General features: G+C 65.2%; 51 protein-coding genes and 1 tRNA gene (2 of these 52 cut by a window edge). 21 read left to right on the top strand and 31 right to left on the bottom strand.

From position 1 onward, the window contains the following. The 5 genes from BLU88_RS05750 to BLU88_RS05730 all read right to left on the bottom strand — a co-directional run. On the bottom strand, positions 1–1,492 hold the 5' portion of the coding sequence (locus BLU88_RS05750; protein ID WP_092011098.1) for a long-chain-fatty-acid--CoA ligase. 140 nt of this gene lie to the left of the window's left edge; only the first 1,492 of its 1,632 coding nucleotides appear in the window; it begins with the start codon at positions 1,490–1,492; its stop codon lies beyond the left edge, outside the window. A 186-nt stretch (positions 1,493–1,678) separates the two neighbouring features. After that, positions 1,679–2,440 (bottom strand): enoyl-CoA hydratase-related protein, encoded by a 762-nt coding sequence (locus BLU88_RS05745; RefSeq protein WP_092011095.1) that lies wholly within the window; start codon positions 2,438–2,440, stop codon positions 1,679–1,681. Between the two features lie 156 nt (positions 2,441–2,596). Continuing rightward, positions 2,597–3,169 carry a GNAT family N-acetyltransferase gene (locus tag BLU88_RS05740; protein ID WP_092011093.1) on the bottom strand — a complete coding sequence of 191 codons (573 nt, stop codon included), beginning with the start codon at positions 3,167–3,169 and terminating at the stop codon, positions 2,597–2,599. Next, positions 3,169–4,398, bottom strand: coding sequence for a trans-sulfuration enzyme family protein (locus tag BLU88_RS05735; RefSeq protein WP_092011091.1), 1,230 nt, complete (start codon positions 4,396–4,398; stop codon positions 3,169–3,171). The genes BLU88_RS05740 and BLU88_RS05735 overlap by 1 nt, the downstream gene beginning before the upstream one ends. A gap of 102 nt (positions 4,399–4,500) precedes the next feature. Further along, on the bottom strand, positions 4,501–5,418 hold the full coding sequence (locus BLU88_RS05730; RefSeq protein WP_092011089.1) for a LysR family transcriptional regulator: 918 nt from the start codon (positions 5,416–5,418) through the stop codon (positions 4,501–4,503). Between the two features lie 86 nt (positions 5,419–5,504). On the opposite strand from BLU88_RS05730, the gene BLU88_RS05725 reads away from it, so the two are divergent. Further along, complete coding sequence (locus BLU88_RS05725) at positions 5,505–6,605, top strand: YeiH family protein (RefSeq protein ID WP_092011047.1); 1,101 nt, start codon at positions 5,505–5,507, stop codon at positions 6,603–6,605. A gap of 264 nt (positions 6,606–6,869) precedes the next feature. After that, positions 6,870–8,234 (top strand): SLC13 family permease, encoded by a 1,365-nt coding sequence (locus BLU88_RS05720; RefSeq protein ID WP_092011044.1) that lies wholly within the window; start codon positions 6,870–6,872, stop codon positions 8,232–8,234. A gap of 114 nt (positions 8,235–8,348) precedes the next feature. Here BLU88_RS05720 and BLU88_RS05715 read toward each other — a convergent pair whose 3' ends face one another. Next, a complete protein-coding gene (locus BLU88_RS05715) occupies positions 8,349–8,936 on the bottom strand; it encodes a GNAT family N-acetyltransferase (protein WP_092011040.1) in 588 nt (195 codons plus the stop codon). Positions 8,937–9,102: 166 nt separating this feature from the next. On the opposite strand from BLU88_RS05715, the gene BLU88_RS05710 reads away from it, so the two are divergent. Next, on the top strand, positions 9,103–9,429 hold the full coding sequence (locus BLU88_RS05710) for a GNAT family N-acetyltransferase (RefSeq protein ID WP_092011037.1): 327 nt from the start codon (positions 9,103–9,105) through the stop codon (positions 9,427–9,429). Between the two features lie 135 nt (positions 9,430–9,564). Here BLU88_RS05710 and shiA read toward each other — a convergent pair whose 3' ends face one another. Continuing rightward, a complete protein-coding gene (shiA, locus tag BLU88_RS05705; protein WP_092011034.1) occupies positions 9,565–10,890 on the bottom strand; it encodes a shikimate transporter in 1,326 nt (441 codons plus the stop codon). A gap of 210 nt (positions 10,891–11,100) precedes the next feature. On the opposite strand from shiA, the gene BLU88_RS05700 reads away from it, so the two are divergent. Continuing rightward, the gene (locus BLU88_RS05700; RefSeq protein ID WP_092011031.1) at positions 11,101–11,331 is read left to right on the top strand and encodes a putative immunity protein; all 231 of its coding nucleotides are present in this window, start codon (positions 11,101–11,103) and stop codon (positions 11,329–11,331) included. 115 nt (positions 11,332–11,446) lie between these two features. Here BLU88_RS05700 and BLU88_RS05695 read toward each other — a convergent pair whose 3' ends face one another. From BLU88_RS05695 to galU, 3 genes are all read right to left on the bottom strand, one after another. Then, the gene (locus BLU88_RS05695; RefSeq protein ID WP_092011027.1) at positions 11,447–13,612 is read right to left on the bottom strand and encodes a hypothetical protein; all 2,166 of its coding nucleotides are present in this window, start codon (positions 13,610–13,612) and stop codon (positions 11,447–11,449) included. A 125-nt stretch (positions 13,613–13,737) separates the two neighbouring features. Next, positions 13,738–14,334: a GNAT family N-acetyltransferase gene (locus BLU88_RS05690; RefSeq protein WP_092011024.1), complete on the bottom strand. Its 597-nt coding sequence runs from the start codon at positions 14,332–14,334 to the stop codon at positions 13,738–13,740. 66 nt (positions 14,335–14,400) lie between these two features. Then, positions 14,401–15,303, bottom strand: a complete 903-nt coding sequence (gene galU, locus BLU88_RS05685; protein WP_092011021.1) for a UTP--glucose-1-phosphate uridylyltransferase GalU — start codon at positions 15,301–15,303, stop codon at positions 14,401–14,403. A 446-nt stretch (positions 15,304–15,749) separates the two neighbouring features. Here galU and BLU88_RS18910 point away from each other — a divergent pair, with 446 nt between their 5' ends. The 4 genes from BLU88_RS18910 to mscL all read left to right on the top strand — a co-directional run bounded on the left by BLU88_RS18910 (position 15,750) and on the right by mscL (position 17,962). Beyond that, complete coding sequence (locus BLU88_RS18910; protein ID WP_092017215.1) at positions 15,750–16,028, top strand: 5-formyltetrahydrofolate cyclo-ligase; 279 nt, start codon at positions 15,750–15,752, stop codon at positions 16,026–16,028. A gap of 166 nt (positions 16,029–16,194) precedes the next feature. Further along, the gene (locus BLU88_RS05675) at positions 16,195–16,518 is read left to right on the top strand and encodes an FmdB family zinc ribbon protein (RefSeq protein ID WP_092011019.1); all 324 of its coding nucleotides are present in this window, start codon (positions 16,195–16,197) and stop codon (positions 16,516–16,518) included. A gap of 243 nt (positions 16,519–16,761) precedes the next feature. Beyond that, on the top strand, positions 16,762–17,271 hold the full coding sequence (locus tag BLU88_RS05670) for an SAF domain-containing protein (RefSeq protein ID WP_231939621.1): 510 nt from the start codon (positions 16,762–16,764) through the stop codon (positions 17,269–17,271). A 229-nt stretch (positions 17,272–17,500) separates the two neighbouring features. After that, positions 17,501–17,962, top strand: coding sequence for a large conductance mechanosensitive channel protein MscL (gene mscL, locus BLU88_RS05665; RefSeq protein WP_092011013.1), 462 nt, complete (start codon positions 17,501–17,503; stop codon positions 17,960–17,962). 72 nt (positions 17,963–18,034) lie between these two features. Here the strand turns inward: mscL and BLU88_RS05660 are convergent, their stop codons facing one another. Together BLU88_RS05660 and BLU88_RS05655 are read right to left on the bottom strand one after the other, a co-directional pair. After that, positions 18,035–18,292, bottom strand: a complete 258-nt coding sequence (locus tag BLU88_RS05660; protein WP_092011010.1) for a hypothetical protein — start codon at positions 18,290–18,292, stop codon at positions 18,035–18,037. Next, positions 18,285–23,165, bottom strand: a complete 4,881-nt coding sequence (locus BLU88_RS05655) for a DUF4011 domain-containing protein (RefSeq protein WP_231939620.1) — start codon at positions 23,163–23,165, stop codon at positions 18,285–18,287. The genes BLU88_RS05660 and BLU88_RS05655 overlap by 8 nt, the downstream gene beginning before the upstream one ends. Positions 23,166–23,271: 106 nt before the next feature. Between BLU88_RS05655 and BLU88_RS05650 the strand changes: the two genes are divergently transcribed. Beyond that, positions 23,272–23,347 (top strand) — tRNA-Arg (locus BLU88_RS05650). Between the two features lie 157 nt (positions 23,348–23,504). Here BLU88_RS05650 and BLU88_RS05645 read toward each other — a convergent pair. The 6 genes from BLU88_RS05645 to pdxH all read right to left on the bottom strand — a co-directional run bounded on the left by BLU88_RS05645 (position 23,505) and on the right by pdxH (position 30,147). Beyond that, entirely contained in the window at positions 23,505–24,569 is a 1,065-nt protein-coding gene (locus tag BLU88_RS05645) for a universal stress protein (RefSeq protein WP_092011007.1), read from the bottom strand. Positions 24,570–24,752: 183 nt separating this feature from the next. Beyond that, positions 24,753–25,253 carry an HNH endonuclease gene (locus tag BLU88_RS05640; RefSeq protein ID WP_092011004.1) on the bottom strand — a complete coding sequence of 167 codons (501 nt, stop codon included), beginning with the start codon at positions 25,251–25,253 and terminating at the stop codon, positions 24,753–24,755. 438 nt (positions 25,254–25,691) lie between these two features. Beyond that, positions 25,692–26,513 (bottom strand): C40 family peptidase, encoded by an 822-nt coding sequence (locus BLU88_RS05630; RefSeq protein ID WP_092010998.1) that lies wholly within the window; start codon positions 26,511–26,513, stop codon positions 25,692–25,694. 414 nt (positions 26,514–26,927) lie between these two features. Next, positions 26,928–27,614, bottom strand: a complete 687-nt coding sequence (locus BLU88_RS05625) for a metal-dependent transcriptional regulator (RefSeq protein ID WP_092010995.1) — start codon at positions 27,612–27,614, stop codon at positions 26,928–26,930. A 264-nt stretch (positions 27,615–27,878) separates the two neighbouring features. Then, on the bottom strand, positions 27,879–29,351 hold the full coding sequence (locus BLU88_RS05620) for an aldehyde dehydrogenase family protein (RefSeq protein ID WP_092010992.1): 1,473 nt from the start codon (positions 29,349–29,351) through the stop codon (positions 27,879–27,881). Between the two features lie 124 nt (positions 29,352–29,475). Continuing rightward, complete coding sequence (pdxH, locus tag BLU88_RS05615; protein WP_092010989.1) at positions 29,476–30,147, bottom strand: pyridoxamine 5'-phosphate oxidase; 672 nt, start codon at positions 30,145–30,147, stop codon at positions 29,476–29,478. Positions 30,148–30,293: 146 nt separating this feature from the next. Here pdxH and serC point away from each other — a divergent pair, with 146 nt between their 5' ends. Further along, on the top strand, positions 30,294–31,475 hold the full coding sequence (gene serC, locus BLU88_RS05610) for a phosphoserine transaminase (RefSeq protein ID WP_092017213.1): 1,182 nt from the start codon (positions 30,294–30,296) through the stop codon (positions 31,473–31,475). Between the two features lie 128 nt (positions 31,476–31,603). Here the strand turns inward: serC and BLU88_RS05605 are convergent, their stop codons facing one another. The 5 genes from BLU88_RS05605 to BLU88_RS05580 all read right to left on the bottom strand — a co-directional run bounded on the left by BLU88_RS05605 (position 31,604) and on the right by BLU88_RS05580 (position 35,511). After that, positions 31,604–32,101 carry a DUF456 domain-containing protein gene (locus BLU88_RS05605; protein WP_092010986.1) on the bottom strand — a complete coding sequence of 166 codons (498 nt, stop codon included), beginning with the start codon at positions 32,099–32,101 and terminating at the stop codon, positions 31,604–31,606. Positions 32,102–32,244: 143 nt separating this feature from the next. After that, positions 32,245–33,522 (bottom strand): MFS transporter, encoded by a 1,278-nt coding sequence (locus tag BLU88_RS05600; protein WP_092010983.1) that lies wholly within the window; start codon positions 33,520–33,522, stop codon positions 32,245–32,247. An 8-nt stretch (positions 33,523–33,530) separates the two neighbouring features. Beyond that, complete coding sequence (locus BLU88_RS05595; RefSeq protein WP_092010980.1) at positions 33,531–34,490, bottom strand: DUF3027 domain-containing protein; 960 nt, start codon at positions 34,488–34,490, stop codon at positions 33,531–33,533. After that, positions 34,490–34,870, bottom strand: coding sequence for a cold-shock protein (locus BLU88_RS05590; RefSeq protein ID WP_092010977.1), 381 nt, complete (start codon positions 34,868–34,870; stop codon positions 34,490–34,492). The genes BLU88_RS05595 and BLU88_RS05590 overlap by 1 nt, the downstream gene beginning before the upstream one ends. Positions 34,871–35,280: 410 nt before the next feature. Continuing rightward, positions 35,281–35,511 (bottom strand): hypothetical protein, encoded by a 231-nt coding sequence (locus BLU88_RS05580; protein ID WP_092010971.1) that lies wholly within the window; start codon positions 35,509–35,511, stop codon positions 35,281–35,283. 460 nt (positions 35,512–35,971) lie between these two features. Here BLU88_RS05580 and BLU88_RS05575 point away from each other — a divergent pair, with 460 nt between their 5' ends. Both BLU88_RS05575 and BLU88_RS05570 read left to right on the top strand, forming a co-directional pair. Then, the gene (locus BLU88_RS05575) at positions 35,972–37,726 is read left to right on the top strand and encodes a helicase-associated domain-containing protein (protein ID WP_231939619.1); all 1,755 of its coding nucleotides are present in this window, start codon (positions 35,972–35,974) and stop codon (positions 37,724–37,726) included. A gap of 136 nt (positions 37,727–37,862) precedes the next feature. Next, positions 37,863–39,497: a DNA repair helicase XPB gene (locus BLU88_RS05570; protein WP_092010968.1), complete on the top strand. Its 1,635-nt coding sequence runs from the start codon at positions 37,863–37,865 to the stop codon at positions 39,495–39,497. Positions 39,498–39,522: 25 nt separating this feature from the next. Here the strand turns inward: BLU88_RS05570 and BLU88_RS05565 are convergent, their stop codons facing one another. The 6 genes from BLU88_RS05565 to BLU88_RS05540 form a co-directional block, all read right to left on the bottom strand. Beyond that, positions 39,523–40,236: an IclR family transcriptional regulator gene (locus tag BLU88_RS05565; protein ID WP_092010965.1), complete on the bottom strand. Its 714-nt coding sequence runs from the start codon at positions 40,234–40,236 to the stop codon at positions 39,523–39,525. A 133-nt stretch (positions 40,237–40,369) separates the two neighbouring features. After that, complete coding sequence (locus BLU88_RS05560) at positions 40,370–41,584, bottom strand: CaiB/BaiF CoA transferase family protein (protein ID WP_231939618.1); 1,215 nt, start codon at positions 41,582–41,584, stop codon at positions 40,370–40,372. A 10-nt stretch (positions 41,585–41,594) separates the two neighbouring features. Continuing rightward, positions 41,595–42,875, bottom strand: a complete 1,281-nt coding sequence (locus BLU88_RS05555; RefSeq protein ID WP_092010962.1) for a TRAP transporter large permease — start codon at positions 42,873–42,875, stop codon at positions 41,595–41,597. Beyond that, a complete protein-coding gene (locus tag BLU88_RS05550; protein WP_231939617.1) occupies positions 42,875–43,459 on the bottom strand; it encodes a TRAP transporter small permease in 585 nt (194 codons plus the stop codon). Before BLU88_RS05550 ends, BLU88_RS05555 begins: the two co-directional genes overlap by 1 nt. A 101-nt stretch (positions 43,460–43,560) precedes the next feature. Further along, entirely contained in the window at positions 43,561–44,673 is a 1,113-nt protein-coding gene (locus tag BLU88_RS05545) for a TRAP transporter substrate-binding protein (RefSeq protein WP_092010956.1), read from the bottom strand. A 207-nt stretch (positions 44,674–44,880) separates the two neighbouring features. Next, positions 44,881–45,579: a FadR/GntR family transcriptional regulator gene (locus BLU88_RS05540; RefSeq protein WP_092010952.1), complete on the bottom strand. Its 699-nt coding sequence runs from the start codon at positions 45,577–45,579 to the stop codon at positions 44,881–44,883. An 80-nt stretch (positions 45,580–45,659) separates the two neighbouring features. Here BLU88_RS05540 and BLU88_RS05535 point away from each other — a divergent pair, with 80 nt between their 5' ends. Next, positions 45,660–46,829: an acyl-CoA dehydrogenase family protein gene (locus BLU88_RS05535; RefSeq protein ID WP_092010949.1), complete on the top strand. Its 1,170-nt coding sequence runs from the start codon at positions 45,660–45,662 to the stop codon at positions 46,827–46,829. Between the two features lie 32 nt (positions 46,830–46,861). On the opposite strand, the gene BLU88_RS05530 is transcribed toward BLU88_RS05535, so the two are convergent. Both BLU88_RS05530 and BLU88_RS05525 read right to left on the bottom strand, forming a co-directional pair. Next, positions 46,862–48,538, bottom strand: coding sequence for an ABC-F family ATP-binding cassette domain-containing protein (locus BLU88_RS05530; protein ID WP_092010946.1), 1,677 nt, complete (start codon positions 48,536–48,538; stop codon positions 46,862–46,864). A 104-nt stretch (positions 48,539–48,642) separates the two neighbouring features. After that, entirely contained in the window at positions 48,643–49,605 is a 963-nt protein-coding gene (locus BLU88_RS05525) for an EamA family transporter (protein WP_092010943.1), read from the bottom strand. A gap of 308 nt (positions 49,606–49,913) precedes the next feature. Here BLU88_RS05525 and BLU88_RS05520 point away from each other — a divergent pair, with 308 nt between their 5' ends. From BLU88_RS05520 to pspAA, 8 genes are all read left to right on the top strand, one after another. After that, positions 49,914–50,507, top strand: coding sequence for a CGNR zinc finger domain-containing protein (locus tag BLU88_RS05520; protein ID WP_092010942.1), 594 nt, complete (start codon positions 49,914–49,916; stop codon positions 50,505–50,507). Positions 50,508–50,570: 63 nt separating this feature from the next. Beyond that, positions 50,571–50,954 carry a hypothetical protein gene (locus tag BLU88_RS18560; protein ID WP_092010939.1) on the top strand — a complete coding sequence of 128 codons (384 nt, stop codon included), beginning with the start codon at positions 50,571–50,573 and terminating at the stop codon, positions 50,952–50,954. A gap of 218 nt (positions 50,955–51,172) precedes the next feature. Beyond that, a complete protein-coding gene (locus BLU88_RS05510; protein ID WP_092010936.1) occupies positions 51,173–51,931 on the top strand; it encodes a response regulator transcription factor in 759 nt (252 codons plus the stop codon). 30 nt (positions 51,932–51,961) lie between these two features. After that, positions 51,962–54,025 carry an ATP-binding protein gene (locus tag BLU88_RS05505; protein WP_231939616.1) on the top strand — a complete coding sequence of 688 codons (2,064 nt, stop codon included), beginning with the start codon at positions 51,962–51,964 and terminating at the stop codon, positions 54,023–54,025. Next, positions 54,022–56,163 carry a S1C family serine protease gene (locus tag BLU88_RS05500; RefSeq protein ID WP_092010932.1) on the top strand — a complete coding sequence of 714 codons (2,142 nt, stop codon included), beginning with the start codon at positions 54,022–54,024 and terminating at the stop codon, positions 56,161–56,163. The genes BLU88_RS05505 and BLU88_RS05500 overlap by 4 nt, the downstream gene beginning before the upstream one ends. A 215-nt stretch (positions 56,164–56,378) precedes the next feature. Next, positions 56,379–56,666, top strand: a complete 288-nt coding sequence (locus BLU88_RS05495; RefSeq protein ID WP_092010929.1) for a WXG100 family type VII secretion target — start codon at positions 56,379–56,381, stop codon at positions 56,664–56,666. A gap of 178 nt (positions 56,667–56,844) precedes the next feature. Then, positions 56,845–57,594: a PspA/IM30 family protein gene (locus tag BLU88_RS05490; protein ID WP_092010926.1), complete on the top strand. Its 750-nt coding sequence runs from the start codon at positions 56,845–56,847 to the stop codon at positions 57,592–57,594. Further along, positions 57,591–57,671 carry the 5' portion of a PspA-associated protein PspAA gene (gene pspAA / locus BLU88_RS05485; protein ID WP_092010923.1) on the top strand. It continues 204 nt past the right edge of the window, so 81 of the gene's 285 nt are visible here — the first part of the coding sequence; it begins with the start codon at positions 57,591–57,593; its stop codon lies beyond the right edge, outside the window. The genes BLU88_RS05490 and pspAA overlap by 4 nt, the downstream gene beginning before the upstream one ends.

The following is a 57,671-nucleotide window of genomic DNA, read 5'->3' as shown; positions in this document are numbered from 1 at the left end:
CCCTGGTCACCTCGGCGCCGGGGGTGGCGACGACATAGGCGATGGGCCGCTCATCCCACTTCTCATCGGGGACGCCGATGACGGCGGCCTCGCTGACGTCGGGGTTGTCGAGGATCGCGTTCTCCATGTCGATCGATGAGATCCACTCGCCTCCGGATTTGATGACGTCTTTGAGGCGGTCGGTGATCTTGAGATAGCCGTACTCGTCGATGGTGCCGACGTCACCCGAACGCCACCAGCCGTCGAGGAAGCGATCGGCGTTGTCAGGCAGCTGATAGTAGGACTCGGTGATCCACGGGCCGCGCATGAGCAGCTCGCCCATGGACTTGCCGTCACGCGGAAGCTCATTGCCTTCGGGATCGATGGTCTTCATCTCGACACCGATGATCGGCAGCCCCTGCGAACGCTTGAGATCCCACTTCTCCTCCTCGTCGAGGTCGAGACCGGGACGGATCTTCCAGTTCGTCGACGCCAGCGGAGTGGTTTCGGTGGCACCGTAGCCATGGATGACGTCGGCGCCGGTGAGTTCCTTGAACCCGCGCATCATCGACAGCGGCGGTTCAGAGGATCCGGACACCAACCGGACACCGGAGAGATCCGGAGCCTGCGGCATCTTCTTCATCATCTGCAGCATCGGCCCGAAGATCGCAGGGGCACCATTGGCCAGGGTCACCTTCTCCTCGACGAAGGCCTGAGCGATGGCACCGAACTCCTCGGCGGCGAACTTGCCCGGCAGGACGAGTTTGGCACCGGCGGCCACAGCGTTCTGCGGGAAGCCCCAGGACAGGACGTGGAACATCGGCGTGATGGGCATGATGCAGTCGTCGAAGCTCGCCTGCAGCGCGGCCAGACCGCCCATGGTGTGCAGGTAGATCGAGCGGTGCGAGTAGTACACGCCCTTGGGACGGCCGGTGGTGCCGGTGGTGTATCCGGCGTAGGCCGCGGTCTTCTCGTCGACGACGGGCCAGTCAAAGGTCTCGGGCTTGTCGGCGATGAGGTCTTCATAGGAGACGACATTGTCCAGGCCCGTCTCGATCTCGGTGATCGGCTTGTCGGTCATGACGACCCAGCCCTTGACATCGAGCTTCGGAGCCAGCGACTCGGCGACCGGCAGCAGCGATTCGTCGACGAAGATCCAGTCGGACTTCGAGTGGCTGACGACGTAGGCAAGGTCTTCGGGGGCCAGACGCAGGTTGAGCTGAAGCATGGTGGCGGCAACGCCGGGAACCGCGAAGTAGAGTTCGAGGTGGCGCCGGGAGTTCCAATCGAGGACTCCGACCATGGAGCCGGCACCGACGCCGAGGTCGGCAAGACCATGCGCGAGCTGTGCCATGCGCCTGTACTCGTCGGCGTAGTTCGATCGGCCCCACGACCCGTCAGAGCGGCGGTAGACGACTTCGGCATCACCGAAGACTGTGGCTGCGTGGCGGATGAGGGTGGTGGTGTTGAGCTGGTAGCTGTCGCCCAGGGTGGACGGAATTCCAGTCAGCATGAGACTCCTTCGTTCGTGCGCCGGCCCCGCCTCGACGCTGTGGCCGCGGTGGGGAAAGTGTCGTGATCGCCTGTTTCGTGGTGGGCGATCGTCACCATCACATCAGTACCGTCAGGGACGCGGATGCGGATGAGCCGATTCGTGGTCAAACAGTTATGAACCGATTCTTCCGCGGCGGCCCGGGCATCACTCTCCGGTGAATGCCGGAGCGCGTTTGTCGAGGAAGGCGGCGACCCCCTCGGCGAAGTCCTTGCTCGCGCGCAGCCCGTCCTGCCCTTCGACCTCGCGGCCGAAGGACGAGTCGAGTTCGGCCAGGCTGGCCCGGTTGATCGCTCGTTTCGAGGCCGTCAGCGCCCGTGTCGGCCCCTGCGCGAAGGCTGAGGCGACCTCTTCGGCACGTGCCAGGTGACTTCCGGCCGGAACGACCTCACTGGCCAGGCCCCAGTCGAGGGCATCGGCGGCGTGCAGCTTCTCCCCCGTCAGCGCCAGGCGCAGAGCCCGATGGCGCCCGGCCGAGGCGGCGACCAGAGCGGTCGCGCCTCCGTCGGGCATGAGACCGATCTTCGTGAACGGCAGCATGAGATAGGACTTCTCGCTCATCACCAGGAAGTCGCAGGCCAGCGCGAGCGAGCACCCGATGCCGGCGGCCGGTCCGGAGACCGCCGCGATGGTGGGAATCGGCAGGTCGAGGATCGACGCGATGATCGCGTTCGCACCAGCGAGGTCGATTCCCTCGCGCTTCTCAACCCCTCCCTGCAGATCCGCCCCGGAGCTGAATGCTCTTTCGCTGCCGGTGAGGATGAGCGCACGGGAGTTCGCGGCCGCTTCGGTGACGGTCCGGCCGATGGTCTGGAACGTCTCCTCGTTGAGTGCGTTGAGACTCTCCGGACGGTTGATGGTCACGGTCGTGACTTCGCCGCTGACTTCGGTGAGAACACTGGTGGACAATGCAGCTCCTTCGTACGAATCCGATGATCCGGGTAGCTTTCGGGGTGCCTGCTTCCGGCGGCCCTGAGGGCGAACGGAAGCATCTACCGCCACTTTAACGTACGTTAAGTTGATCTGCGTCACATGTCCTCGGTGCTTCGTTCGTCGCTGCCCGGCTCAGGCCAGAGCGGCGTCGAGCTGCGCGGAGGTGAGTTCCCGGTCGGCGAAGACCAGTCGGACAGCAGCCGAGTCGGGATTGCCGACATCGGGTGCGCGATGGACGAGCTCGAGCCCGAGTCTGCGGGCGACCACCGCAGAGGCGACGTTGTGCTCGAGCAGATAGGCCACAACCGGCACCGTGGGATCGATGCTCCCGGCAGCCGCGATCGCCTCTTGCGACACCGCGGTTGCCAGTCCCCGCCCCTGCGCTTCGGGCCGAAAGCGGTAGCCGAGGTTCCAGAACGCTCCGGGTTCGCGACGGGAGGCACCGGTGCCGGCGACGCCGCGCAGGGAGCAGCCGCAGTGGCCGAGAACGTCTCCGCCGTAAACCTCTCTGACCATCCACGGCCCGATTCCGTCGAGCTCCCACTGGGACTGGAGCTTATCGAGGAGCGCCTCGGCCTCCTGCTTGACTGTCATCCGTCCGCTCGGCAGATGCCTCCAGACTCGCGGGTCGGAGTCGATGGAGAAGAGCTGTTCGACATCACCGTCCTGCGGACGGTCGAGCACATAGTCCGGCGTCCGCCCCATCAGGCCAGGGCCGTCTCGAGGTCGGCCCACAGGTCGTCGAGATTCTCGATGCCCACGCTCAGGCGAATGAGTCCCTCAGGCACGGTCGCGGGCTCCGAAGGGTGCCGGCGGCGGCGCTCGAGGAGGGACTCCACCCCGCCCAGGGATGTCGCCGGCGTCCACAGTCGGACCGCCTCGGCGATGGCGGTGGCCCGGTCCGCGGATTCGACGGTGAAGGAGATGATGGCCCCGAACCCGTTCATCTGCGCTGCGGCACGGGCGTGGCCCGGGTCGTTCGGCAGCCCCGGGTAGCGGGTTTCGATGACGGCGGGATGAGCAGCCAGACGTTCGGCGATGGCTTGGGCGTTGGCCTGCGCGCGGTCGAGGCGCACCGCCAGGGTGCGCAGTCCGCGCAGTGCCAGCCAGACCTCGAACGGCCCGGCGATGCCGCCGCGCATGGATCGTTCCGTGCGCAGGTCCTCGCGCAGTCCGGCGTTGCCGGTCACGATCGCGCCGAGGACGACGTCGGAGTGGCCTGCCAGGTATTTCGTCACCGAGTGCACGACGATATCGGCCCCCAGATCGAGCGGGGTCTGCAGCAGCGGGGTAGCGAAGGTGTTGTCGACGGAGACGAGGAATCCGCGGTCCTTGGCGGCCGCGGTCAACGCGGGAACGTCGGCGACCTCGAGCATCGGGTTCGTCGGCGATTCGATCCACAGCATCCCCCGGGATCCGGCTGCGCCGGCACTCGCCGAGGCGGCCGTCCCCTCCGCTGTCGCCCGGTCTGCCGTCGCACGCCCCGCTTCATCGAGGGCCGCGATGACCGCCTCGGTGTCGGAGATGTCGACGGTGACGAGGTCGAAGGCCTGTCGCTCGGCGATCTGCTCCGCGGAGGCGAGCGCTCCCTGGTAGGCGTGGGTCGGGATGATCAGCGTGCCTCCGGCGGGCACGAGGCTGATCACGGCGGAGATCGCAGCGAGGCCGGAGCCGAAGACCAGCCCGGGCAGCGCCGAGTGTTCGAGCTGACCGAGCGCTTCCTCGAAGGGCGTCCAGGCGGGGGTGTCGAAACGGGCGTAGACATAGGGCGATTCGGAGATGTCTCCGGCGCTCACGAAGGTCGACGACAGGTCGATCGGCGGATTCACCGCTGCGCCGTCGGCGCGCTGCGGGCGTCCGGTCTCGACGACGATGGTGTCCGGTGCGAATTCGGAGTGAGTGACGGGTGAGGAGGCGGGCTCGGACTGTGTCATGTGCCCAATATAGAGGTGCGACCGTCGCTGGTGCCGAGTCGTCCGAGTCTCGCTGTCCGCGGATCCTGCCCCCGCGACCGTCCCTCGTCTGTGCTCAGCTCCCTACCTCAGACTGTCGACCATATGCTCGAGCAGCAGACGCGCACCGGGCGACTGCCGCCGATTCCGCGCCCACACTGCGTGGAGTTCGCGGGTGAGATCGACGTCGTCGGCCACCGGCAGCGGCACCAGACGACCCGCTCGGAAGTCATCGCGCAGCGCGAGCTCGGACAGAACCGCCGGGGCCACGGACGTGGCCGCGGCGATGCGCAGGGCCGAGTTCGACCCGTACTCGCCGGCCACGCGCACTCCCCCAGCGGCGATCAGCGCCGCGTCGATGGCCTCCCGGGTTCCGGAGCCGATCTCGCGTACCAGCAGCGGCACCTGCGTCAGCTCCTCGGCGGTGATCGGCTTCGTCCAGGCATGGGGGAACTTCGACGCGCAGGCGATCATGAGTCGGTCACGCCCGACCACCTCGGCGTTGAGGTCCCGGGGCAGGGACACGGATTCGATCAGCCCGAGGTCGCAGGTCTGCCGGCGCACCCGGTCGATGACGGTCGCGGAGTTCTCCACCGACAGTCCGATGTCGATCTTCGGATGTGCGGCGCGGAAGGTCGTGAGGTGGTGGGGCATGAGGTATTCGGCGACCGTCAGTGAGGCGCTGACCTTGACGGTTCCGGCTCGGGCGTCGCGAATCGCGCGGGCTCCGGCGTCGAGGACGTCATAGGCTTCGATGACCTTCGACCCCCATTCGGCGACTGCCCGGCCTTCGACGGTGAGTTCAGTGCCCTGCGGCGAGCGCCGCAGCAGCGGCACCTTGAGATCGCGTTCGAGGTTGCGCAGGCTGCGTGAGGCATTCGGCTGAGCGAGATCGAGTGCTGCCGCGGCCTGGCCGATTGATCGGGCGTTGCCGCTGAGAGCCACCAGCAGCCCCAGAGCCTGGAGCTCGGGCCAGTTCTTCATATTCCCGAGATCATGCATATGCCCATCATGCCATATCAGATCGATATGGGTTGTAACGAAATCAGCGTCTACTGCGATCGCGCAGGCGTTGACAGACTGAACTCATGAATCGCTTCACGTCTCTCTTGCCCGGACTCGCTGTCGCCGCTGTGGCCACGGCAGTCGCGTGGCCGATCTCCATGCTCCTGCCCGTGCTCTCGCCGCTGCTCGTGGCGATCGTACTCGGCATCCTCCTGGGCAATCTCGTGCCCAACCTCCCCGAGGTGTTCATGCCCGGGCTCAACTTCGCGGCGAAGCCGCTGCTGCGTCTGGGCATCGTCGCCCTCGGTGCGCAGGTCGTGCTAGGTGACATCCTCGACCTCGGCTGGCTCGTCCTCGTCCTCGCCGCGGTCATCGTCGCCGCCGGCATCCTCTCGGCCCTCGCTCTGGCCAAACCGCTCAAGGTCGACCGTCCCCTGGCCGTGCTCATCGGCAGCGGCTTCGGCATCTGCGGTGCCGCCGCCGTCGCCGGAATCGAGTCGACGCTGAAGTCGAAGAAGGAGGACGTGGCCGCCGCGATCGGCCTCGTCGTCCTCTTCGGCACCCTGATGATCGCGATCGTCCCCGGCCTCTCGACCGCACTGGGCCTGTCCCCGGAGACCGCCGGAATGTGGGGCGGCGCCGCCACCCACGAGGTCGCCCAGGTCGTGGCGATCGGCGGAATCATCGGACCCGCCGCCCTCGAGATCGCCGTCCTCGTCAAGCTCGCCCGCGTCATCATGCTCGCCCCCACCGTCGCCGTGTTCAGCTACGCCGTGCGCCGCAGCGAGGCGAAGGCACTGGCGAGCTCCACCGCCACCGAGGCGGCCGCCGGTTCTGCCGAGACCTCCGCAGATGCCGGCTCGGATGCAGAGAACAACGGGTCGGTGTCAACCGCGACGAAGGCGGCTCCGGCTCAGGGCAAGCGCCCGCCGATCGTGCCGCTCTTCGTCGTCGGCTTCCTGATCATGGCGGCCCTGCGCACCTTCGGTCTGCTGCCGGAGTTCGCGGTCACCGGGCTGAGCTGGATCCAGACGGTCTGTCTGGCGATGGCCATGTTCGCCCTCGGTCGCGGAGTGCAGTGGCGGTCGCTGAAGAACCTCGGTGCCCGACCGATCGCACTGGCCACCCTGGTCACGATCGTCGTCGCCCTCATCGCCCTCGGAGGAGCTCTCCTCCTCACCTAAACACCCCAATTGCTACCTGACGGCGGCTCAGCTACCTCGCGCGAGGTTGCTGAGCCGCCGTCAGGTAGTAATGGGTGCACTCTCATGCCTGCGCTGCCGAACGTGACTGCGTATCTGCGGGCCGCCTCGGCAAGGTCTATCCGTCTATCGGGAGTTTCCGACGGATCGGGCACGCCTCAGCGGTACCCGCCGGTAACACTGGTAGTGTCTCTCAGCGAATCAGCCAGCGATGCTCAGCGTCGCTTCAGCCTTCGCAAGGACATCATGCTCACTCAGATCATCGCACTGCTCATCTTCATCGCCCTCTTCGCCGTCGGCGCGATCCGCGGTGTGCAGATCGGCGTGCTCATGCTCGTCGGCGCGGCCGGAACCGGGCTCGTCTTCACCGATATGTCGGTCGAGGACATCATCGCCGAATTCCCACTGAGCATCATGATCCTGCTGGCGGGCGTGACCTACTTCTTCGCGATCGCGCAGGAGAACGGGACGGTCGACAAGATCATCGACTGGGCCCTCGAACGCGTCGGATCCTCCGCGGTGCTGCTGCCGGTCGTGTTCTTCCTCATCACCGGTGGAATCGCGGCCATGGGTGCCCCACTGGCCGGACTGGTGATGATGCCGGTGGGCATGCAGGTCGCGCGCAAGTACGGGGTCGACTATGCGCTCATGGGTCTGGCGATCTGCTTCGCCATCGGTGCCGGCGGCTTCGCCCCGACCAGCCTCTACGGAATCGTCACCTATTCGACCGCGCACGACGCCGGAATCGACCTCTCCCCGTTCCTGCTCTTCGGCATCGCCGTGGCCGTCTATCTCGTCATGCTCGCCGTCGCGTATTTCATGTACGGGCGGTCGCTGTTTTCGAAGACGACGGTGGCGGCCGCCGAGCATGCCGAAGCCGGTGCCCGCGTCTCACGTGGTTCCGCCTCGGCGTCGAGTGTCGCCTTCGGTGAGGACGACGAGGACGAAGCGCTCTTCGACTCCTCCACCACCGACGAGGCCGGCGAATCCTCGCCCTTCACCTTCGTGCAGATCCTCACCGTGATCTTCATGGTCGGCCTCATCGCCACCGTGGTCGTGCTCGCGGCCCTCGGTCAGGAACCGGACATCGGTCTGCTGTGCTTCATGTTCGGAGCGATCCTCGCACTCGTCGATCCGAAGACGGGCAAGGCCGCGATCCCGAAGATCGACTGGCCGACCGTCCTCCTCGTCGGCGGCATCATCACCTTCGTCGGCGTGCTCCAGAACATGGGCGCCGTCGACCTGCTCGGTGAAGGCGCCGAGTCGATCGGTTCACCCCTCATCGCCGCTTTCGTCCTCTGCATCGTCGGTGGCCTGGTCTCCGCGTTCGCATCGACGACGGGCATCCTGGCCGCGCTGGTGCCGCTGGCGCTGCCGCTCATCGCCGCGGGTGGGGTGCCCGGTTGGGCGCTCATCGCGGCACTGGGTGTGTGCTCGGCCGTCGTCGACGTCTCACCGTTCTCGACACTGGGTGCCACGGTCGTCGCAACTGCCCCTGTTGAGGACAAGCCGCGGCTGACCCGCATCCTCGTGAAGTTCGGGATGTCGATGGTCGTCATCGGACCGGTCGCTCTCGTCGGCGGTCTCGTCGTCCCCGCCATGATGTTCTGAGACTCTGAGGCTGAACCCCAGAGTCGCCGAGAATAGGTCAGCATCGGACATTCTTCTTCGACAGACATGTCCGATGCTGACCTATTCTCGGCTTCAGGCCCTCGTTCGGCCGCTTCAGCCCAAGCGCTTGGACAACAGTACGAACTCGAGGTCATCGACCTTCGGCAGCCCGAAGCGGGCGTCGCCATAGGGGAAGGGCTCGACCTCTCCGGTACGCACATAGCCGCGGCGTTCGTAGTAGGCGATGAGTTCGTCGCGCTTGTTGATCACGCTCATCCGCATCGACGTCGCGCCCCAGTGTTCGGCCACCCACGCCTCGGCAAGGCCGATGAGAGCTGACCCCACACCCTTGCCCTGCCCCAGCGGAGAGACGGCGAGCACGCCGAGGTAGGCGGCTCCGTCGTCGGGCTGACGCACGTAGACGCTGCCCACCGCACGTCCCTGCCCATCGCGGGCGAGCAGAATCTGGGAGTCCGCCTCGGCGAGCATGTCCTCAGCCATGGGCGCGTCGAGCCGCTGTCCGCCCAGCAGGTCGGCCTCGGTGGTCCACCCCTGCTTCGAGCCCTCGCCGCGGTAGGCCGAGGACACGAGCTCGACGTAATCGGCGATGTCGGCCGACATGAGCTCGGCGACCTCGAATCCGGCTTCGCGCAGCTGCCGGCGGTGCGTGTCGACCAGTGTCACCGAGGGGTGTGCGGTCATAGGCGGGACTCCTTCACGACTTTCAGTGGGGCTCACACGCCCCAGGCTAGTCGCATCGTTCTCAGCAGGCCTATAGTGTCAACTATCAGGACAGCGGCGGACGACGATCGCCCGTCGTTCGACCATCGGACAGTGCCGCAGGCACGGACATTCGGGAGGAATGACCATGGACATCGATATCTCGGGAGAGAACTTCACCATCACCGAGGATGTTGCGGCCAAACGCTTCACCATCTCCCACGAGGGCAAGGTCATCGGTCACGCCGATTACAGCGACCGCACTGCCAGCGTCGATGACACCGCCGACGGAACCGTGCGCATCTTCACCCACACCGAGGTGTCACCCGAATGGGGAGGCCGCGGCCTGGCGGCGAAGCTGGTGCGCTATGCGCTCGAGACCAGCGCCGAGGAGGGGCTGAAGTTCCGTACCACGTGCTCCTATGTGCAGAATTTCCTGGCCAAGAACGACGAGTTCGACAAATTCGTCGCCTGAGCGGCCGGCCCATGAGCGGTGTGCGCTCCCGGCGATGATGTCGCGCGGCCCCGACGACCGAGTGGCCGCCGCACCCCACACCGTTCCTGCCACAACCACCTCGATGCGGCATACCGCCTCGGTGCACCGAGGTGATCAAGCCCTTGCGGTGCGGCATCCCTTCTGCGCGAGGTAGGCGGCGACCGAGATCGAAACCAGGCACCCCAGCGCGAGGTAGGCGCCGACGAGGTACCAGCTGCCGTCACCGACTCCGACGAGGTAGGTGGCGATGAACGGAGTGAAGCCCCCAGCCAGCGCACTGGCCAGCTGGTAGCCGACGCCCGCTCCGCTGTAGCGGAATTCGGGGCTGAACATCTCGGCGAACAGGGGCTGCTGGACGCTGACGACCGCGTCGTGGGCGATGTTGACCAGCAGCACGGCGAAGATCACGATCGCGATCGTGCTTCCCGATTCGAGAGCGAGGAAGAACGGGATCGCGCTGAGCAGGCCGACGATTCCCCCAGTGAGGTAGACGCGCAGGCGTCCGTGCCGGTCGGAGAGGTAGGCGATGGCGGGAATCGTGACGATCCCCAGTCCGCCGACCAACAGGGTGATGTTGAGCATGAGCTGCCGGTCGATACCGAATTCGTCCGTTGCGTACGACAGCGCGAAGGTGGTGACGATGTACATGGTGAGCAGCTCGATGAACCGCAGTCCGAGGATCTGGGCGATCTGCGCGGGGAAGCGTCTGAAGGCTTCGAGGATCGGCAGCTTCGGGACAGTGTCCTCGTCTGCGTTCTGCACCCGTTCCACATACTCTTCGGGTTCGGCGACACCGGACCGGATCCACAGCCCGATGAGGACGAGTCCTGAGCTGGCGAGGAACGGGATCCTCCACCCCCAGGCCAGGAAGCCCTCGGAGGTCAGTCCGCCGCTGAGTACGGCGACGAGTCCGGTGGCCAGAAGCAGTCCGACCGAATAGCCGACCTGGACTCCGCTGGAGTAGAAGGCACGCAGCTTCGGCGGTGCGCTTTCGACGGCCATGAGTGCGGCACCGCCCCATTCGCCGCCGACCGCCACACCTTGGATGCAGCGCAGCAGGACGAGCAGCGCTGGGGCCAGCCAGCCGATCGTCTGGTAGGTGGGCAGGCAGCCGATGAGGGCGGTAGCCACGCCCATGATCGTCATCGTCCAGATGAGCATGGATCTGCGGCCGAGGCGGTCACCGAAGTGGCCGAAGATGATGCCGCCGAGTGGGCGGAAGATGAATCCGACGCCGAAGGTCGCGAATGCTGCGAGAGTGCCCGCACGGTCACTGTAACCGGGGAAGAAGAGTTCGCCGAAGACCAGAGCAGCGACGATGCCGTAGAGCAGGAAGTCGTACCATTCGACGACGGCACCGATGAACGACCCGGCGGCCGCGCGGCGGGCGCGCCGTGCTCCCTCCGGCTCGATTCTCACCTGGTCATCGATATCGGCCATCGGATTCTCCCCTGAACTCGTCTTCTGCCGGTCGCCCTCGCGTGGTCGACGCTGAGCAATCTAACACGGTCGAAGATCGCCGGGTTGGCCGTGTCCAACAGAGAGAACGCAGGTCGCCGACGGCCTTCCGCAGGGCTGTCTGCGAGCTCGCAACAGGAACAGATCGGAGAAACGACTCGAATCGGCAACCGCGAACGCCCGCCAGGATCTGTGCCTGCGACTGCTGTCCGTGTCCGGTCGGCTCCGATGGCCCTGCCGGAGGTCCGCGATCCACGGATGATCACGATTCGCCGAGGCGGTGCCCTCATCGACGCCGACCACCAGCTTCTCGCGCTGTGGGCTGCCGACTGTGCTGAACACGTCCTGCCGTTCTTCGATTCCGAGTCCCCCGGAGATGGGCGCCCTCGCGATGCCATCTGCTGGTCGGTCTTCAGCGCCTGACCCACCTTCGTGGACACCGCAGCCCTGGCATGCAGAAGCCCCGCACAAACCATGCGGGGCTTCTGCATCGGCGTCGCGAAATCCGAGTGGACCTCGACTCAGCGGCTCGGGTGCCTCAGGCGCGCCGGCGAGCGAGGACGTCGTTGACGGCGCCGAGGTCGGCGGCCTTCGTCGTCCGGATCGCTTTGCGTCCGTGGCCGAGCGGCCCTTCCTCGCGGGCTGAGTCGCTGAGCTCCGGACGGTAGCCGAGCTCTTCGGCGAACTGAGCCGCAATGTCCTCGCGGCTGCGGGCTTCGGTCCCATACGAGCTGGCATCGGCCGCCGTTGCCTCGGGCACCGAGTGCTCGGCTTCGGGTGCGTCGACATAGCTGGGCACGGGCAGCGGGGTCGGCGACCAGCCGTCACGCGATTTCAGACGCTGCATGAACGGGTCATCGACCTTCGGAGACGCCGCGTTGAGCGCAGCGTGCACATCCGCATCGGAGTCCTCCCGGTCGGCCGCGTCCGTGTCGGTCTCAGCGACGAGGTCGGCTCCGAGCGAGACCGGAGCCTCGGCGGATTCGGCCTGAGTCTTCTCTGCGGACTTCGCCGAAGCGGCAGAAGCATCGTTCTCTTGCTCTGCCCCGCTGTCCTTCGACTCGGCCTTCGCCTCGGCCTTCGCCGCGGCCGTCTGTGTCGAAGCCACCGTGTCAGTGGTGACCGAAGTCGACGTGCTCTCGGACTCGGTGGTCGCCTCGGTGGAGGCGGTGTCACCGTCTGCAGCGGCCTTCTCCTTCACGACCGGGATCGGTCCGGTGAGGAGGACCTGGCGCGTGGAGTGGCCTTCGGTGGCTTCCTTGCGGATGCGCACGAGAGGGATCTCGCCGGTGTCGGCCTCTTCGCGGGACTTCTTCGCCGAGGCGGAGCGGTTCATCGCGGCGCGAGCCTGCGCGGCCTTCGTCGCTGCGCTCGTGCCCTGCGCCGCCGCCGCGATCCGTGCAGCGGTTCCGCTCGAGGTCGATGCAGGAATCGCGCGAGGCTGCTGCTTGACCGGAACGGTCTGCGACTTCGCACCCGTCCGAGCCGGTCCCTGCTTCCCGTCAGAAGGCTGAGCGGTCGCCTTCGGTCGGGCCGTGGCAGTCGGTCGGTCAACGGCCGTCGACCGTTCGGCCGGGGCAGGCTGGGCGGCGCGCTCCGGCTTGGTCGCGCGCTCGGATCGGTCGGTGCGCTCAGGCTTGGCTGCAGGTCGTGACCGGGTGGTCTCCTGCAGGCGTCGCAGCTGTTTCTTCGTGTCCCGCTTGCGCAGGTTGATCGTGCGCACGAGGAACAGTGTGACGACCGCGAGTCCGAGGAAGACGCCGGCCAGGGCGATGTGCACGACCGAGAAAGCCGCGAGCACACTGGACACAAGAATGCCGAGGACCGAGGCGAGGAAGACCAGGGAGAAGCCCCTGACCATAGTGTTCAGCGACTTCAGTGACTCCCGCAGGGTCGTGGCTTGCTCAGTCATCGCATGTTCCTCATCGGTTCCGATGGTCGGATTGGAAATCTGTCGGTTGTGTCCGTCTGGGGTGGGCATCCCCTCGCCGAGGCGACCGCCGCGTCCCGTCCGGGACTGACCCTCGCGTGGTCCGCCGCTTCGTGGGGCTGGGCCGGCGCTGCCCGAAGTCGTCCGGCTCGTCGACGCGTTGCGGCCGGCACCGGTCGCGTGCGGCGGATGTGCCTGCTGCTGCAGGCCCTGTCGGTCCGACTGCTCAGCGGAGCGGCCGCTGTCGTTGAAGACGGCGTGGACCGCGGGGTGGAGCATCCGCACGTTGTCGGTGCCCGCGCCCGTACTCGCTCCCGTGTCAGTGCCGATGTCTACGCTGGATCCGACGACGCTGCGACCGACAGCTGCATGGCCGCTGGACAGGGAGGAGTAGGTTTCACCGACCGCAACGGGAAGGACGTTGAGCTGTGTGTGCTCGGCTTCCTCGGTGACGGTGTGCGATTCGGCGTGACCGTCGATGACCGCGAACTCAGGAGTGGAGGCCGAGAGACTCAGCTTCGGGGCCTCGTCTACCTGTGAGATGTTCGAGGTCGGCACCGACGGCGCCTTCCGGGGTTTGTCGTGGAAGACCTGGATGCGCTCCGAATGGTCGTGCCCGGGTACGGCTGTCTCGGCGGAGACGACGGCTGCCTTGTCCGGAACCGTATCGATTTCGACGCGCGAGAGATCCGTCGCGGACTTCCGAATCATTGCGGGCACAGCAACGGCGAAGACCACGACGATGGCGATGACGACGATGATGCTGGTGTCCACAATGCCACCCTAAGTTGCAGGCATCGGGGAACTCGTGAAGGCGCGAGGTGTGTCGGTCAAACAGCGGCGAAGTTCACCGAATTCCCAGGTCGCGGCTGAAAACCTCCCGGTACGCCGATTCGCTCCTAGACCGCGCTGCTGCCGTGTCGGTATGCGGCCAGCAGACCCTGCGGGACCTCGTCGGCGAGCAGAGCGAACGTGCGGTGGTCGCACCACTGACCGTCGATGTGCATGTACTTCTCGCGCAGCCCCTCGTCGCGCAGACCCAGCTTCTCGACCACGCGCAGGCTCGCTGTGTTCTCCGGGCGGATGTTGATCTCGACGCGATGCAGGCCGAGGGCGAAGAAGCAGTGGTCGGCGGCCATGGCCACGGCGACCGGGGTGATTCCGCGCCCGGCCACGCGTGAATCGATCCAGTACCCGATCTGTCCGGACAGGATCGAACCCCAGCTCAGTCCCGACACGGTGATCTGGCCGCGGAAGTTCCCGTCGACCTCGATGGCGAACGGCACTGTCTGTCCGCGTTTGGCCTGCTTGTCCTGCATCCGCACCATCGTGCGGAATCCCGGCAGCTCCTGGCCGGGCGCGGGCAGGGTCGCGTCCCACGGACGCAGCCAGTCGCGGTTGAAACGACGGACCTCTCGCCAGGCCTCTTCGTCGCGGCGGCGCAGCGGTCGCAGCACGATATCGGACTGTCGATCAGTCAGGATGACAGGCCACACGCGGCTGCCCTCGCTCTCGGGTTCCAGGTCGGTCCGCCCTGACGGGCTGAACCTCAGACAGTCGGCTCAGTCCAGCGTCGGCACGAAGTCGCGCAGCCAGGCCTTGAGGTCGTCGCCGAGGTCCTCCCGGTCGCACGCGATCTGCACGACCGCCTTGAGGTAGTCGAGCTTGTCACCCGTGTCGTAGCGGGCACCCTTGAACACGACTCCGTAAACGCCGTGGCCGTCGACGTCTCCGGCGAGTTCCTGCAGGGCATCGGTGAGCTGGATTTCGTTGCCGCGTCCCGGCTTCGTGGTCTCGAGGACGTCGAAGATCTCGGGAGCGAGCACGTAGCGGCCGATGATGGCGAGGTTCGAAGGAGCATCCTCGGTGGCGGGCTTTTCGACGAGGTCGGTGACTTTGACGACCTCGTCATCGGACGTGGCCTCGACAGCAGCGCAGCCGTAGAGGCGGATCGCCTCGGGCGGGACTTCCATGAGTGCGACGACGCTGCCGCCGGTCTTCTCCGCGACCTCGATCATCTTCGGCAGGATCGGGCTGCGCTCATCGATGAGATCGTCACCGAGCAGCACTGCGAACGGTTCGTTGCCCACATGCTGGCGACCCTTCAGCACGGCATGGCCGAGTCCCCTGGGATCGCCCTGGCGCACATAATGGATATCGGCGAGCTCCGAGGGATGGCGCACGGCGGCGAGCTTCTTGTCGTCGCCCTTCTGAGCGAGCGCTGCCTCGAGTCCGTCGACCCGGTCGAAATGGTCTTCCAGCGGCCGCTTGTTGCGGCCGGTGATCATGAGGACGTCCTGCAGACCGGCGTCGACGGCTTCCTCGATGACGTACTGGATCGCCGGTTTGTCGACGACGGGGAGCATCTCTTTGGGGGTGGCTTTCGTTGCGGGGAGGAATCGAGTTCCGAGGCCGGCGACGGGGATCACGGCCTTGCGAACGGTGCGCTGCGCTTCATCACTCATGAAGTCATCTTAACGAATCCGCCTCCCCCGGTTAGTCTGAACTGCGTGGACTCCCAAACTTCGAAGGCGCAGCTGCGGTCCCGCATCCGCGCCGCTCGCACCGACCGCTCCCTCGACGAGGCGGCTCCCGCCACTTCGTCCGCAGGTTCCGTGGCAGCCGCCGCATGGGACCTCATCCGGGAAGCGCCGGTCCGTTCTCTCCTCGCTTATGCCTCGCTGCCCGGAGAGCCGGACCTCGACCCTGCACTCGACCGGTTCCTCGCAGCAGGAGGCACCGTCTACCTGCCGGTCGTCACGAAGGTGGGACAGCCCCTGATGTTCGGCCGAGTCACCGGTTCGATGGCCAGCCTGCCCCCACAGGGCAGATGGGGAATCCGCGAACCGGCCCACGATGACGACCTGCTCACCGCAGCTCAGCTGCTCTCCCCGCGGTCGGTCTCGACCTCATCTTCGTACCAGCTCTGGGGTTCGGCGCCGATGGCGCCCGGCTGGGCAATGGAGGCGGCTTCTATGACAGAACCTTCGGCCCGCGCGGGGATGAGCCTCTCGATTCGAGGTCCTGTGGTTCGGAACCCAATAGTTCTGGGCCGATTGGTTCGGGGCCGCGAGTCGTCGGGGTGTGCTTCGCCGAGGAGCTCGGCCTGACTGGACTCGTCGCAGAGGATTGGGATCTGCGCATTCCTGCGGCCGTCACCGAGGACGGAACTCACATCTTCACCGGCTGACTCACGTCGTCTTCGCTGATTGCCTCACATCTTCACCGACTGTTCATCGGGAATCAGACCCCACTCGCGCGTGTTGATATGTGGATAACCTTGTGCATATCGCGGACCGGTGCTCCGGGGAGGTTCCAGTGTGCACTATAATCTTCTCGTCGAAGAAAGGTCTCGAATGCCCGTCTACTCCTACGCCTGCAAGAGCTGTGGTCACGCCTTTGATATTCATCAGGACTTCAGCGATGACTCGCTCACCGTCTGCCCGGAATGCCAGGGCCGCCTGAAGAAGGTCTTCGGCGCAGTGGGCATCAGCTTCAAGGGATCCGGCTTCTACGCCACAGACTCCCGCTCCAGCAAGTCGAGCACCGTCAACTCCTCGAGTTCTGACTCCTCCTCGAAGGAATCCTCGAGCTCGTCAGCGAAGGAAACCTCGAGCACCTCCTCGTCGAACTCAACGGCGAGCAGCTCCTCGACTGCGAGCTCCCCAGCTGCCAGCTGACCGAATCGGTTCACCAAGCCGGTTCTCTTCACTCACACACTGAACGCCTGTGGACAGCACGAACTGTCCACAGGCGAGTTTCGCGACCTTGTCGCCGACCGCGTGGTACCGCAGGCTCGGTGCATGGGCTTCTTCCACCGTCTTCGAACCTCGTCTCCGGGCTGGGCACGGCCGTCGCACATTCGACCTCAGCGCATCCTCGCTGCCGTCTGCCTTGCCTGCGCCTGTGCTTTCGCCGTTTGGATGCTCACGCCCAACAGCGCAGGTACGGCGATCGTCGTCGCGAAATCGGACCTGGCCCCTGGAACAGAGCTCAAGGCTCAGGACCTCACCCTTACCCAGTTCCCGTCCGATTTGGTGCCCGACAAGGCATTCAACTCCATTGATGAGGTGAAGGGCAGGGCCACCTCGGCGGGATTGTCGAAGGGGTCACCGCTGACCTCGTCGATGGTCCTCGATCAGCAGGCGCTGCCGAAGGGCAGCCGTGACCTGCTCATGCCGATCCGCTTGGCCGATGACGCCTCGGCGGCTCTTCTCCAACCGGGACTAAAGATCCGTCTCTTCTCGTCCTTACCCGACGGAGGGTCTGAAGTCGTCGTCGAGAATGTGACGATCGCCCGCCTTGTCGACAAACGCGAAGGAATAGCCGCGGAGTCAGGCCAACTTGTATCGGTGATCCTCTCCGCCGAGGATGCCGGGCGTGTCGCCGAGTTCGCCGGACTACCGATCAGCTTTGCCATCCTCCCCCGGTGAACCCTGACTTCGGCGGGTGACCAGCCCAGCCGATCCGGTGTATTCGGCAAGTCGTGGACTAACTGAGCCTGCATTCGACAATGTTCTCCGATTCTCCGGATCGTCAATCGGGTGCTCGGACGCGCAGAACATTTCTGCTGACAATGTGTTACCGATGTGTACTATTGGAACGTAATTGAACAATTCGATAACAGCATTTCAGTGAACACACACCGAAAGGGTCTCTCTAATGCTTAAGGGATTCAGAGACTTCATTCTCCAGGGGAATGTTGTCGAACTCGCAACCGCGGTCATCATCGGCGGCGCATTCACCGCCATCGTCACCGCCTTCTCCGACAAGATCATCAACCCGCTCATCGCCGCCGTCGGTGGCGCTGAGGGCCCGGCCCTGCAGATCCCGCTGAAGGAAGGTGTGCCTGAGGCAACCCTTGATATCGGTGCGGTCATCACTGCGGCCATCAACTTCCTCATCGTTGCCGCCATCGTCTACTTCATCATCATCGTGCCGATGAACAAGCTCAACGAGCTGCGCAAGCGCGGAGCTCCCGAGGAAGAAGTTCCTCCGACCACCGAGGATCTGCTCGGCGACATCCGCGAGATCCTGCGCAATCAGACTGCCTCGGCGGCCGGACCTGCCCAGGGCCCTGCCACCGACGGACCGAACGATCTGAACCAGCCTCCGCGGCACTGATCGACTGTCAAACCGGGAAAGCCCGCTCTCTGTTGAGAGCGGGCTTTCTTCATGCCTGAAACCTGTCGGGCGTTATGACCAGTGCGGGGGCTTCTGCGAACGGTAGTAGTCCTCGCTGAAGCCGCCACCGCCGGTATCGGCTTCATTGCGGAGAGTTGCGCGGTAGCGGCGCTTCGCCGCCTCGATCCGGGCCTTCCGAGATTCGTCGGCCTCGGAATCGTCGTCAACCTGCGGTGTGCCGGCAGGATCGGAGCTCGGTCCGTCGAGGCTGGGATCGGCCGCTTCTCGGCCCTGTTCCGCGTCCTCGGTGTCGGAGGGCTGCTCAGGCATCGTCGTTCTTCGACTCCGACTTCGCCGAGGTGGTCCCACCCGACTCGGTCTCAGTCGAATCCGTACCGGCCTTGGCATCCATCCCGGCCGAACCATTGCCAGCCGAGTCGGCATCGGCCGAATCTGCGTCGGCTGAGTCGCCGACGGAGCCCGAGTCCGCGCCCTCGGTCACTGTCCCTGCCGCCCCGGCAGCTCCGGCACCGCCGGATCCATCAGCAGCGACGACCGAATCAGCACCGTTGTCACCGGCACCATCGGACCCCGCACTCACCGAATCGGGGCTGGCGGAGTCGTCGGTCGCCTCGGGGACCTGGTCGTTGCTTGCGGTCTGGACGAGGCCGGCGGACCGGAGCTCATCGGCACGAATCTTGCCGGTGTCGAACGTCGGCAGAATGTCGTCTTCGACCGGTCCGGCGGAGTTCGAACGCGGGATGAACACCTCAGAGCCTGTGACCTTCTTCGCTTGCGCGTGGCGTTCGCGGTAACGATCGACGGCAGCCTGCAGCTGGGAGTCGCCCCGGCTCGTGTTGCCCTTCTGCGCCAGAGCGGTGCGCAGCAGATCCTTGATCTCACCGTCGCCGCGCACCACAGCATCCGACTGGATCCAGTCGATCATCTGGTCGAAACCTTCGGCAGAGTACTTGTGCATCGGCAGACCCGGCACGAGCTTCGGACGGCTGCCGGTGCGGCCGACGACCACCGAGGCGGCCCGCGCAGCGTTGAGAACGGCCTGCGGGCTCATCGTCTCCACGGTCGACCGCCAGGCCTCGAAGATCTTCTCGGTCTCGGTCTGCGGGTCGACGAACGCATCGGTCGACCATACGCGCATGACCTTCCAGCCTCGGCGGCTCAGCTGTTCGGGCAGCACCCGATCGCGCTGGCGCAGGCTGCGCATCGAGGCGTATTCGGGTCCGTCGCCGGCAACGGCGATGATCATTCCGTGCTCGTCCTCGGTCGAGTTCGCCACGGCCAGATCGATGCCGTTGTAGTGTTCGTGGGCGACGACGCCGAGCTGCAGCAGCCGGTCGGCGATGTCGCCCATCAGCGGATCGTAGATCTCGCCGTGCGGTCCGGGCTGGTGGACTCCGCCGGTCGCGACCTCCTCGAGCAGACGCGGCAGCATAACCGCTCCCCCGTTGAGTTTGCTGCGGTCGAAATCCTCGGCCTCGATGCTCGAGACCAGGGTCAGCCGCTTCCGGGCCCGCGTCATCGTGGCCGCCAGAATGCGGCGACCGTCCGGTCGGGACAGCGGGCCGAGGTCGTGGATGACGCGACCGTGGACGGTACGTCCATAGCCGAGGGTGAAGATCACGGCGTCGCGCGACATGCCCTGGACGCGTTCGGCATCGGTGACGACGAACGGCTCCTTCGACGAATCGTTGAAGAACGCCGCCACATACGGCAGATCCTTCATCGCCCGCGAGATCGCAGTCGCCACCCGCTGCGCGTGATGCGGGGTGAGCGCGATGACGGCCAGCGACTCCCGCGATCGGTTCCGCGCATGCTTGAGCACGAGATCGACGACCCGTTTGACTTCGGCGTCGGGGCTTTCGACCCGTCCGGTGCCGATGTCCGTGGGGCCTCTGCCGTCGGCGACATAGGAGAATTCGAGGCCGCTGCCCTCACCCGTATGCGCGGTCGGCAGCGTCGAAATCGTCGAATCGTAGAAGTGCCGGTTGGCCAGGTCGATGAGCCCGACCGGGGACAGTCGGTAGGAGTTCGACAGCCGCATCCGCGGCAGGAACTCGCCGAGGCGGTCCTGCACCGATCGCGGGTGCTTCCCGTCATCCATGCCGAAGCGATCGACCGCGATCGAGAACGGGCGCGGTCCGAGCAGTCGGGAGTCACCGAGCGAGATGACCTGCCGGGCACGGGTGATACCGGGAACGACATCGGCGACCGAGAGTCGTCCGGCGTCGGCGATGACGACCGCGTCGAAGAGCGGCAGGGCGGAGAAGAGTTCGGGCACCGTGTACGGGCTGCCCATCCACACCGGCGCCAGAGTCGTCAGCAGTTCGGGCGCCTGAGTGGAGATCCGCTTCGTCGAGGTGTGCTTCGACAGCAGCTCCTGTTTGATGACTCCGGCGGCGACGGGGTCGGAGTCGATTGCCCGCTTCCATGCCTGAGCATGGTTAAAGCGCAGTCGGGAAGCACCGGCGGCGACGAAGGCGCGGTCGTTCTCGCGGAAGCTTTCGGCGATCTGGTGGAGAGCGGCACCGTCGTGGCGGCCGATCGCGGGGTCTTCGCCGGCCATGGTCTGCAGCACGGAAGCCCAGTAGGCGAGGTCGAATTCTGGGCCGACGAGTGATTCGTCGACCTTGCGTCGGCGCAGGTCGGCCATGAGGTCGCCGAGGCCCTCACCGTCGAGTTCACGCTGCAGGCGGGAGCGTCCGGGCAGTTCGGAGAGGTGCTCCGAGTCGCTGCCCATCGCTTCGGTGCGGGCCTGAAGTTCTTCGATGAGCATCGATCCGAGGTCGCCGCCGTCCGGGGTGGTCTCGAGGACCGGAGCGAGCTTGGCAATATCGGCTTCGATGCTCTGGAGGATCTCGTCGGCTTCGAGGACGCCGCGCGGAATCTGCGGGCGGCCATCGTGTCCGGCGAGGTCCGAGAGGATGACTCGCTGCGCGCGGACGTCGATGAGGGCCTCGTGGAGGTCGGCCACCTCTGCGCCGGGGCGGAGGAATTCAGCGGCCGACTTCTTCAGTCGGCGGCGCTGCATCATTCCCATCTCGACACCGACATCGGCCCGATATTCGGGTGTGCCGGTGGCGGCGATGAGGTCATCGAGGCGATGATCGTAGATGTCGGGAGCGAAATTGTCCAAGGTCTTGCGCACGCGCAGGAGCACGCGGATGGCGCGGGACCAGTCTTCGACATTGCGGCGCGGATTGAGTTTCGCCTTCTGCAGCACCGGTTCGGTCGCAGACACGAGGTCCGGGATCATCCGCCCGATGCGTTCGGCCACCGTGCGTGCGGCTTCGGCCTCTTCGACGGATTTGAGGTCGGCACCGAACCAGACGGTGTCTTCGACGTCGAGGGTGAACGCGCCCAGTCCGGCAAGTTCGCCGAGCTTGCCGCGCAGGATGTTCCGGCGGTCCTCGCTGGCACCGAGGATGTCATCGTCGAAGCGCACAGGAGTCTGCGGGGAGTTGTCGCCGGAGGTCAGCTCGGCGAGGTGCTGCATCGTTTCGTAGACGGAGACGTCCCACGGCTCGCGCCTGCGGTGCAGGGAGGACACATGGTCGGACAGGGTCGCGCGCTGTTCGTTGAGTTCGGTCAGCAGGCGGGAGAGGTCCGGACGCTCGGACCTCTCTGCCGAGGCGATGAGCCCGATCAGCTGTTTGCGAATGTCTTCCGAGCTGGCGCGGGTGTCGACTGCGAAGTCCGAGAGTCCGACTTCGCCGAGGCGGGCGGAGAAATCGTCGAGCGCATCGGAAGTCTGCGCGAGGAAGAGCACGCTCTTGCCCGTGTGCGCCAGGGTGGTCGCCACAGCGACGGCGACCTGGGTGGCGCCGGTTCCGGGCGGGGTGTCAACGACCACGGAGTGTCCGGACACGGCGGCGTCGACGACGGCCTGCTGGTCACCATCGACGTCGATGACGAGGAACTCTTCCTGCGGCTTGCGGTCGGGAAGCGGGGTGATCGGTTCCTGGAGCGCGGCGGGAACGACGTCTTCGCCATCGGCCTGGGCCGCTGGCGAGACATCGTCCTCATGGTCTGCATCTTTGTCTGTGCCTGGACCGGTCGTGGCCGCGGCATCAGGAGTTGCTGCCGCATCGGCGTTGTTCGAAGCCGAAGGCTTCTCGGTGCCAGCTGCACTCGATGGCTTCTCAGCGGCGGCCGTCTTGTCACCGACCGATTCGGTGCCGGTGCTCGGCTTCACAGCATCGAGTGGTTCGTCGGTGATCGGCACGGTCGGCTGACCGAATTCCTCTTCATCGTCGACGTCCGCTGCGGCACCAGCGGCCGTCGCATCGGCACTGGTGGCCGCATCGTCGTCAGCTTCGGCCGACTTCGACCCGCTGGCAGCACCGGCGACTCTCTTCTTCGCTTCGGCTCGCCTCTGTTCGGCTTCGGCTTCCTCTGCCGCGGCGATCTTCTCGTCCGGGAGGACGCCCGGCTGCGGCACATAGGAGGGGCCGCCGAGCGAGGCGCGCATGTCTTCGTCGCCGGCCAGAGCGCGCAGGACGGGATGCTGGGTGGGCAGGTAGTCGGCGGAGAACGGGCTCGCGATGTTCGCGAACGTCGAAATGATCAGACGATGGTTGATCCGCAGGCCGGGCACGCTCTGTCCCAGATCGCGCAGGCGGTCGAGGGCCGGGCCCGGGTCGAAGCCGTGCGGTCCCCCGGTCGCGTCGACCCATTCGTCGACGGGCACTTCGAGGTCGTATTCCTCGCCGAGGTGCTGGACGAGTGCCGGATTGATCGTGATCTCGTTGTCGAGCACGATCTCGTAGTCTTCGACGCGCGAGCCGCGAGGCACCAGCGTGATGTGGCGCATGACGACCGGGGCGTTGAACTTGAGCTTCGCGTCCTTCTCCGTCCACGAGGCGAATCCGATCGCCAGGTGTGCGGTGCGGATGCCGCGTTCGTTGTCGAGCTGTTCCGCCTTCGACCGGATGGACTTCGCACGACGGCGCGCATCGGCGAGGATGTCGTGGTCACGGATGAGGCTGGAGAGTCGAGTGGCGCGACCGGCCAGCAGCTGTGCCAGCCCGGAGGGGTGGGCGCCGGAGAGGTCGATGCTGCCGTCACGGGAGTCCCGGAAATGAAGCATGGTGTCGCGACCGCCCAGGTGGGCAGCCTGCTTCTTCCACTCGGCGAAGACATCTCCGAGTTCTGTGAACTGTTCGTCTCTAACGGAATCCGACACAATTCGACCCTAACGAGAAACTGTCCATAATAGGTGCTGGCACACCGTGGAACAGTGAGGTTTCTTCTACGCTACACTGGGTGATCGTGGTTGAGGACGACCACCTGGCCCCGTAGCTCAGGGGATAGAGCACCGCTCTCCTAAAGCGGGTGTCGGCAGTTCGAATCTGCCCGGGGGCGCCAGAACCACTGATGCGAGTCAGCGACAGATGCTGACGTCGCCCTGTTCCGCCATCACCGAGGCGGCCGATCGATTCGATCGGCCGCCTCGGTGATTGTCTTCCGGCACTTCGGACAGATCCGAGCCGCGGACTCGGGACTCCCCCGGCTCAGCCGCCCGCTAGAGACCCGGCTCGGCCGGGGTCTCGTGCTGCTTGCGGCGACCGTGATCGCGGGCGACGCGGACGACCATCGTCGGGCACTGCGAGTACGGCAGCACCGACTGCGAGGTCGAACCGAGCAGGAGGCCGGCGAATCCGCCGCGTCCGCGCGATCCGATGACGAGCACCTCGGCGGTGTCAGAAGCACGGACGAGCACCTCGGCGGGCTGTCCGTCGAAGAGCGTCCAGGTGACGTCGAGGTCCGGGAACTCCTCGGCCAGACGCTGCTTGGCGACGACGAGCTTGTCCGCGCCCTCGTTGACGAGCCGTTCGAGATCGGCGGTGCTCGGCAGCCATTCGGGTCCGATGACCGTCGTGGTGATCACGGCGACGATGTGCAGCGGTGATCCGCGGCGCACGGCCAGTCGGGCCGCCTTCCACAGTGCCGGGGATTCGGCGCCGAGCGAGTCGACGCCGACGACGACCTTGCCGTCGAAGCGCAGACCTTCGATCGACTCTGCATTGGGATCGTAAGTCTCGACCTCGACGCCGTCCTGTCGGATCGGCCGCGACGAGGTCGGATGCGCGGGTCGCTCAGCCTGGTTGTCCCAGCAGGCCGGGACAACGACGGTCGGGCACGCGGAGTGCGCCGGCAGAGCACTTGACACCGTTCCGAGGAGACGACCAGCGAAGCCACCGCGACCGCGGGAGCCGACGACGGTGAGGCAGCCGGACTTCGATTCGTCGATGAGCACACCGGCGGCGTCACCGATCTCGATGACGGCTTCGACGGGAACGCCGGCCGCCTTGACCTCGGCAGCTGCTTCCTTGAGCGTGTTCGTCACGGCCGCACGGATCGAGCTGTCGTCGATGGGCACATAGGACACGTCGATGGCGGCAGCAGCGACGCTCGGGATCGTGTAGGCGCCGACGAGGCGGATCGGACGATCCAGAGAGCGTGCTTCCTGAATCGCCCAGGCCAAGGCGTTGCGGCTCGGGGGCGAGCCGTCGATTCCGACGATGACGGCTTCGGTCTCACCGGCCGGGGCCGGGTCGAGGTTCTGTGGGCGATCCTGCTCACTCATCGCAAGCTCCTTGGGTCGAAGCGAACTTCTGTTTCGTCCACCCTAGAGCACATTGCCGGTGAGAACTTCACCTATGTCACATCGTTATCCGAAATTCGCCAGAATACGGACAACACCGCTCCCTATCTGGGACGATGACTACTCTTCGGCGATGTGAGCGGGAGTCCGGAGCCGCCTCGGCTGTCAGGCGGCGCTGGAGTATTCGAGGAACGGACGCCACTTCTCGACGGGTTTGTCGAGCCCGCGCATCCACAGCTGCCCCAGGCGGGGTTCCTGCGGCAGGAAGCCGAGCTTCCATCCGATCTCGCTGAGGGTGCGGTTGCCTTTGCGGTTGTTGCATTCGCGGCAGCAGGCGACGAGGTTCTCCCAGGTGTTCGCTCCCCCACGAGACCGTGGGACGACGTGGTCGACGGTGTACGCGGGCTTGGAGCAGTATGCGCAGCGGTGGCCGTCCCGGCGCAGGACTCCGCGGCGGGAGAGCGAGACGCGACGGTTGCTCGGCGGGCGCACATAGCGGGTGAGCAGGATGACGGAGGGCTGATCGAGACTCATGTGCTCGGATCTCACCGGAATGTCCTCTGCGGCCAGGACTGTCGCCTTTCCGGTCAGCACGAGCACCACGGCTCGTGTGAACGGAACGATCGACAGCGGTTCGTAACCGGCGTTCAGCACGAGAGTCTTCATATCTCGCCCCTCATCTTCTTCTCTTCTGGGCCGAAACCGGCTGCCTCGGCCCCAGGGAACACAAAAGGCGCCGTGCTCATGGGCACGACGCCTGGGAAAGAGGGCACGGAGACAGATATGTGCTCCGCACCAGAGACTGGAGCGGCTATTCGAACTATTCGACTATGCCCCATCTGCTTTCCTTCGAATCGGAGGTCGACGCCATTCTGCGTCCACCGTTCATGGAACTCAATCCTCTCCAGAGTAACGCCGCGCGCGCCCGTGACCCAATTCATACGACTCGCGTCATGGAAACTTCGGCTTGCGTTCACCGAATCGGGTATAGGCGGGCAGCCGCGCAGGCCGGCTGGATCGCCACAGATCCTCCAGGCATACGAAAAGCTCCCCGTGCGACTCGAGGACCGTCGAGTCGTGCGGGGAGCTTTTCGGTGAAGAAGATCAGAGAACGCGGATGAAGGTGACGTCACCCATCCAGCTGTAGCTGCGCTTCGATGTTCCGGAACCGGGCGAACCGGCATCGTACATCTGTCCGTCACCGGCGTAGATGCCGACGTGGCCGGGGTGCCAGACGAGGTCACCGGGCTTGGCTTCGGACTGCGAGACGACCTGGCCGGCGGCCTTCTGGGCACCGGAGGTGCGGGGCAGGCTCACGCCGACGTGGCTGTAGACCCAGGAGGTGTAGCCGGAGCAGTCCCAGCCGCTCTGGCTGGTTCCACCGTAGACGTAGGGGGTGCCGACACCCTTCTCCGCCCAGCCGAGGACCTGCTCGGCCTTGGATCCGTCGATGGATCCCGAGTCCTTGGAGTCGGACTCACCCGAGTCGGACGATCCGCTGTTGGCGGTGTCGTCGGAGGTCCCGGCCGGATCGTCAGAGGAGGCAGGAGCGGAGGTTTCAGCCGGCTCGGGCTTCGGCTTGGGCTTCGGAGCAGCCTCAGCAGTGATGGTCTTGCTCTCGACGCTGAAGGAATCGGACTTATTGTCACCCTTCTTGCTGTTCGAGTCGTCGCCGATGGTGACGGTCTGATTCTCGAAGTCGACCTTCTGAGTGGTCTCGGCTTCTGCGGAGACCTTGTTCTGGTCGTCGGCTCCCTGGCCGGCGGCTGGCATCACTGCGGCGGTCAGCAGACCACCGCTGGCAGCGACAACTGCTGCACGACGGCCGAAGACGCCCGAGTTGGCGTTCAGAAGTTCAGTGAGTTCGGTCAGTGGAGTCTTGACCTTGGCATCGGCGGCGCGGCGGCCATGCTGCTTAGTTGCCACGTTTTCCCTCTCGTTCCTATTGGCTTGCTTTAAGCCAACCGCCACTTTCGGTCCTTGATATCTCACAGCGAGCGTGGCGCTCGGATCTCGTTGTGAAGTCGTCATTGCGTGAACGACCTCAATAACTGTAACCAATCGGTGACTGATTGTCACGTTTCTGTCACAACCACAGGAGGGAAACCGTGATGTTTTCCATAAATCCCCAGGTCAGAGGCTCAGAATGGCTTGAAATTTTCGTAACATTTTCTCGTTATACGACGTGACCCAGGGGGTGGAAAGCCACTCCCTGGGTCATGGATCACAGTGATTTGTAACGAATCGGGGTTCGAGCACCCGCTCTTCCGTTACCGATGCTCGGCATCGTCGTTACCGAGCTACAGCGTTGCCGTTATCGAGCGGAGACTTCTGTACGCCTCAGCCCCGGTAAGCGAAGACGTGCGAGGCGGTCTCGATCGGCAGGTCGAGCACGTCCTGCGCGCCGGGCACCTGCACGGTGATGTATTCGCCGTTGCGAGAGATCTCGACGTCGCTGCCCGGCAGGACGCCGGCGACCTGGAACTGCTGAAGCAGGTGGATGTCGACCTGCAGAGGTTCGGCCAGCCAGGCGATCGTCAGCTTCTTCGCACCGTCCCGACCGACTGCCGTGGCGAGGTCGATGACCTCGGTGGTCTTCGAGGCTTCGCCGCCGATGACGTCGAGGCCGGGGATCGGGTTGCCGTAGGGCCCGGTGGAGGTCTCGGACAGCAGAGTCACGAGCTTGCGCTCGACCTGCTCGCTCATCACATGCTCCCAGCGGCAAGCCTCGTCGTGGACGAGTTCCCACTCGAGTCCGACGACGTCGGAGAGGAGACGCTCGGCCAGACGATGCTTGCGCATGACGTCGGTGGCGATCCGACGGCCCTCGGGAGTGAGTTCGAGATGGCGATCATTGCCGACGTGAAGCAGCCCGTCGCGCTCCATCCGCGCCACGGTCTGTGACACGGTGGGGCCGGAATGGTCCAGACGCTCGGCGATGCGGGCACGCAATGGCACGATCGACTGTTCCTCGAGCTCGATGATCGATTTGAGGTACATCTCGGTTGTATCAATGAGGTCGTTCACTTCTGACCAGCCACTCCACTCTTCGTCTTCAGGTCGTTTCGACCGTTTCAGGCGTTGTCACCAATTCGGGTCGATTCGACCCTGCCCCCGCCCCGCACAGGCGAACCCGTTCGCGGCCGTTGCGATCTGTCCCAATCCTATCGTGCGTTCAGCAAATCCCGTGAGTCGAGGATTCGCTCGGGTCAGGGCTCGGCATCGGCCGCCGTCTGACGGCTCGGCCTACATGTTCATCGGCGCGCTCGGCGCGTATCCGCACCGAACTGTTCAGCCCGCATTCGTGTAGGTCGTCTTGTGTGCTGTGAAGAACTCACGTGCCGCGCGAGCCTGTTCGCGAGGACCATAACTCGACCCTTTCCGTCCGCCGAAGGACACGTGATAGTCCACGCCTGCCGTCGGGGCGTTGACCATGACCATCCCGGCCTCGGCATAACGCTTGAAGTGGGTCGAATATTTCAGGGAGGTCGTGAAGATGCCCGCGGACAGTCCGAACTGGGTGTCGTTGGCGACGGCGAGCGCTTCGTCGTAGTCGGCGACCTCGATCACCGAGGCGACCGGACCGAAGACCTCTTCGACGTTGATCGTATCGCCCGGCTTCGTGCCCGTGACGAGTGCGGGCGCGAGGAAGTACCCCTCCGTGTCTGAATCGATGAGCTCACCGCCGGCGACCTCCCCGCCTTCGGCTCGGGCCTTGGCGATGTAATCGAGGTCCTGGTCGAGCTGGGTCTGGGAGACCACGGGTCCGATGGCGACGCCCTCGGCGCGGGCGTCTCCAACAGTCAGCGCCGCCATCTTCTCCTTGAGCAGCGCGACGAATTCATCGTGGACATCGGAGGTGACGATGAGGCGTGAGGACGCGGTACAGCGCTGGCCGGTGGAGAAGAAGGCTCCGTTGATCGCGGCCTCGGCGGCCGCTTCGAGGTCGGCGTCGCCGAGCACGACGAGCGGATTCTTCCCGCCCATTTCGCACTGCACTCTGATCTGGTGGGCCGCAGCCGATGCGATGACGGACCGTCCGACGGCGACGGATCCGGTGAAGGTCACGGCGTCGACCTTCGCCGAGGTGGTCAGTGCGTCCCCGACCACGGAGCCCGGCCCCATGACGAGGTTGAGGACCCCATCGGGCAGTCCCGCCTCGGCGAGGATATCGACCAGCGCGTACGCACTGGCGGGGACGAGCTCGGCAGGTTTGAACACGATCGTGTTGCCGAAGGCCAGAGCCGGGGCGATCTTCCAGGCCGGGATGGCGATCGGGAAGTTCCACGGAGTGATGATGCCGATGACGCCGATGGGCTCGTGCGTCATCTCGGCGATGAGCCCGGGGCGGACCGAGTCTACGACCTCACCGGTGTTGCGGATGGTCTCGCCGGCGAAGAACTTGAAGATCTGGGAAGCACGCAGCACCTCGCCCTTGGCTTCGGCGAGCTGTTTTCCCTCTTCCCGGGCGAGCAGATCGCCGAGTTCGTCGGCGCGTTCTGCGATGAGGCCGCCGGCCTTGTCGAGGATTGCGAATCGCTGCTGTGAGCCGAGGTCCGCCCAGGCCGGGGCGGCAGCGCGGGCGGCATCGATCGCCGAGGCAACCGTGGCGGCATCCGCGCGGGCGTAGCGGCCGATCACATCGGTCGGGTCGGACGGGTTCGTATTCGTCGACCTGTCACCGCTGGGCACACGTGCTCCGCCGATGAGGTTATCGAAGACGGCGTCGGGTCCGAACTTGGTGCTGAGTGCTGGGGGTGTCATGGGTGCTCCTTTGCATCGTCTGCGCTCGGTTGCGGTGCGCATGTTGTGACCATTGTGCTGGGTGGCCGGCGCCCTGTGCTGATTCGTTCTGCAACACGGAAGGTCAGGGCACTGAGGAAGAGCCTCAGGGGTAGAGGCGGACGGCCTCCCAGGCCGAGGCATCGTCGAGGTCGGCCGTTTCGTGACTGCCGTCGGAACGGCGGAAGACCCACCGGTCGTGGAACCGGTTCGCCTGGCCCTGCCAGAACTCGATCTCGAAGACGCGCACACGGAATCCGCCCCAATGATCGGGCCGCGGCACGTCCTGGCCCTCGAGCTCGGCCGCCGCTGCATCGTATTCGGCCTGCATCTGCTCGCGGTCCGTCACCGGCTGGGACTGTTTGGACACGGTCGCCCCGATCTGCGATCCACGGGGTCGCACGGCGAAGTACGCGTCCGAGTCCTCGGGGGCGGCCACCTCGGCGAGTCCGCGGATGCGGACCTGTCGTTCCATGTCCTGCCAGGGGAAGTTCACCGCGATGCGGGGGTCGACCTGCAGCTGCCGGCCCTTCGCGGAGTCGTAGTCGGTGAAGAACAGGAGACCGCGCTCGTCGAGGCCTTTGAGCAGGACGATGCGCGAACTCGGACCCCATTCGTCCAGGGTCGAGAGGGTCATCGCATTCGGTTCACGGACATGGTCAGCCGCCTCGTCGTACCAGTGACGCAGCAGGTCCAGGGGTACGGTATCCGGGTGTTCGAAGACGGCTGAGTCATAGGACTTCCGGGTCTGCGGGAGGCGATCGACGGGCTCACTCATGTCTTCACTCTACGACGCGGCACGGACACGAGTCAGCCGGGTCCCGCCTCGGCGGGGCAGCCGAGGCTGGGATTGTCGAGACGGCACGTCCGTCACATGACGGACCGGTCCCGGACGCCGGGCGGGCCCGCCGTAGAATGTCGAGCGTGACTGCGACGAATATTGAGATCCCGAAGAACCTCCTGCCCGCCGACGGACGCTTCGGGTCCGGCCCGGCCCGCATCCGCCCCGCCCAGATCGAGGCGCTCAACGCTGCCGCGACCGAGGTGCTCGGCACCAGCCACCGCCAGGCGCCGGTGAAGAACCTCGTCGGCCGCATCCGCTCCGGCCTGGCCGAGCTGTTCAGCCTGCCCGAGGGCTACGAAGTGGTGCTCGGCAACGGCGGGTCCACCGTGTTCTGGGACGTCGCTGCCTTCGGCCTCGTCCGCGACCGGGCCGCCCACGCGACCTTCGGCGAGTTCGGACAGAAGTTCGCAAAGGCCACCGACACCGCCCCACACCTGAAGTCCTCCCTCATCCTGAGCGCCGAACCCGGCACCGCTGCGATCCCGACTCCCGAGGCCCTGGCTGCCGCTGGTCTCGTGGACTCCCCCGCCGAGGCCGCCACCGGCGAGAACGCCGCCGACGTCTTCGCCTGGCCCCACAATGAGACCTCGACCGGTGTGGCCACTCGGATCGCCCGTCCGGCCGGGATCGCCGAGGATGCCCTCGTCGTCATCGACGCCACTTCCGGCGCAGGCGGGCTGGATGTCGACATCGCCGAGACCGATGTCTACTACTTCGCCCCGCAGAAGAACATGGGCTCCGACGGCGGACTGTGGGTGGCGATCATGTCGCCGCGCGCGATCGCCCGCGCGCAGGAGATCAAGGGCTCCGGACGCTGGATCCCGACCTCGCTCGACCTGGTCACTGCGATCGAGAACTCGGCGAAGGACCAGACCTACAATACACCGGCCGTGGCGACCCTGCTGCTGCTCGCCGAACAGATCGAGTGGATCAACGGCAACGGCGGTCTGTCCTGGGCAGCCGAACGGACCGCTGAGTCCTCCGGGCTCGTCTACGACTGGGCGGAATCCGCCGAGGCGACTCACCCCTATGTGGCAGACGCTGCGGATCGTTCGTCAGTCGTGGCCACCATTGATTTCGATGAGTCGGTGGATGCTGCTGCCGTGGCCAAGGTGCTGCGGGCCAATGGCGTCGTCGACGTCGAGCCCTACCGCAAGCTCGGCCGCAATCAGCTGCGCATCGCGACCTTCGTCTCGGTCGACCCCGACGACGTTCGGGCATTGCTTAACTGCATCGACTTCGTCATCGACGCCCTCAAGTAACGAAGGGCCGCCAGCGGCTTCCCAGTGCCGTCCGAGCAATTCCTACATTCAGTGCCATAACCTCCCGTGGCAACGGGGCGTTATGGCACTTTGTGTGTCTTATGCGTCGGCAGGTGCAGGTGCAGCCCTCAGGCGAAGAAGTGGATGAGGACGCCGATGCCGAAGGTGATGGCCGCGAGCATCGCGAGGATGAACTCGATGCCCGCACCGATGCCGATCGCCTTGATCGACTCCCAGCTGGAGTTCCACGCCGTCTTTCCGTCCTTGAGGCGGGAATACTCGGCGAGGTAGAGGCCGGCGACGAAGCCGATCGGCAGGCCCAGCACCGGAATGACGAAGAAGCCGATGACGGCGAGCACCCCGCCCAGCAGCACCGAGGAGTTCGGCACCTGCATGGACTTGAGTTTGCGGCCGGTGAGCACGAGCGAAGCACTCATCCCGGCCGCGACGAACACGGCGACGATGGCGAAGATGATCCACGCGGTCGGTCCGCCGATGATGATCGCCCAGATGAGAACCGCGATGGCGATGAGGATCGACCCGGGCAGCACCGGCACGATGATGCCCAGGCAGCCGACGAGGATCGCCAGGCCGACGAGCACCGAGGTGATGATGTCAGTTGTCACAGTCCGTCCGTTTCCCTTGCTCGACCCTTGGATCCCTCGCCGAGGCGGTCGATCGAAATTCTATGACACGAACCTCCGGACCCGCCGAGTGCCGGCTCCTGCCGATGCCGCCCCACGAGCTGCAACCTGCCCGTTCGAACCCGTCAGTGTCCGCTGCCGCCCGGCGGCCTGCCCTGATAGCTCATGTGCAGCCGGATCCGCGACTTCGGATCCCGGTGGAGTCGCAGATCCTTGGCTGTGATCATCCACAGCAGTCCCACGGCGAAGGCGATGATCCCCGAGGCGGCTCCGACGACGAGCGCCATCCGCGGTCCGAAGGCATCGGCGACCCAGCCGGCCAGCGGTGCCCCGATCGGTGTGCCGCCCATGACGACGGCCGCGTAGATGGCCATGACTCGGCCGCGGTAGTTCGGCGCGGTGGTCGTCTGCACATAGGCGTTCGCCGAGGTCATCATCGTCAGCGATGCGAAGCCGACGAACATCAGCGAGGCGGCGAAGAGATAGTAGTTCGGCATCAGCGATGCCAGGCCGACGGCCAGACCGAATCCGCCGGCGGCTCCGAAGATGAATCGCAGTCGGGGCTTCTCCCGCCTGGCCGAGGCGAGTGCCCCGGTCACCGATCCGATGGCCATGACGGAGTTGAGCAGACCGAAGCCGCTGGCATTCTTGCCGAACTCGATCTTCGCCATCGTCGCCGTGTAGATGTTGAAGTTGAATCCGAAGGTCGCGACGATGAACAGCACGACGAGTACGACCGTGATGTCCGGGCGTCTGCGCAGGTATTTCAGTCCGCCGAGGACTCCGCCCTTGCCGCGCCGACCGGAAGGGTGCAGCTTCGATTTGTCGAGCCGGAGGAGCACCGTGAGCGTCGCCGCGAAGCCGAGTCCGCTGATGAGGAAGACGGGACCGGGTCCGATGACGGCGGTGAGCACACCGGCCACTGCAGGACCGAGCATGCGGGCGCCGTTGAAGGACGCCGAGTTGAGGCTGACGGCGTTCGGCAGCAGCTTCTCACCGACGAGTTCGGAGACGAAGGCCTGCCTGGCCGGGTTGTCCAGGGTTGTGAGCATCCCGAGCGTGAACGCAAGCACGTAGACGTGCCACAGCACGATGACGTCGGTGATCGTGAGGGCGAAGAGGACGAGACCGATGAATCCCAGCAGCGCCTGAGTGACCATGAGCAGCCGTCGTTTGTCGAACTTGTCGACGAGGTTGCCCGCGAACGGGAACATGATGAGCTGCGGCCCCAGCTGCAGAGCCATGGTGAGGCCGAGCGCCGAGGCGTTGTTGTCCGTGAGCATGGTCAGGACGATCCAGTCCTGAGCCGTGCGCTGCATCCACGTTCCGGTGTTGGAGATCAGGGCACCGGCGAACCAGTGCCGGTAGTTCGGCTCCGACAGCGACCGGAACGTCTGGGACATCGAGTGTGTCAGCCCTCCTGGAACTCGAGTTCGCCGGAGTAGTCGTCGACGACGGCTTCCACCGGTTCGTTGTTCGGCCGTCTCACATCGGTCTCCGAATGCGCACCGCACCCGGATTCGAGTCCGACCACGCGACCGTCGAACGGCGACCACGCATTGGCGCAGACCCCGAACTTCTGGCGCAGCGATCCGGCGATCGGCATGAGGTAGCCGCAGCTGCCGCAGTGTCCGGCCGCGCGTGAGGCGAACTCGCTGTCGGGTCCGGCATCGGATTCCGACCACCGGCTCGCGGCCGCGCTCAGCCCGTCGGAGGAAAGCACGCGTTCACGACCGAGACCGAATTCGAAGTTCTGGATCTGGTCGATGTTGTCCGCCGCATTGTCCTCGGTCTGCTGGAAGCCCGGCTGCAGGTTCGGGTCCTGGTCGAGCTTCGGCAGGGTATCGCGCGGACCCATGTCGCCGGGTTCGAGTCGATCCTCCCACGGCACCCATTCGGGGGCGACGAGGGCATCGGGGCCGGGCAGCAGCGCGGTTTCGCAGACCGTGACCTTCTTCGCGCGCGGGGCGCGGGCGAGCACGGCCACCCACCGCCAACCGCGGTAGGTCGGGTCGGTGCACACGAAGTAGTGGGTGACCAGGCGGGTTGCTTCGGCCACCGTGCCCAGGTGTTCGCCGACGACGGCAGTGCCGGCCACCTCGGTGATGGCGGTGCGGGCGATGTCGATCGCCGCAGCCAACTGGGTGTCGAGGACGACTTTCTCCGTGCCCGACCGGCCACGGCCGGTCTTCGATGCCTTCGCCGAGGCGGCCGTGCCGGAATCCGCGGCGACCGCGCTTCCAGCGGCGGTCGATTCGCCCACAGCGGCGGGCACATCGCTGCCCGGGGCCGCCTCGGTGGTCTGTTCGGCGTCGTTCTCGGCGGGCACGGCGGTCTGCCGGGCCAGCCAATCACTGAACAGTGATGACATCAGGACTCCAAATCGTCGGCAATCGCCCGCAGCAGGCTGGCGACCTTGTTCCCATGGGCGGGGTCCGGGTAACGGCCGTGCTGCAGTCCGTTGTTGAGGTCATCCAATACTTTGATGACATCTTCAACCATAACTGCCATGTCCACGGCCGGGCGTCGGCGGGCCTTGGCAACCTTGGCCGGAGTGTTCAGGGGGCGGGCCTTGAGCACCTGCGCTCCGCGGCGGGAATCGACGACATCGTATTCGAGTCGGGTGCCCTTGGTGACCTCAGTTCCTTCAGGCAGCACGGAGGAATGGAGGAAGGCCTGCGAGCCGTCCTCGGCGATGACGAAGCCGAAGCCCTTGTCGGCATCGAACCATTTCACGCGTCCGGTGGGCATGATGTCCTTTCTGTCTGGTCTCACCCGCGGTGGCGGGCTGATTGTCAGGTGCCCGCGGGTGCGGGCTGTGTGTCGGTCGGCTGCGGAGTCGGATTCCGCAGCCGGGAAGCTGGTGTGTCTGTGTGCAGTGCGCTGTGATCAAGTGCCCGGAGAGTCGTCGGTCAGGCTGTGCGCCTGTGGGTCCGAAAGGATCGTGCCAGCGATGCGATCTCTGGTTCTCTCTCATCCGGCAAGGCCGTGGACACCGTGGTGGTGGGCGCCTTTTCGGTGGCGGGAGATCACGAGCACGTGCGCGCTGTGGTGGTCGGCCGCCTCGGCGAGGTGGGGACCAGCACCGCTTCGATCACACTGGGCGGGCGTGGCTCATGCCTGTCCCCGAACCTGCGGGGTGAGCGGCATGAGTGATGGTTTCAGCGGTGGCCCACCCCGGTCTGTCTGCGTCGGATGGCCGCTCGGATCATGGCCACGCAGGCGAGGATGACGGCGATGGGCACGAGGATCATGGGCAGGTAGGTCAGGAGCGGACTGGGCGTCATTCCCATCCAGGCCTGACCGAGGACGCCGATGAGGCCGAGCGCCCCGATGGCTGCGGCGGCAACTGCGGCGACGACGATGGTCGTGTCGACTCGAGTGGCTGACAATGCGCGTCCTTCCGTCTGATCTCTGATCCGTAATCTGCCCCTCCATTGTACCCCTCGCGATAGACTGATCTGCGATGTCAATGACCTTCAGCCAGTGGCTGTCCCACAGTGCAGATGCCGACTTCGAGTCCTTCGTCCGGACCCGACGCGACCTCCTCCAACCCGAGTCCCCGACGATGGCGGCCCTGGCTGCGGCCGCATCCTCGCGCATCGGAGTCTCCCGCGGCATCGAAGCCCTCGACGCATCGACGCTCGAGGTCTTCATCTCCCTGGCCAAGGCGGCCCGGACGAAGCCCGAGATCGAGATCACGGGCAATCCGCACATCGATCCCACCCTCGCCGAGGCGGCCCTCCCCGGCTGCGCGACCTCGGCCTGGCCTGGCCTGCCGGTGGGGAAGCGGGCGGTGCCGGGGCTGGCGGGTCTGGGGCGGTCGGGTCTGCAGGGGCTTCGGGTGCGAGCGTGTGGAAGATCCAGTCCGAGGCCATCACCCTCCTGCCGACCTCGGCGGCCGAATCCTCCCGCGCCCATCCATGGCAGATCGACTCCGCGTCGATCGATTCGTCCGCGGCCACAATCGGCCAGCCGCTCATCCACAACAGCGAACAGGCTGCCGTGGCCGAGGTCATCTCGTCCCTGCGCGGGCTCGTCGATGAACTTACCGCTTTGCCGATCTCCCGGCTGACCAGCGGCGGCATCTCGAAACGGGATGTCTCCCGACTCGCCCGCACCCTCGAACTGGGTCTCGAGCAGACGATCACCCTGTTGCAGGCGGCGAAGTCGCTGAACCTCATCGGGGTCCTCGACGATGCGCTCGATCCGCAGTGGACGGCCGCCGATGATGCCGATTCCGCCCTCGCCGGCGATCGTGCCGAACTGTGGGCAGCGCTGGTCGGGGCATGGCTGCGCGAACTGCTCGACGTCACTCAGCTGGCGGCGGGGGCGAGCGAGAACGAGCGCCTCACCGTGCTCGCCACCCCGAAGAAGTCCCTGTTCAAGGGCTACGGGCTGTCGGTGCCGGCGATGCCGCTGCTGCGCTTCGCTGTGCTCTCGGTCCTCCACGACATCGGTCTGGGTTCGGCCCGGTCGGCAGGATGGATCCACGCCGAGCTTCTGCGCCGCCACCCGCTGCTGCCGGCACACGAATTCGCGATGACCGAGGCTGTTCTCCATACTTGCGTCACCTTCGGGCTGGCGACGACGCCCCTGCAGCAGCCGGATCATTTCGGGCCGAGCCGGTTCGGTCTCCGTCTGGCCGCCGGACTGGATCGGGCGATGGCCGAGCACGCCAATCAGGACCCTTCGATCCTGCCGTTGGGTGTGTCCATGGAGGCCCTGACCGTGCCCGGGGACGTCGTCGCCGCGGTCACCGAGGGACTCGGGGCCGAGGTCGACACCGTGCTCATCCAATCCGATCTAACAGCCGTGGCAACCGGCCCGATCGAACCGCGAGTCCACCATATTCTGCGCAGGTACGCCGTCGTCGAGGCGCGCGGCCAGGGCACGGTCTACCGCATCGACGGCGAGACCATCGAAGACACCATGCAGGCCGGTCTCACCCCGGAGGAGGCCTTGGCCGAACTCGCCGAGATCAGTGCAGAAGAGCTGCCGTCGACCTTGGAGTTCCTCGTGCAGAACACGGCGTCGAAGCTGCGGCGGGTGCGGGTGGCAGGGGCCCGGGCGGTGCTCATCGTCGACGACCCGGTCGACCTCGATGTCATCCTCTCCGATCAGGCGATGATGCCGGCCGGTCTCGAACGACTGGCGCCGACCGTGGCGATCGCTCAGCTGGGCCCGGAGCGGACGATGCACCTGCTCGAGGCCGGGGATCACCATGCTCTGCTGCATTCGGCGGCCGGGCCGGTGCGCAGACGTCGGGTGATCACCGAATCGGAACCCGAGGTCAGCGTCAGGCGGCGTCCACGGGTCAGTGACGGTCACCTCGGCGAATATATTCGGATCCTGCGGTCTGCACCTGCGGCGGCCGCCCAGGTGAGCACGGATGAGCCCTTGGGGCATATGGATCGGCTGCGGGAAGCGGCGGAGGAGAAGCGACGCGTGCTCATTCGGATCGCGGATTCCCACGGCAAGGAGCGGACGATCGAGATGCTGCCGACCACCCTCAACGCCGGTCGAGTCCGCGGAGTGGTGACGACCACCGGCGCCGAGGCCTCCCTGTCCGTCGCCCGCATCGTCTCCGTAGACCCCTCCCCCTAATTGCTACCTGACGGCGTCCCAGCAACCTGGCGCCACGTATCTGGGCCCCCGTCAGGTAGCTCGGAGCGGGAACAATCGGGGTGATGGACGTGTTGTGTCCTCTGGTGTCATCACACTTCGGGAAGGGAAGTATTGAATGAATGGTCCGCTGATCGTGCAGTCCGATCGGACTGTGCTGCTGGAATCGGGACATCCCCTCGCCGTCGAGGCGGCCGTGGCGATCGCCCCGTTCGCGCAGCTGTCGCGGACCCCGGAGTACATCCACACCTACGAGATCACTCCGCTGGGCCTGTGGAACGCACGCGCCAGCGGCCACGATGCCGAATCCGTCGTCGACGTGCTCCTCGAATTCGCGAAGTACCCGGTCCCGCATGAGCTCCTCGTCGACATCGTCGACATCATGGATCGCTTCGGTGTACTCACCCTCATCGATCATCCGGTCCACGGACTGACCCTGACGTCGACGGAGACGGGGCTGCTCGACGAGCTCGTCGGCCAGCCCGACCTCGTCGGCAAGTTCGGCAAACGCATCGATGCAGAATCCGTCCTCGTCCATCCCTCCGAGCGCGGCGAGCTCAAACACGCCCTGTTGCAGCTGGGCCACCCGGTCTCCGACCACGCCGGCTACGTCGACGGCGAGGCTCACGAGATCTCCCTGTCCGATGATGCCCACGGCGGTCAGTGGCACCTGCGCGACTACCAGAAGCAGGCCATCGACCAGTCGCTGTCCGGTGAGTCCGGAGTCGTCGTTCTGCCGTGCGGTGCCGGGAAGACAGTCGTCGGTGTGGCCACGATGTCTCGAGTCCAGACGACGACGCTCATCCTCGTGACGAACTCGGTCTCGGCCAAGCAGTGGAAGGACGAGATCCTGCGACGCACCACCCTGACCGAAGACGAGGTCGGCGAATATTCGGGATCGACGAAGGAGATCCGCCCGATCACCATCGCCACCTACCAGGTGCTCACGACTCGCAGGAAGGGCTCGTATCTCCACCTCGAGCTCCTCGACGCCAAGGACTGGGGGCTGGTCATCTATGACGAGGTGCACCTGCTGCCGGCGCCGATCTTCCGGCTGACCGCAAGCTTGCAGGCGCGTCGTCGCCTCGGACTGACCGCGACGCTGGTGCGTGAGGACGGACGCGAAGACGAGGTGTTCTCCCTCATCGGACCCAAGCAGTACGAAGTGCCGTGGAAAGAACTCGAACGGCTAGGGTATATCGCCTCCGCCGCCTGCCATGAAGTCCGCGTCCGCCTCGACGGCGGAACCCGAACCGCGTACGCTCGCGCCGACGGTGAGGACCGGTACCGGCTGGCGGCGACGTCGGATGCGAAGCTGCCGATCGTCTCCGAGCTCGTCGCCGATCATCCGGATTCACAGATCCTCGTCATCGGGCAGTACCTCGATCAGCTCGAGGAGATCGGAGCCGAACTCGGCGCGCCCGTTCTCACCGGGCAGACCCCCGAATCGGTGCGCCAGGAGCTCTTCCGCGAATTCCGGTCCGGGGAGATCCCGGTGCTCGTCGTCTCGAAGGTCGCGAACTTCTCCGTGGATCTGCCGGCTGCCTCGGTGGCGATCCAGGTCTCCGGAGCCTTCGGTTCGCGACAGGAAGAGGCTCAGCGCCTCGGACGGATCCTGCGTCCGAAGGAAGACAAAGGGTCGGCCACGTTCTACACGGTCGTCGCTGCCGACACCGTCGATGAGCACTTCGCCGCTCAGCGCCGCCGCTTCCTCACCGAACAGGGCTACAGCTACAACATCGAAGTCCGCTGAGAGTTCGGGGACGGTGACGTTGCGTTCAGAGTCGGCCGAAGCCCGCTCCGTCGAGGAGCTCACGGGCGATGGTGCCGTAGTGCTCGATGTGCTCCTTCGTGCGGGTGATCGGCCCGGCGATGGTAATCGCGGCAGACAGGACTCTATCGACGAAGACCCCAGCGGCGACAGCGGAGACATCGGGGACGGTCTCCCCTTGATTGAGTGCGATGCCGCTGTCACGAATCGCCGGCAGCTCCGTCTCCAATCGGGCTCTGGTCTCAGGATCGAAGGACGCAAGCAGTTCGGAATCGCCGGTCTTGGGTGCGAACGCAAAGAACAGCTTCCCCGAGGAGGTCGGCAGCAGCGGACGTCGCACCTTCAGTCGCGGGGCGTAGCAGACCTCGTAGTCGGCCGGCAGGCTGTGCACGTACACCACCGAAGTACCCACTCTGACGGCCACGGTGACGGTCTCACCAGTTCGGGCCGAGATCTCGGCGAGGACATCCTCGATGAGTAGTACCACGGAGTTCTCGGCCGGCCCCAGCACATGTGCCACACCGGATCCGAGGACATAGCCGTCGGCCGTCTCGGCGAGGTAGCCCTCTGCGCACAGCCCTCGGACGAAACCGTGCACGCTCGACTTCGGCGCATCGAGTTCACGCGCCAAAGTGCTGAGGGCCACCCCCCGGTCGCCCGCACGTGCGGCAGACTCGAGAATCCTCACAATCCGAGTCACCGTGCGATGTGTCGAGGTCATAAGTCAATGTCTATCAGGGTGCGGCCGTGTTTCCAATCGCAGGCGGTCCCTGCGTCCCGTACCCGGCGGATTTCCTGCGACCTGCCGCACGTCGCACCCTGGCTCCTAGGCCCAGAGTTCACTGTCAGAGGGTTCACCGCTCGAGTTCGGCCGCCGCGGACCCACCGACCTTCGGCGAGGATGCCCTCCCGATCTCGTCGAGGATGTCCTCCCGGTTCGCGTCGAGCCCTGGCGCTTCTCGCACCTCGGGCCGCGGTCGGTTGTTGAACGTCAGCGGCGACCCGACGTGCAGGTACTGCCCCTGCTTTGAGTGAACTTGCGCTGACAGCATCGGCGACTCGCCGAGGTAGCTGTCTGCAGTGATCTCGTCAACGCGCACTACCGCCTGAACGGGAATGGCGTACCGCTCGCACTCTGCCCGGATCTGGCCGCATGTGCGGGACGCGGCATAATCGGCAAGCACCGACTCGTAGACGTGGGGGTTTCTCGTTCGAGCCTGATTGGTGCTCAGATCGGGGTGGACGAGGTAGTCGGGTCGCTCGATGAGCTCGCAGAAGTCGGCCCAGTTGCGATCGGTGTAGGGCATCACGCAGATGTAGCCGTCGAGAGCTCGATGGGGCCGGTGCTCAGGAGCCAGGACTCGCGACCATCCGACATCGCCGCGAGAAGGCACAAACGTGTGACCGCCGAGGTGCTCGACCGCGGTGAATGCCGACATAGTGTCGATCATCGGAACATCGACCCACGTGCCCGCGCCGCTCGACCGGGTCGCGAAGAGCGCCGAAAGCACCGCCTGAACCATGGTCATACCGCAGACTTTGTCGGCCACGACGTAGGGAGAGTAGGCCGGGGCACCATCGCGCAATCGATACGTGTCCGCCAGACCGGATCCCGCCTGGATGATGTCATCGTATGCCGGACGATCACCGTACGGCGAGTGTGAGGAGAACCCCTGCGCGGTACACAGAATGGTCCTCGGGCTGATTCGGTGGACCGTGTCCCAATCAAGTCCGTATCGAGCACGGCGCCTCGGCAGAAGGTTGGTGATGATGACGTCGGCCCAGGAGATGAGCCGTTCGAGAGTCGGCCGATCCGCATCCACGCCGGCATCGAGTTCGATGCTGCGTTTGTTCGCGTTGAGATTCATCGACAGAACGCTGTCACCGGTCGCCCCGCCCAAACCGATCCGCCTGCCGATATCTCCGCCGGGCTGCTCGACTTTGATCACGTCGGCTCCCAGGTCGGCGAGTATCTTTCCCGCATAGGGCGCCATGATCACGGCCCCCACCTCGAGGACCGTGAGCCCGTCGAGCGCGGGGGCGGGCTGATCGGAAGTCGGCAATGTCACGGAGTTGACCTCAATTCGCAGTAACCGTCAGGAGCAGGGCAAGTTCGGGGAAGGCGAAGACCAGCGCTGTAACGATGAGCATCGCGATGATGAAGGGAACGGACCCCAGGAACACTGTCTCGACTCTGATGTTCGCAGCCCGTGCCACCACAAAGGCATTGAGCCCGAGTGGAGGAGTGATCAGGCCGACTTCTGCCAGCAGGATGACGATGACGCCGAACCAGATCGGGTCGAACCCGAGCGCCTCGATGACCGGCAGGGTGACCGGAACCGTGAGCGCGATGATCGCCATCTGATCCATGAAGAAGCCCAGGACCAGATAGACGAAGGCAAAGATGATGACGACGAGCATCGGTGCGATCGACAGCCCCTGGACGAAGTCGACCACGGTCGGAGTCACCCGAGTCTCGGTGAGGAAGACTCCGAAGACATGCGCGGCGAAGACGATGGCGAGGATCATCGCGCTGCTGGACACGGTGCCGACCAGGGCCGACCGCAGATTCGACCGGTTCACCGTCTTCGTCCACACCATGAGCAGGAATCCGCCGAGGCAGCCCAAAGCGGCCGCTTCCGTTGCCGTTGCGATGCCGAGGAAAACCGTGCCCACGACGATGACGAAGAGGACGAGGACCGGCAGCAGTCCCGACAGTGCTTTGAGCTTCGCGGTCCAGTGCGTGGCTTCGGTCGCGGGAGCGTGGCCGCGCAGCCCCATGACCCACACAGTCAGCGCGAGGCCGAATCCCATTAGGAGGCCCGGAAGGACACCGGCCAGCAGTGTCTTGCCCACACTTGTCTCTGCGGTGATGGCGTAGAAGACCAGCAGAATTGAAGGCGGAATCATCGCGGCCAGTGTGCCGGCGCTGGCGACTGTGCCGCTCGCAAGCCGTCGGCTGTACCCCTGCTTAAGCATCGTGTCCGTCGAGGTGTGTGCCAGTGTTGCCGCGGCTGCTGTGGACGACCCCGACACCGCGGCGAATCCGGCACCGGCGAGTACGGCCGCGATTCCGGTTCCCCCTCTCACCCGCCCGATGATGGTGCTCGCCGAGGTGAACAGCGACGCCAGGACTCCGCTCTTGAGGACGAGGTGTGCCATGAAGATGAACAGCGGAATGGCCGCGAGCGAATTGCTGCCCACCGCGCTCATGGGAATGACTTCGAAGATCCCGACTAGGTTGCCGAGTCCGCCGATCCAAAGCAGACCGACGCCTGCTGCGCCGAGGATGGCAAAGGGGATCGGCACCCGAATGAGAATGAGGGCAAGCAGCAAAGCGCTGATGACGATGACGATCATCACCGGTCACCTCTTGGCCTCGAAGAGTCGTCGCGATCAGTCGTGATCGGCTCGTGCAACGGGTCGCTTCCTGCGGCGTCACTTCCCTCAGCGGCGAGAACCGACTCCTCGCTGTCGGCATCTTCGACAAGTGCCTGATCTTCGCCGATGGCGCGAGGAGTGTCGAGCAGGGCCACGACGAACAGGGCTGCCGTTCCGACCGGCTGGGACAATTGCCAGATCCAAGTGGGCATTGGCACCTCACTGGATCCCGGCGGCGGAGCGTCGCCGAGGTCGAAGGAGTCTACGACTGTCACCAAACCCGAATACGCCAAGGCAGCAGCGATGACAAGCAGAAGGATATGTCCAACCACTCGCGCAGTCATCCGCCACCGAGCAGGGAGTCGGTCGTAGATGATCTCGGCGCTGACATGGCCAGCGGTCACATACAGCCACGGCAGCGCAAGGAAGACCGACATCGGCATGAGGATTCTCTCGACCGCACTGACGTTCCAGCCCAATGGGGCGCTGAATGCGTAGCGCATGATCGATTCGGCGAGCATGATGAGCGCCATAGCGACGATTGCGATTGCGGCAAGAACCACGCTTGCGTTCTTGATGGCAGTGATCGACGTGCGAACCGGCCGTCGATGGGCTCGTGGGCGCGGAGCGGGCCCCTCAGTCGGGACGTCATCGTTCAGGGGAATCATTTCGCTGCCCTCTCATGTCGGGCGATGCTGTCTTCGTAGTCCTGGAGCACCTCGGTGCCGGGTTTGCCAATCGAATCCATGTTCTCGGCCCATTGCTGTCGCACGGGTTCGAGCTTCTCGTCGAATCTCGTCTTGCCGCGCCCGTGCGGGGAGTTGAAGGACACTCCGCTCTGTTCGATGGTCTCGATGGCAGCAGGCGTCTCATCGTTGACGGCCGTGCACAGGCTCTCCTGTGCGTGGCGGCCCGCCGTCTCGATGCGCTCCTGCGTCGCCGGGCTCAGTTCCTGCCATGAGTCCTCGCTTATGACATACGGGATGGCGAACGCGCCGATGTTGAGTCCTGTCGTCGAATGGCGGAGGACCTCCTGGAGCTTGTACGGCAAAACGCTGATGAAGGGGAACGCAACGCCGTCGACGGTCTTCCGGGACAGCGCCTCATATGCGTCAGCGGCGGGCATGCTCACTGCCGACGCACCGAGTTCGTCGAGAGTCGCGTCCAGTGCTCCACCGGAAGTTCGGATGTTGAGCCCTCGCAGATCCTCAGGGCGGTCTATTTGTCGATCGACGGTGAGGATCTCGTAGCTGGGCAGCACCGACACCCAGAGCGGCCGCAGTCCGCGCGGAGCATATTCCTCTTCGTACAGGATCCCGCCGGGGGACATCATGTCGAAGAGCGCATCTGCCCCAACACAGGAGTCATCGACGAAGCCGGGCAGATCGGACACGCTCGAAAGCGGCAGCTGGTCGGAGAGATAGGCCGCCGAGGCGGGGCTGATGTCGACGACCCCCGACCGATTAAGTGAGACGAGGTCGCGTGGAGTGCCCATCTGCCCGGCCGGGTAGTAGTCGAAGTCAACGGTCCCGGCTTCTTCACCGGAGCCGTCTAAGCTACCGGCCCCCTCGGGGTCGGGTTCGGAGAGCTCGTCCATGAAGACACTCACCCCTGAAGCTCCGAAGATGTGCGTCGGCGGGTAGCTGTCGGCCAAGGTCAGAGTGGTGTCATGTGAATCGGACGCGGGTGCTGCCGAACAGGCGGTCAACCCGAGCAGGGACAGACTCAGCCCGGCGGCCGTCGCCAGCGATGCGCGGCGTCTGGTGCGAAGTCCCATAAAACCTCCATTGGTATATGCGTACTTCAGTTCGTACTAACGTACAGTCTATGCAACAGCACTCGCCTGTCAAATGCAGCCGCCGACGAACCCGAGGCCGCGGCGGACCAAGGAGCGGCGCCCCCAGCCTCGAGGAACCATGCGACGACGACAGCGAGCCAGCTCCCCAACCCACCCCTTCTCCACGATGCCTGGTCCGGGGCGGACTCAGGAGCCGCCGGCCAGACGAATGTGTGCCGACAGGTGCTTGCGCATGACACTCCTGGCCCGCTCCGAGTCGCCCGCGCGCAAAGCTGAGTAGATGGCCTCATGCGCCCGGATCAGCTCGCGGAGCTGAGCGTGGTCAATGACCTCCGGATCATCAGTGAGCGCTTCGATCGGACCAATGAGACCCCGCAGGATCGCCGCCAGCGCCGCATTGCCACTGCCCTCGGCCACCTGGAGGTGAAACCGAGCGTTGGCTGCGAGGAGCCTTCTCCGATCGGCGGGACTGCCAATGACATTGAGCGCAGAGGCCATCTCTGACTGGGTGGCCGAGAGAGTGGCCAACTCGGATTCACTCATGCGGCATGCAGCTAGTTCGGCGCACATCGGTTCGATGGCCAGGCGGGTTTCCATAAGGTCGGACTCGGACACTCCGCCGGCACCGATGACCAGCCGGAGCGAATCCGAGACTGCCGCTTCGGTCGGCACAGAGACGAAGCTTCCCCCATTGCGTCCGATCTTCCGACGGATCAGGCCAGAGGCCGCCAGCGACTGCAGTCCTGCACGAATCGTCGTTCGACTCAGACCGTATCGCACGGCGAGGTCGCGCTCGGATTCGAGCCTCACTCCGTCCGGCAATTCGCCGGAGAGGATCCGCGCCCTCACCTCGGCGACGAAGCGGGAGCTCTCAGTGGTGTCCATCAGTTCCTTCTGGCGCTCGATGACATTCTGAGTTAGATTCTATATTGGTAATACCTTTTATCATATTCGAGGAGGCACCGATGCCTGATTTCTCATTGACCGATGACCAGCTGGTCATTCGGGAAGCGGCACAGGAGATCGTCAGTCGCTTCGACGACGAGTACTGGTCCGACAAAGACCAACGCCACGAGTTCCCCCAGGAGTTCTACGATCTTTTGGCCGAGAAGGGGTGGCTGGGTCTGACCATTCCCACGGAGTTCGGCGGGCACGGCCTCGGAATCACCGAAGCCACTTTGCTGCTCGAAGCCGTGGCTGCAGCGGGAGGCGCGATGAATGCCGCCAGTGCGATTCATATGACCATCTTCGGACTGCACCCCGTGATCAAACATGGCAGCGCAGAACTCAAGAAGGACAACTTGCCGCGGATCGCCGCCGGGGACCTTCACGTCTGCTTCGGTGTAACCGAACCCGATGCCGGGCTCGATACCTCACGGGTGACAACGTTCGCCGAACGGCGCAATGACGAGTACGTCGTCAACGGACGCAAGGTGTGGATCTCCAAAGCTCTGGAGTCGGACAAGATCCTCCTCCTCGCACGAACGACAAAGAGGGAAGACGTCGCCAAACCGACCGACGGACTCACTTTGTTCTTCACTGACCTCGACCGTGATCACGTGCAGATCAACCCGATCAGCAAGATCGGCCGCAACGCTGTGACCTCGAATGAGCTCGTCATCGACGATCTCATCATCCCTGCGGCGCACCGCGTCGGCGAGGAGGGGAAGGGCTTCAAGTACCTCCTCGACGGACTCAATCCTGAGCGGATGCTCATTGCCGCCGAGGCTCTGGGCATCGGTCGCGCAGCCTTGGCGAAGGCCGCCAAGTACGCCAATGAACGCGTCGTGTTTGATCGCCCCATCGGCATGAATCAGGGCCTCCAGTTCCCGCTGGCTGATTCCTTGGCGAAGCTCGACGCTGCGGAACTGGCACTGCGAAAAGCCACGTGGACGTACGACCAGGGTCTGCCGAGCGGCCGCGAAGCGAACACGGCAAAGTACCTCTGCGCTGAGGCCGGCGTTGATGCAGCCGACAGGGCAGTTCAGGTCCATGGCGGCATGGGGTATTCGGAGGAATACCACGTCGGGCGCTACTTGCGGGAGGTGCGCCTGATGAAGATCGCACCTGTGAGTCAGGAAATGGTCCTCAATTATCTCGGCACGAAAGTCCTGGGCCTGCCCCGCAGCTACTGATCGAATCAGAGACGCATGCTCGACTGGAACCGTCAGCGGCTGCGGGCCACGCGTCCCTCGTCCCAGACCGGTGCTGCCGACTCATAGACTTCGCCGTCGGCCCCGAAGACGAGGAACCTGTCGAAATCGCGAGCGAACCAGCGGTCGTGAGTGACTGCCAGTACCGTCCCATCGAATGACTGCAGCGCAGTCTGCAATGCCTCAGCGGAGACGAGGTCGAGGTTGTCGGTGGGTTCGTCGAGAAGCAGCAGAGTCGCGCCCGCGAGCTCGAGCAGCAGGATCTGAAAGCGCGCCTGCTGCCCACCCGAGAGCGAATCGAAGGACTGCTCTGCAGCACCGGCCAGCTCGTAGCGGGCAAGGGCCCGCGAAGCCGGTTCTCGCGGCAACCCTGCCCGATGTTCGTCCCCGCGGTGGAGGATCTCGAGCAGGGTCCGCCCCCGCAGATCCGGGCGTCCGTGCGTCTGCGCGAACCAGCCGGGACGCACGCGGGCTCCGAGCCGCACTGCTCCGTCGTGGGCGACAGGTGCGATGTCGATGTCAGAGACCGGGCGGTGCTCGGGTTCGGGGTCGCTGCCGCCGGCTGCGAGCAGCCTCAGGAAGTGCGACTTTCCCGAACCGTTCGATCCGAGTACTGCGATCCGATCCCCGTAATGGACTTCGAGGTCGAACGGCAGCATGAGGTCGGTGAGTTCGAGCGCATCGGCGACGATCGCGATCTTGCCCGTGCGTCCGCCGCGCAGACGCATTCCGAGGTTCTGTTCACGCGGAATGGCTTCGGGTGGGCCTGCGGTCTCGAAGCGCTCGAGACGAGTCTGCGCGGCTCGGTACCGCGAAGTCATGTCCGAGTTGTAGGCGGCCTTCTGCTTGTACATCTGCACCAGCGACCGCAGCTTCGCTCGCTCCTCGTCCCATCGTCTGCGCAGCTCCTCGAGCCGTTCGAACCGGTCCGACCGGGCCGCGTGGTAGGTGCCGAATCCGCCCGGATGCACCCATGCGGTGTTCCCCGCCGCAGAGAGTTCGACAGTGATGATCTGCGAGGCTGCCTGCGCAAGCAGCTCCCGGTCGTGGGATACGAAGAGGACACTCTTGTCGGTGTCCCTCAACTCGGCTTCGAGCCAGCGCTTGCCCGGGACATCGAGGAAGTTGTCGGGCTCGTCGAGGATCAGGATGTCATCGGGTCCGCGCAGGAGCGCCTCGAGCACGAGCTTCTTCTGCTCCCCTCCTGACAGGGTGGAGATCTTACGGTCCCGACTGTGGTCGAACGACATTCCCAGCGCCGAGGCGGTGCAGGTGTCCCACAGCACCTCCGCGTCATATCCGCCCACGTCCGACCAATCGTTGAGCGCCGTGGCGTAGGCCATCTGCACGGCCATCGATTCGCTCTCGGCTCCGAGCAGCTTCTCTTCGACCCTCCGCAGATTCGCTGCAGCACGACGTATCGGATTCGGAGCGAGTTCCTCGAGCGCCTGGGCGACGGTATCGGCGGAGATGAACTGACGCATCAATCCGATGCTGCCGGTATGCGAAACAGCTCCCTCATCAGGGACGAGCTCACCGGTGAGGATCCTCAGCAGAGTGGTCTTGCCGGCACCGTTGGCACCGATGAGCGCGGATTTGGCCCCGTCCCCGACTCGAAACGTCACCGATCCGAGCAGAGGCCTGCCGTCGGCGAGGGTGAAGGAGACATCGTTGATCTCGATATGGCCCATATGGTCAACCTATCAATATCTCTTAACATCGCAGATGTCTTCGAGCTACCCGACGGCGGCCCAGATACCTGGCGCCAGGTTGCTGGGCCGCCGTCAGGTAGTAATTACGTAGTGATGAGGGAGGGTTCGGACTTGGCGACTACCTCGCGGCGAGCCACCCGGCGGGCCAGGCGGGACTCGCCCCACTTGATGAAGCCGACGCCGCCGAGGATGAAGACTCCGCCGAAGAGCTGGATCGGGGCGGGCATCTCGAAGAGGACCAACCAGGCGACGATGACGGAGAACGGGACCTCGACGAGGTTGACGAACGATCCGACCGTCGCCCCGACATAGCGCAGACCGAGGATCCCGGTGATGTAGGCGCCGACCGTGAACACGACGATCATCGCCATCGGCACGACCCACGACATCGACACCCCGCCGAAGTCGACGTCCGCCGTCACCGCGTTCCACGGCATGATGCCGGCGAGCACGATGGCCGACATCGCCAGCGCCCCGATGCCCATGCCCAGACCTGTCAGCGCGACCGGCGGGATCGTGATCGTGTCCTTCGCAGAGACGAGGAAATAGCTGGCCAGGCAGACCGCCGCAGCCATCGCCATGACCACGCCGAAGATGCTGATCGACGATCCGCGCAGGTTGAGCACGAGCAGGAGCCCGATCATGGAGACGACGACCCCGATGAATGTCACGGTCGCCGGCCGGGTCCGTGTCCGCGCCCAGATCCAGAAGACGATGAGCATCGGGGCGGTCATCTCCAGCAGCAGTGCCACGGCCACGGTGAGGTGTTCGACGGCGACGAAGTAGAACCCCTGGACGCCGGCCATCGAGACCAGGCCGTAGGTGACGACGGTGCGCCAGTGCGTGATCACTTCGCCCCAGCGTCCGCGCAGGGCGATGAGGGTGGGGATGAGCAGCAGGACCGCGGAGCCGGCCAAGCGGATGAGCACCACCGCGCCCGGCGTCCACCCGATCGCGTACATCGTCTTCGCGATCGGCCCCGACACTGCGAAGAAGAACGCGGAGGCAAGAGTGAGCAGGAACCCTGCGATGACGGTGCGATTCATTCCTGACCTCCTGATGCGGCGAAACGTTGAGTGGCCTACGAGGACAGACGTCCCCGAGGTGGTGGTGCGGTGTTGAGTTGGCGGAGCGACGCTGAGTGGATGGTGCGGTGGCGGATCATCCCCTCGCCGAGGCGGCCCGACGTCGACATCAGCGTGGCCGTTTCGTCGTTCTGCCGGGTCTGCGCGTCGTCGGGTTGCGCAGGGCCTCGGCGAGCCCTGCAGATTGTCCGGTTTCAGTATCGACCCTGCAATTGAAATGGGTCAAGTGCAGTTTGGTCCTTACATGCTGTGACAGAATGGTTCCCGCTATGGCCTTCACATACGACATTCGCGCGAACCTCACGATGCTTGTCGACCTCCTCAACACCTCCAGCGACATCGTTGACGGCGGCGATGAACTGACGACAACCGCGAAACTCCGCGAGTTCGCGGCCCGGCACGACTTCTCCGGCCCTTTGACCGCCACCAAAAACGACGTCGATGAGACCCTGAAACTGCGCCAGCGATTCGCCGCCGCGCTGGACTCGAGCATCGACGCCGAGACCGACGACGAGGTCGAAGCAGGCACGACTGCGGTGGTCGATGAGATCAATCTCACACTGAGCGACTCGGGTTCCGTGCCGCAATTGGTCAAACATGACCACTGGGATTGGCACCTGCACGCCACCGGCACTCAAGCCAGCCTGGCCGACCGAGTGGCCGCCGACGTCGCACTCGTCCTCATCGACCTCATTCGCTCCGGGGACCTCGATCGCCTTGGCCGCTGTGCCGCCGAGGATTGCCGCGCCTATCTCGCCGACTTCAGCCGCAATCGCTCGAAGCGCTTCTGCGATACAGGCAGCTGTGCGACCCGCACGCATGTCGCGGCCTTCCGCGCCCGCCACGCCGACTCCCACGACTGACCCGAGTACCCGCCCATATCACTTGACCCGCTGCGCATCACCGCCGGCGCCGGACTCATCGCCGTGTCCCTGCCTGCCTTCCGCAAGGCTCGACACCCGATCCTCGACCGCCCTCCGCTCCCCGGCACCGCTCTGACCGAAGGCCGCGCCATCGGCGACTGGTCGGCAGCTAGCGCGAGGGACCCGAGCTTGACCGTGGTGCATTTCGTCGACGACAAGGGGCGCGAACGATGGACCCGCCACCTCATCCAGCAGAGTCTGTCATTGCGAGGCACCGTCGGCCAGGTGGTCTATGACCGTCACTACCCAGAGAAAGCCCGATGCTTCGCCGTCACTCAGCAGCTATTCGATATCCGGCCGCCTCGCGAGATCCGGGAGAATCCGGCGCCTCACCCACACACCATCCACCCGATGCCTCCCAGCTCTCGCCCGCCGCACCCACACTGAGCAGACCCCTCCCACGCCCACAGCCGCCTCGGCGAGCATTTCTGAGCTCGAGCTGGCCGCAGCCACATTTTTCACTGAAATCGGCCTTTCGTTCCTGAGAACGAATGGCCGACCCGGGATCCAAATGGACTTTCCTGAGAGTTTTTCAGTGAGGCACGTCACATTCACATTCAGGCAACCTCCAGCCCACTCCCAGAAACGGGTCTCAGACTGGATTCATGACTACAGCACAGAACGACACCGACATCGAAGCCACCCTGCTCGTTGTCGATGATGAGCCCAATATCCGCGAACTCCTGTCCACCAGCCTCCGCTTCGCCGGCTTCGACGTCGTCTCCGCCGCCAACGGCGCCGAGGCGCTGCGCCTGGCCGAGCAGACCGACATCGACCTCCTCGTCCTCGACGTCATGCTCCCCGACATGGACGGCTTCACTGTCACCCGCCGTCTGCGCCAGATCGGCATGAACGCCCCTGTCGTGTTCCTCACTGCTCGTGATGACACCTCGGACAAGATCACGGGGCTGACCGTCGGCGGCGACGACTACGTGACCAAGCCCTTCAGCCTCGAAGAGGTCGTCGCCCGCATCCGCGCCGTCCTCCGCCGCACCCGCAACCTCGAGGACGAGGAGAACGCCGTCATCATGGCCGGCGACCTCGAACTCGACGACGACACCCATGAGGTCCGCCGCTCCGGCATCCTCATCGACCTCTCCCCCACCGAGTTCAAGCTGCTGCGCTACCTCATGCTGAACACGAACCGCGTCCTGTCGAAGTCGCAGATCCTCGACCATGTGTGGGAGTACGACTTCGGCGGCGACACCGGAATCGTCGAGTCCTATATCTCCTACCTGCGCCGCAAGATCGACGTCACCCCGGAGACGGACGCCGCCGGTCACCCCGTCGAGATGGAGTGGACGCCGATGATTCAGACCAAGCGCGGGGTCGGCTACATGCTGCGCACACCGGAATCCAAGTAGTCGTCCATGCAAGGGCGATAGATTACACACGTGGCAATAGAATCCCGTCCCTCCCGCCCCGGCTTCTGGGAAGAATGGTCTCTGACCACCAAGCTGCTGGCCATCATGATGCTGCTCATGCTGCTCGTCCTCACGGGGACGAGCGCTTGGGTGTTGGAGAACCTGCGCGACAGCCTCGTCCAACGCACCGATGAACGACTCATCAGCGCCTCGGAGACCTTGGCGAAGCAGGCCTACCAAGACGTGTTCCAGCCAGCTGAGCTCCAGTCCGGGGATGACGACGCCGAGGATGCACCGTCGTCGACGACGATCGATTCGAATTCCTGGGATCAGCTCAAGAGCCTCCTGCCGGGAGGGTTCTACGTGCAGTTCTACGATACGAACGGGGATCCGATCCGCGACCCCGTCGCCCCGGAGCCGCAGAACCATCCGATCCTGCCGAAGATCGATGAGAAGGAAGTCTATTCCCGCGGCGGCGAGCCCTTCACCGTGGCCGGGACGAGTTCGCAGTGGCGAGCGCGGGCGATGAAGGTGAAGAACACCGACGTGCTCGTGTCCATCGCGGTGCCGTTCGACCGCGAGGTCGACAACATCAACGAGCGGGCCCGGAACACGATGATCGGCATCGGCCTGCTGGCCCTGGCAATGGTCGCCGGAGTCGGCTATTGGGCGATCAACAACACGTTCCGGCCGCTGCGCGATATCGAGAAGACCGCGTCCCGCATCGCCGCCGGTGACCTGTCCCAACGTGTGCCCAGCTATCCGCGCAACACCGAGCTCGGGCGTCTGTCGGCGGCGCTGAATACGATGCTCGGGCGCATCGAGGACTCCTTCGACGGGCAGACCCGTTCGGAGAAGCGCATCCGTCAATTCGTCTCCGACGCATCACACGAGCTGCGCACTCCCCTGGTCACCATCCGCGGTTATGCGGAGCTGTACCGGCAGGGTGCGATCACGAAGTCCGAAGACGTCGCCAATGCGATGGAGCGGATGGAGTCCGAGGCCAAACGCATGGGCGTCCTCGTCGACGATCTCGTCGTCCTCGCCAGACTCGACGAGCAGCGGGCTGCCGAGATCGGTCCGATCGACCTGCACAAGGTCGTCCGCGATGCCGCCGCCGATGCCGCGGCACAGGCCCCGGACCGAGACATCAGCTTCATCGGACTCGACGGCGAAGACGCCCAGCCGGTGCCGATGATTCGCGGTTCCGAGTCGAAGATCCGCCAGGTCATCGTCAACCTCGCAGGCAACGCCGTGCGCCACACACCCGAACACACGGCTATCGAATTCGCCGTCGGCGTCGTCGGTCTGCCCGATTCGGTCGACCCCGATTCGTCCGATACCGGCGAGATCAGTGAGAGCGGCGCCCGCGGTCAGAGCGGTCGCAGCGGGGGCAAGAGCGGCGCGAAGGACAAGCCCCGTGAGCGCGGGTTCGTCACCGGCGGGGTCCGGATATTCCGCCGAGGCGACTCTGCCGGAAACGACCAATCCGACACCCAGCCGAACCCCCGATCCGCGTCTCAGGCCGACACCCAGCCCGAGCGTCAGGTGGAGCCGCCGAATCCCACCCCGAACACCGACCAGGGAACCGGACAGCACAACGGACCCCACACCGGACAGCTCAAGACTCCGTCGGGAGATCAGTCCGGCCCTCAGCCTGGGACACCTGCAGATTCTCAGACTCCATCGCAGTCCGGTCCAGCGACCGATGCCCAGTCCGGTGCCCCATCCAAGGCCCCCGAGCCGGCGAACATCGTCCCGGATGTCACGGCGGCCGGATCCATCACCGTCGACGAGTCTCTGCGCGGATTCCCCAACGGTCGGGTCCGCTTCGAGGTCAGGGACCATGGAGACGGAATCGACCCCGAGGTGGTTCCGCGCATCTTCGAACGCTTCTACCGTCTCGACGTGTCCCGAACCAGGGACACCGGCGGATCCGGACTCGGGCTGTCGATCGTCAAGGCGATCGTGGAGAATCACCACGGTGCGATCTCCGTCCACGAAACACCGGGAGGCGGTGCGACGTTCCGCATCGACCTGCCCATCTCCGACAACGGCGAAACCACTGCGGACACACGAAAGGATGAGCGATGAACGAGAACAACGACGCCCAGAATCCCGATGAGGTGTCCCGTAGCCCCCGAGCGGACGAGCAGACTCCGCGCCCGTCGGCGAATCAGAGCAGCAGTTCCGCCGAGGGACGTCGCAGCCCGTCGGCCGGAGGCTACCGCGGTTCCGGTGCCGAGGTTCCGCGCACCTTCCCCTCCCAATCCAACGGCCCGGCCCGAGTCAGTCCACCCGTCGCTCCGCCCGAGCGGCGGCCCGACGTTTCGCCGACTCGCGCACAGAACCCTGTGGACGATCCCCCTCACCGAGGTGTTTCCCCCTCCCGGCAGCCCTCCCCCAATCAGCCCGGTGGGCAGCAGGGCAACCAAGCCGGCGGACGACAGGACGGCCAACCCGGTCAGCAGCGCGGCCAGTCCCAGCCGCCGTCGCCGTATCAGCCGAACGGTCAGCAGTCCTCTCCATATCAGCCGGGCGGCCAGCCGGGCTATCAGGGACTCAACAGCGACCAGAGCAACGTCGGCAACCAGCCGCAATCCGGTCAACAGAACGCCCAACCGAATCAGCTTCAGCAACAACCCCCGTACGCACAGCCCCAGCAGAGCGGTTCGCCGTCGTATCCGGGGCAGAGCGGACAGAACAGCTCAGGTCCGTCTGCCGCCGGCGCGGGAGCTGCGGCAGGTGCCGGAGCCGCGGCGGCCGGTGTTGGTGCGTACAACGCCGATTCGCACCCTCAGCAGACGGGTTCCGCCGGCTATCCAGCCGGACCCGGCAATCCGAATAGACCCGGTGCCCCGAGCGACTCCGGTTACCCGACCCCTCCGAACCAGCAGAATGGTCCCGGCCGACCAGGCGATCCCGCCCAACCAGGTGGTCCGGGCCAGCAGGCCCCTCCCGGCCAGCCGACCGGCTCCAACCCCTATGCGGCAGCGCCCGGCGCAGGACCCTATTCCTCGGAATTCTCAACCGTCGGTTCTCAGCCCGGCCTGGCCGGACCGGGAGGTCCCGGCGGACCATACGGCCCGGACGGGTTCGGTCCTTACGGAGCTCAGCAGCCGCCTCGGCGAGAGAAGAAAGGCCCCGGTTGGGGCGCGACGATCGCGATCGGACTTGTGGCTGCCCTCCTCGGTGGGGCTCTCGCGTTCGGTGGTAACTATGCGCTTTCAGCGTTGCAGCATGACGAGCCGCGCAAGGTCGCCGAGGAGACCATCGAGACTCCGGACTGGACTCAGGTTGCGGAGAAGACCTCGGACAGTGTGATGTCGATCCAGGTCGGCACTCGCGGTCAGGTCCAGGGGCTCGGCTCGGGTGCGCTCTACGACGATCGGGGCCACGTCATCACGAACAACCACGTCGTCGCTCCGGCGGACACTCCCGACGGAGAGATCGCCGTGACCATGAAGAACGGTGAGACGACAGAGGCGAAGATCGTCGGCCGGGACCCTTCGACCGATATCGCCGTCATCAAGCTCGACCAGGTGCCCGACGGTGTGAAACCGCTGGTCATCGGTGATTCGAAGAAGCTGACCGTAGGTGATCCGGTGATGGCACTGGGCAATCCGCTCGGCCTGGCCAACACCGTGACCACCGGCATCGTCTCCGCGCTCGACCGCCCAGTGTCGACGGAGAATATCGGCGAGGATGCTTCCTCGCAGGAGAAGGAGATGACGATCACGAACGCTATCCAGACGGATGCGGCGATCAACCCCGGCAACTCGGGTGGTCCGCTGGTCAATGGTGATGGCGAGTTCATCGGCGTGAACTCGGCGGCGGCCTCGCTGAGTCAGGGCGAGGGAGGACAGTCCGGATCGATCGGCATCGGCTTCGCGATCCCCGCGAACCAGGCTGTGATGGTCGCCGACCAACTGATCTCCTCCGGCAAAGCTCAGCATCCGTTCCTGGGCATCACGCTCACCGACGGGCACGTCAACAGCGGAGGGATCAGCCGTGGCAGCGCCAAGGTGCAGTCCGTGGCCAGTGGATCCCCTGCGGCCAAGGCGGGAATCAAGGACGGAGACGACATCACCGAGGTGGCCGGGACGAAGGTCAACAGCGCCATCGCCCTGCGCGCCCTCGTCCGCGCTCAGCCGGTGAACACTCCGGTCGAGGTCACAGTCGTCCGCGGCGGAAAGGAACAGAAGCTCGACGTCACGCTCGTCCTGCAGTGATCCCGCGACTCACGCGAGTCAGTGCAATCACGAGTCAATGCACTCAAGCGTCAGAGCTTGGGGACGCCGCCGCGACTCGGCCGCCTGGAGGGTGTGGACAGCCGAACGCTGTCCACACCCTCTTTCCGTGCTCTTCCACTCTTCTCCGCACGCCGTCGACACTGAAGTCGTCTCGCCCGACCGTGGCGGAACGTCTCTGTTCAAGAGGAGTGATGATGAGTTTCGAAGTCGACGCCGAGCGCGTCCAGTCTGCCGCCACCGCCGCCGCGAACACCTCCCGCAACCTCGTGGCCGAATCCGACACGATGATGCGCAATCTGCTCGCCCTTCAGGAATGTTGGCGCGGCAGTGCGGCACAGAACTTCCAGGCCGTGGTCAATCAGTGGGAGCGTGCGCAGAAGCAGCTCATGGAATCGCTCGACTCCGTCCATGGTGCGCTCCACACGGCTGCCCGGCAGTACTCTGAAGTCGAGGCGGCGAACTCGCGTCTCTTCGCGCCCTGAGCCGGTTGGATTCCACCGCCGCGATCTGTTTGTTCTCGTAGTCGGCGTCTGGCAAACTATCAGCCTTTCTCAGTAGACTTGAGAGCGATAGTTCGCGGCGGTGTTGGCCAAGAATCTCCGGATCGGAGTGGATCGGGTTGGCAGCGTCGGGTCAAACCAATGCAGGAGTCGACTACGGATGAGTATCTTCCAACGGATCGCGACGATCTTCGGTGCCAAGGCCAACAAAGCTCTGGACAAGGCCGAGAACCCCAACGAAACCCTTGACTATTCGTACCAGAAGCAGTTGGAGCTGCTGCAGAAGGTTCGCCGAGGTGTTGCCGATGTCGCCACCAGCCGCAAGCGCCTCGAGCTGCAGATCAACCAGCTCGAACAGCAGCAGAACAAGCTTTCCGGTCAGGCCGAGAAGGCCATGCAGATCGGTCGCGAGGACCTCGCCCGCGAAGCTCTCACCCGCAAGTCCGGGCTGACCCAGCAGATCACCGATCTGCAGACCCAGCACGAGGGACTGCAGGGTGAGGAGCAGAAGCTCACTCTCGCCTCGCAGCGCCTGCAGGCCAAGGTCGACGCCTTCCGCACGAAGAAGGAGACCCTCAAGGCCACGTACAACGCCGCCGATGCACAGACGAAGATCGGCGAAGCGTTCTCGGGCATCTCGGAAGAGCTCGGCGACGTCGGACTCGCCGTCCAGCGCGCCGAGGACAAGACCGCGTCGCTGCAGGCCCGTGCCGGTGCCGTCGATGAGCTCCTCGCTTCCGGTGCCCTCGACGACGTCACGGGAACCCAGAAGGACGACATCACCGCCCAGCTCGACTCCCTCTCCAGCGAGAACGACGTGGAGATGGAACTCCAGCGCATGCGTGAGTCCCTGCCTGCCGGCTCCGAGAAGCAGGACCAGAAGTCTCTCGAGGGTGAGGACAAGCAATGATCATCCGCATCATGGGCGAGGGACAGTTCGACGTCGAGAACGTCGACCAGAACCTGCTGCAGAAGTACGACAACCAA

Source organism: Brevibacterium siliguriense, from assembly GCF_900105315.1.
Taxonomy (GTDB): Bacteria; Actinomycetota; Actinomycetes; order Actinomycetales; family Brevibacteriaceae; genus Brevibacterium; species Brevibacterium siliguriense.
The sequence above is the reverse complement of the archived record's forward strand: the minus strand, read 5'-3'. Positions and strand labels throughout refer to the sequence as shown.

Coding starts and splice junctions, on each gene's coding strand:
- BLU88_RS05740 (WP_092011093.1), bottom strand. CDS start 3,169: ATGGGGCGGACGCCGGACTATGTGCTCGACCGTCCGCAGGACGGTGAT.
- BLU88_RS05735 (WP_092011091.1), bottom strand. CDS start 4,398: ATGACACAGTCCGAGCCCGCCTCCTCACCCGTCACTCACTCCGAATTC.
- BLU88_RS05730 (WP_092011089.1), bottom strand. CDS start 5,418: ATGCATGATCTCGGGAATATGAAGAACTGGCCCGAGCTCCAGGCTCTG.
- BLU88_RS05725 (WP_092011047.1), top strand. CDS start 5,505: ATGAATCGCTTCACGTCTCTCTTGCCCGGACTCGCTGTCGCCGCTGTG.
- BLU88_RS05720 (WP_092011044.1), top strand. CDS start 6,870: ATGCTCACTCAGATCATCGCACTGCTCATCTTCATCGCCCTCTTCGCC.
- BLU88_RS05715 (WP_092011040.1), bottom strand. CDS start 8,936: ATGACCGCACACCCCTCGGTGACACTGGTCGACACGCACCGCCGGCAG.
- BLU88_RS05710 (WP_092011037.1), top strand. CDS start 9,103: ATGGACATCGATATCTCGGGAGAGAACTTCACCATCACCGAGGATGTT.
- shiA (WP_092011034.1), bottom strand. CDS start 10,890: ATGGCCGATATCGATGACCAGGTGAGAATCGAGCCGGAGGGAGCACGG.
- galU (WP_092011021.1), bottom strand. CDS start 15,303: ATGAGTGATGAAGCGCAGCGCACCGTTCGCAAGGCCGTGATCCCCGTC.
- BLU88_RS05675 (WP_092011019.1), top strand. CDS start 16,195: ATGCCCGTCTACTCCTACGCCTGCAAGAGCTGTGGTCACGCCTTTGAT.
- BLU88_RS05670 (WP_231939621.1), top strand. CDS start 16,762: ATGCTCACGCCCAACAGCGCAGGTACGGCGATCGTCGTCGCGAAATCG.
- mscL (WP_092011013.1), top strand. CDS start 17,501: ATGCTTAAGGGATTCAGAGACTTCATTCTCCAGGGGAATGTTGTCGAA.
- BLU88_RS05660 (WP_092011010.1), bottom strand. CDS start 18,292: ATGCCTGAGCAGCCCTCCGACACCGAGGACGCGGAACAGGGCCGAGAA.
- BLU88_RS05645 (WP_092011007.1), bottom strand. CDS start 24,569: ATGAGTGAGCAGGATCGCCCACAGAACCTCGACCCGGCCCCGGCCGGT.
- BLU88_RS05640 (WP_092011004.1), bottom strand. CDS start 25,253: ATGAAGACTCTCGTGCTGAACGCCGGTTACGAACCGCTGTCGATCGTT.
- BLU88_RS05620 (WP_092010992.1), bottom strand. CDS start 29,351: ATGACACCCCCAGCACTCAGCACCAAGTTCGGACCCGACGCCGTCTTC.
- pdxH (WP_092010989.1), bottom strand. CDS start 30,147: ATGAGTGAGCCCGTCGATCGCCTCCCGCAGACCCGGAAGTCCTATGAC.
- BLU88_RS05600 (WP_092010983.1), bottom strand. CDS start 33,522: ATGTCCCAGACGTTCCGGTCGCTGTCGGAGCCGAACTACCGGCACTGG.
- BLU88_RS05595 (WP_092010980.1), bottom strand. CDS start 34,490: ATGTCATCACTGTTCAGTGATTGGCTGGCCCGGCAGACCGCCGTGCCC.
- BLU88_RS05590 (WP_092010977.1), bottom strand. CDS start 34,870: ATGCCCACCGGACGCGTGAAATGGTTCGATGCCGACAAGGGCTTCGGC.
- BLU88_RS05570 (WP_092010968.1), top strand. CDS start 37,863: ATGAATGGTCCGCTGATCGTGCAGTCCGATCGGACTGTGCTGCTGGAA.
- BLU88_RS05565 (WP_092010965.1), bottom strand. CDS start 40,236: ATGACCTCGACACATCGCACGGTGACTCGGATTGTGAGGATTCTCGAG.
- BLU88_RS05555 (WP_092010962.1), bottom strand. CDS start 42,875: ATGATCGTCATCGTCATCAGCGCTTTGCTGCTTGCCCTCATTCTCATT.
- BLU88_RS05545 (WP_092010956.1), bottom strand. CDS start 44,673: ATGGGACTTCGCACCAGACGCCGCGCATCGCTGGCGACGGCCGCCGGG.
- BLU88_RS05540 (WP_092010952.1), bottom strand. CDS start 45,579: ATGGACACCACTGAGAGCTCCCGCTTCGTCGCCGAGGTGAGGGCGCGG.
- BLU88_RS05535 (WP_092010949.1), top strand. CDS start 45,660: ATGCCTGATTTCTCATTGACCGATGACCAGCTGGTCATTCGGGAAGCG.
- BLU88_RS05530 (WP_092010946.1), bottom strand. CDS start 48,538: ATGGGCCATATCGAGATCAACGATGTCTCCTTCACCCTCGCCGACGGC.
- BLU88_RS05525 (WP_092010943.1), bottom strand. CDS start 49,605: ATGAATCGCACCGTCATCGCAGGGTTCCTGCTCACTCTTGCCTCCGCG.
- BLU88_RS05520 (WP_092010942.1), top strand. CDS start 49,914: ATGGCCTTCACATACGACATTCGCGCGAACCTCACGATGCTTGTCGAC.
- BLU88_RS05510 (WP_092010936.1), top strand. CDS start 51,173: ATGACTACAGCACAGAACGACACCGACATCGAAGCCACCCTGCTCGTT.
- BLU88_RS05500 (WP_092010932.1), top strand. CDS start 54,022: ATGAACGAGAACAACGACGCCCAGAATCCCGATGAGGTGTCCCGTAGC.
- BLU88_RS05495 (WP_092010929.1), top strand. CDS start 56,379: ATGAGTTTCGAAGTCGACGCCGAGCGCGTCCAGTCTGCCGCCACCGCC.
- BLU88_RS05490 (WP_092010926.1), top strand. CDS start 56,845: ATGAGTATCTTCCAACGGATCGCGACGATCTTCGGTGCCAAGGCCAAC.